The sequence below is a fragment of the Arthrobacter sp. 8AJ genome, from assembly GCF_902506025.1.
Taxonomy (GTDB): Bacteria; Actinomycetota; Actinomycetes; order Actinomycetales; family Micrococcaceae; genus Arthrobacter.
Genome location: NZ_LR733289.1, coordinates 1,499,629 through 1,543,810, shown reverse-complemented (window position 1 = coordinate 1,543,810; position 44,182 = coordinate 1,499,629). Strand labels below are relative to the sequence as shown.

Below are 44,182 nucleotides of genomic sequence, written 5' to 3'. Positions count from 1 at the left end.
GCTGGGGCGGCGGGGGCGGCGTGGGTGACGGCGGCGGCGGTGGAGGAGGGGGTGGTGACTCCGGCGGCTTCGGCGGCGGCGGCGACTTTGGCGGCGGCGACTTCGGTGGCGGCGACTCCGGCAGTTTCTAGAGACTTCCGCCGGATACGCCGGAAGATCCCGGCGGGCGGACAGACGCAGTACACCACTGTGCACCGGTTCCAGTGGTCAACACAGAGCAGGACGAAAGGCAAACACCATGGTTAAGCAGTCCATTTTCGGCCGGATCGCGCAGCTGGCGAAGGCGAACATCAACTCCTTGCTGGACAACGCCGAAGATCCGCAGAAGATGCTGGACCAGATGGTCCGCGACTACACCAACAACATCGCCGAAGCCGAGTCCGCCGTGGCGCAGACCATCGGCAACCTCCGGATGCTGGAAGACGACTACAACGAGGACATCAACAACGCCCGCGACTGGGGCAACAAGGCACTTGCCGCCTCCCGCAAGGCTGACGAGTTCCGCGCGGCCGGCGACGTAGCCGACGCCGAGAAGTTCGACAACCTGGCAAAGGTGGCCCTGCAGCGCCAGATGGCGGCCGAAAGCGAAGCCAAGGGCGCAGAGCCGAGCATCGCCTCCCAGCGCGAGGTAGTGGACAAGCTGAAGACCGGCCTGGACCAGATGAAGAACAAGCTCAACCAGCTGACCAGCAAGCGCAACGAGCTTGTTGCCCGGTCCAAGACGGCAGCGGCACAGTCACAGGTCCACGACGCCATCAAGAGCATCGACATCATGGACCCCACCAGCGAGGTGGGCCGCTTCGAGGAAAAGATCCGGCGCGAAGAGGCCAAGGTCCGCGGGCAGCAGGAGCTTGCAGCCTCCAGCCTGGACGCCCAGTTCAACCAGCTGGAGGACCTGGGCGAGCAGACGGAGATCGAAGCCCGGCTGGCGGCCCTCAAGGCCGGAAACTCCAAGCCTGCCCTGGGCGCCGCAAGCCCCGCATCGTCCGAATCGACCGTCGACGAGGCCGACTTCGACAAGCTCTAAAGTTCGGGGCACCGCCTCCAGCTGAAGACGCAATGGCCGGGACCGTGGTCCCGGCCATTGCTCCGTCCGCTGTGTGTAGCGTGGTGCCATGACTTCTTCTGATGGCACGTCCCTGGTTTGGCTGCGCGATGACCTGAGGTTGGACGACAACCCTGCCCTCGCAGAGGCCGCCGGCCGGGATGCGCCGCTGACAGTGGTTTACATCCTGGACGAGGAGTCCGACGGCGTGCGTCCCCTCGGTGGGGCAGCGCGCTGGTGGCTGCACCACTCCCTGGCCGCACTGTCCGCCGACCTCGAAAGCAAGGGATCCCGCCTGGTACTCCGGCGTGGTCCCGCCGGCAACATCATCAGGGACCTTGCCATCCGGACGAAGGCAAGCCACCTTTTCTGGAACCGCCGTTACGGGCAACCCGAACGGACAATCGACGCCGGGCTCAAGGACTGGGCGGCCGGGAACGGGATCGAGGCCGCCAGCTACCAGGCGAACCTCCTCTTCGAGCCCTGGACAGTGAAGACCGGGGCGGGCGGACCCTACAAGGTGTATTCGCCCTTCTGGCGCGCGTGCCTGGCATCCCAGGACATCCGTGACCCCTACGAGGCGCCGGATGCGCTGCCCGGCCCCGCGCCTGCCGGGAAGGGACTGCCCGGCAGTGACACGCTCAGCAGCTGGCAGCTCCTGCCCTCCAAACCCGACTGGAGCGCCGGGCTGGCCGCCACGTGGGTGCCCGGCGAAAAAGGGGCCCAGGAGCGGCTTGAGGACTTCCTTGACGGTCCCATCGAGGAATACGGCACAGGCCGGAACCTGCCCGGCACCGAGGGCACCAGCCGGCTCTCACCACATTTGCGCTTCGGTGAGGTGAGCCCGTTCCGCGTGTGGCGCGAGATTCGCCGCCGGCATCCCCGCAAGGTTCCTTCCGACGTCGGCACCTACCGGGCCGAACTGGGCTGGCGGGAATTCAACTGGCACCTGCTGTACCACAACCCCGACCTGGCGACCCGGAACTTCCGGCCCGCCTTCGACAACTTCCAGTGGGCCTCCCCCAGCCGGCAGGAGCTCGCCGCGTGGCAGCAGGGAAACACCGGCTACCCGCTGGTGGACGCCGGAATGCGGCAGCTGTGGCAGACAGGCTGGATGCACAACCGGGTGCGCATGGCCGCCGCGTCATTCCTGGTCAAGAACCTCCTGACCGACTGGAGGGTCGGGGAGGAATGGTTCTGGGACACCCTGGTGGATGCCGATGCCGCGAACAACCCCGCCAACTGGCAGTGGGTGGCCGGCTCGGGGGCGGATGCCTCGCCCTACTACCGGATCTTCAACCCGGTGACCCAAAGTAAGAAGTTCGACGCCGACGGCCGCTACCTGAGGGCGTTCATCCCCGAACTCCGGGAGCTCAAAGGCAAGCAGATCCACGAACCGTGGGCGGCGGACACCGATGGATACCCCCAGCCGCTCGTGGACCTGCCCGAGTCGCGGGAACGGGCCCTGGACGCCTACCAGAAGCTCAAGGACGCCTGACGCCGCCCTGGTGGCGCCGCTCCGTCAGCGGCTGACCTTGCCCATCAGGGACGCGATGGGCCTCAGGAAGACCGGCCGGGCCAGGAACCAGGCCGCCACCATGACCGCCACGGAGGCGAGGAATACCCAGAAGCCAAACCAGCCGTCGTCGTCGCGGACCCCGTACATGTGGTTCAGGTTCCGCAGTGCGCCCGTGGCGAGCACCAGGAAGACGTGGACCACGATGAAGGCAACAAAATAGATCATGACCGGGAAGTGGACGGCACGGGCCCATTCAATGGGGAACGCCTTGTTGAGGCCGGCTGCCTTCTTCGGCCAGGCTCCGGACATCCGCAGGCCCGTGATGAACGACAGCGGCGCTGCGATGAAGACGGTCACGAAGTATGCCAGCAGCTGCAGGGCGTTGTAGTTGATCCAGCCGTCCTCGGTGGGCCAATCCAGCGACGCGTACTGCAGCGCGGCTGACAGCGCGTTGGGGAAGACGTCCCAGCTGGTGGGGACGATGCGCATCCACTGCCCGGTGGCCAATAACAGGACCGCGAAGATGAGCCCGTTGAGGATCCAGAGGGCATCCAGGGTCAGGTGGAACCACAGCTCGAGGCTGATCTTGGTGGGCGCGTTCCTGGTGCGGATCAGGCCCTTGTTGTTCCTGGTCCAGTACCCGCTGGGCCGGGTGGTGGTCCGGACCTGCCACCCCGTGCGGATGATCAGGAGCAGGAAGAACGCATTGAGGAAGTGCTGCCAGGCCAGCCAGGCAGGGAATCCCACGGGCGCGTTGTCCGGAAGTTCGGACCGGCCCGGATAGTCGGCGACAAAGGACGCCACGGCCGGCAGCCCAATGAGCAGCCTGGCCAGCAGCACCACCACGACCAGTGCCACGAGGACGGCGGGAACCATCCAGTAAAGCCGGGACCGCTTACCCGTCGCGGAGCCGGGCTTCTTCGTGGGTGTGGCCATCGAACAACATACCTCTCAGGAATGACGGGGGGCTGCCCGCAGATCGCGGGACCCTTCGAAAGAGAATACTAGGAACTGGGCGCATCCAAGGAAAGGAAAGGCCCCGACCGGCGTAACTGCCGGTCGGGGCCTTCATAAGTTGCGGGGACAGGATTTGAACCTGTGACCTCTGGGTTATGAGCCCAGCGAGCTACCGAACTGCTCCACCCCGCGTCGCTTGATCAACACTACCCTACTTTCGCGGCCGCCCTGACCACCTCTCCTCGAACCCGCCGTCACCGGTGAACCCACCGTGAAACCACAGCACCCGGGAAAGGCAAAAGACCCGGACAAAGCAAAAGACCCGGACATTGTTTCCAATGTCCGGGTCTTTCCTCAGTTGCGGGGACAGGATTTGAACCTGTGACCTCTGGGTTATGAGCCCAGCGAGCTACCGAACTGCTCCACCCCGCGTCGCAAGAACTACTTTACCGGGAGGTGAACCGCAGGCCAAATCGTGGCGGCGTGACGTCCGTTACGCCGGCCCGGCACCCGGCCCCGCGGGGACCGGGCGCCGGGTGCCGCCGTCGTCCTACTGCCCTGCGGACGGGGACGGGGACGGTGACGGCGAGGACGAAGGCGACCCGGAGGCAGCGGGGGCCGGGCTGGCCTCCGGAGCCGTGACCGGAATCTTGGCCTCGGCGTCCATCGCCTTCTTCAGCGCGGCCGCAACCTTCTTCTGTGCGTCGCCATAGGCAGCGAAGTCGCCGGCTGCGAGCGCCGTTTGGCCTGCCTGGATGGCGGAGTTCGCCTCGTCCAGGGCCGCCTTGAGCTGCGCCTTGGCGTCCGCCTCTGCGGGCGTGGCAGGCGCTGAAGGACCGGCCGGCGTCTGGCCATTGTTGGCCGAATCCCCCGCGGCTGCGCCGGAATCCCCACCGAAGAGCTGCTTGAGGGCTGCATCAAGGGTGGGCGCGAAGCCCACCTTGTCGCCGAAGGCCACCAGCACGCGCTGCAGCGTGGGGTATGACGTCTCACCAGTCGACTTGAGGTAGACCGGCTGGACGTACAGGATGCCGCCGCCTACCGGCAGGGTGAGCAGGTTGCCGTTCAGCACGTCGGACGCGCCCTGCCGCAGCAGGTTAAGTGCCTGCGACACGGTGGGGTCCGAGTTGAACTTGTTTTGCGCCTGCCCCGGACCGGGCACCTGCGTTTCCGGCGGGATCTGCAGCAGCCGCAGCTTTCCATACCCGTCAGCCTTCACGCCGGCCTGGTTGCCTGCATCCGAATCAGCGGCGAGGAAGCCGTACAGGACGTTGCGCGCATTACCGTTTACGATCTGCGGGATGAAGGACGACGTCAGCTGGAACGCCGGCTTCTGCTGGTCCGGCATCTGCAGCGACATGTAGAACGGCGGCTGCTTTACGTCGGTGTCCACGGTGGGGTCAGCCGGCGTGCTCCAGGCGTCGTTGTTCTTGTAGAAGCTGGTGGGATCGGTGACGTGGTACTGCCCCAGCAACTCGCGCTGGACCTTGAACAGGTCCTCCGGGTAGCGCACGTGGCTCATCAGTGCACCGGACATCTCCGAATACGGCTTCAGCGTTGAAGGGAAGACCTTCTGCCAGGCCTTGAGGACGGGGTCGGTGTCGTCCCAGGCATACAGGGTGACCGAGCCGTCATACGCATCCACCGTCGCCTTGACGGAGTTGCGGATGTAATTCACTGTGCTGTTCGGCAGGGCCACGGCGCGGCCGGAACTGGTCTGGGAATCAGCGGTGGCATCGGACAGCTGCTTCTGCTGCGAGTAGGGGAAGTATTGGCTGGTGGTGTAGCCGTCCACGATCCACTTGACGCGGCCGTCCACCACAGCCGGATACGCGCCGCCGTCAACAGTCAGGTACGGGGCCACCTTCTGGACACGCTCGCGGGGGTTTCGGTCGTAGAGGATCTGCGACTCGGGGTTCACGCCATCGGAGAGCAGCAGGTCCGAGGACTGGAACTTGATGGCATAGAGGATCTTGTTAAAGAACGAGCCAACGTTCGGCCCGCCGTTGCCCTTGAAGGTGTACTGGGTTTCCCCTTCCCCTTCCTTGCCGGAGGGACGGTCCTGCTCGCGCGGCGTGGCGCCGTCCGGCGCACCCACGATCGAGTATTCAGGCGAGGATTCACCGAAGTAGATCCGCGGTTCGTAGGTGGTGTCGTTACCCAGGACGCCGGTGGACGGAATGCCGGACTGCAGGAACTCAGGCTTGCCGTCGACGGTGAACTTATTGCCCTTGGCCGCCACCACACCGTAGCCGTGCGTGTATACGACGTGCTGGTTCAGCCAGCCCTGCTGGTTGGTGGCCACGTTCGTGGGGTTCAGCTCCCGCACCGCGATCACGGTGTCCTGGATCTTGCCGTTCACCTCATAACGGTCCACGTTGAGGGCCTTGGGGAACTGGTAGTACGGGCGGTACTGTTCCAGCTGCGCAAAGGCGTCGGAGATCAGGTTCGGGTCCAGGAGGCGGATGTTCGCCGTGGTCTGCGCGTCGGGTGCAAGCGCCCCGGTGTTGGCAGTGTTGGTGGCGTCGTAGCGGGTTTCCTGGATGCCGTCCAGGCCGTAGGCCTTGCGCGTGTTTTCGATGTTGCGCTGGATGTACTTGCTTTCCAGGGTCTGCTCCGACGGGCGGACCTGGAACTGCTGGATGACCCACGGGTAGACGCCGCCGGCCAGGATGGAGGTGATGATCAGCATGGCTGTGCCGATCACGGGCAGGCGCCAGCGGCCGATGACGGCAGCAACGATGAAGAGGATGGCCACCAGGACGGCAGCAACGGCGAGGATGGCCTTGGTGGGGATGACGGCATTGACATCGGTGTAGAGCGCACCGGCCCAGCGGCCGCCGTTGCTCTGCACGGACGAATAGCGGTCCAGCCAGAAGTTGACGCCCAGGAGCACCAGGAACGCGGCGCCGGTGACGGCGATGTGGATCTGCGCTGCCCGGCTGGTGAACACGCCGCGCTCCATGAGCCGGATGCTGCCGTACAGGTAGTGGGTGAGGATGCCGGCGATGCCTGCGATCACCACCACGCTGATCAGGAACCCGGTAACGAACCCGAGGAACGGCAGGGTCATCAGGTAGAAGCTGATGTCCATGTTGAACTGCGGATCGGGTTGGCCGAAGCCCACCTGGTTGAAGAACAGCAGGACTTTCTGCCACTGGCTCGCGGCTGCGCTGCCCGCGAAGAGTCCGAAGAGAACCGGCAAGCCGATCATGACAATCCGGCGGACCGGCTCAAGCTGGGCCTGGTACCGGTTGAGGTTGTCCCGGACCTCAGAGTCCGGGGCGTAGACGGGCCGGGCGTTGTAGGCAATGCGGATGGAGAAGAAAACCGCCGCGAACATGATGGCGAAGCCGGCCGCGAAAGTGGCGATCTTGGCAAGGTTTTCGGTGATGAAGACCTCGAGGAAGCCCAGCTGCCGGTACCAAAGGACGTCGGTCCAGACGTTGGCGAAGAAAATGAAGCCCACTACCACCAGGGCAACGACGATGAGGGTGGGCGTCAAGGCTCCCCGTCGCGATGGGGGCCTTCCTGTGGACGTGGTGCTGGCGGGACGGGACAAACTGGGTACCTCATAGCTGGTCGTCGAAACATTCGAAGCGTGCGAGCGACGTACGGTACCGGTCAAACGGCTGGTTTCGTCCGTCATCAGTGCCACGAGTGGCGGTAAAGCTTAGTTCCTGTCGAAACTGTTTGGGCCCAGTCTATGCATGGCGCAGGCGGCCTATTTGCCCGTGCACGCCGGAAGTGCGGATGTGTCCTGCCCGCTCCCGGTCAGTTCCACCGCGTGCCGTGCTTCCGCGAGGTTCTCCACGCGGACCACCTGGAGGCCGTCCGGGATGTGTCCGGCAACCTCGTCGCAGTTGGCGGCGGGCGCCAGGAACAGGGACGCGCCGGACGAGCGCGCACCCCGCATCTTCTGGCCGATGCCGCCGATGGGTCCCACCGCACCGTCCGGTGAAATGGTGCCGGTTCCCGCGATGTGCTTGCCGCCGGTGAGGTCGCCCGGCGTCACCGTGTCGATGATGCCCAGCGAAAACATGAGTCCGGCGCTGGGGCCACCCACCTTGTCCAGGGAGATCTGCACCTGGAAGGGGAAAGTGAACAGGTACTTCAGCATGACGCCGAGAATGAAGCGGCCCTGCCCGTTGTCCTTGGGCGTCACCTCGAGGGCAACAGGCTGGCCGGCCCGTTCCACCGTCACCGCGGCCGGGGCCCCCTTGCCCGCAGCCAGTTCATCCTGGATGACGGAAAGTGAGGTGATTTCCTTGCCGTTGATGGACTTGAGGATGTCCCCCTGCTGGATCTTGCCCGCAGATGCCGAGTCCTTGGACAGCCCCGCGGCCTGGAGCTGCTGGCCGAAAGGAATCTTGAGTTCGTTCAGGGCGGAGGCCACCGCGTTCTCCTGGGACGTGGCCATGGCCACCGCGCTCTGTTCCTGGGCCTCCTCCTTGGTGGTTCCCGTGGGATAGATCAGTTCCACAGGGTAGACGGCCTTGGAGTTGTCCAGCCACGCGGAGAAGGCGTTGAGGATGCTGACGGAGCCGGTGGGGCCGCCGTCGACGTACACCGTGGTCAGGTCCAGGCTCCCGGCTGCGGGATAGGTCTCGTGGCCGCTGACGTTGATGACCGGATGCCCCTGGCTCTCCCCCAGCGTGTTGTAGGTGGGCCCGGGCGACTCGATCACGTAAGGCACCGGAAGGGTGCCCACGGCAATCCCCAGCCCCAACGCCGCCAGCCCGGCAACCATCATGGTGGAAAGCCGCCTGCCCGGGCGTCCGCCGTCGGCCGCCCTGGCGCTGCTGCCCGCGCCTGCCACGCCGCTTCCGCCCGGGCCTTCCGGCGGACTGCCGGCCCCAAAGGGGCCGGGGCTGGAGAAGGGGGAAACATCGGGAACGTGGTCCTCGGAGGGGTGTCCGCCACGGGTTGTAGTCACCCCACCAACAGTACGCGGTGGCGGCGCGCCGGGGCGCTTTGCCTAGAGCGAACGACGGCGGCGGGCGGCAGACAGCCGACCCCCACCGGGGTACCGTGAAGGTTGATCAACAGTCACACCATCGATCGGCGGGACCATGACCTCCAACCCACTCAATCCGTCCAACGGCGACGACACCCCTAAGGATCCGTTGACCGAAATGCTGCAGAACCTGATGGGCGGCAAGGGGATGGAAAACTTCGACCCCTCCGAACTCGCCAAGGCTGCCGGCCTGCCGGACGACCCCAACCTGCTGGCCCAGATGTTTTCCCAGGTGCAGGCCATGATGAGTGCACCGTCCGAGGGCCCGGTCAACTGGACGCTGGCCCATGACAACGCCCGGCGCGTTGCCGCCGGCAGCTCCGACCCGTCGGTTTCGGCCCAGCAGTCGCGGGAGGTGGACGAAGCCCTCCGCCTCGCCGAGCTGTGGCTGGACCCGGTCACGGACCTGCCCGCCACCGGCCTGATCGGCAAAGCCTGGTCACGCGCCGAATGGGTGGAGGCCACCCTGGGCACCTGGAAGCGGCTGACCGAACCCGTGGCCAACAGCATCGCCAATGCGCTGTCCTCCGCCATGACGGAGCAGATGCCGGAGGAGATGAAGTCCATGATGGGCGGCGCCTCCTCCATGCTGCAGAACATGGGCGGCGCGATCTTCGGCATGCAGCTGGGCCAGGCCATCGGCGCCCTGTCCAAGGACGTGGTGAGCTCAACCGATATCGGCGTCCCGCTGGCCGACCTTGAAATGGCACTGCTGCCGGCAAACGTTGCCGCCTTCGGCGAGGGCCTGTCCCTGCCGGAGAACGATATCCGGCTGTTCCTTGCCGTGCGGGAAGCCGCCCACGCTCGGCTCTTCGTGCAGGTGCCCTGGCTGCGCAGACACCTTCTGGGTGCGATCGAGGCCTATGCCCGCGGCATCCACATCGACACCTCGCGCATCGAGGAACTGGCCCGCGACCTGGACCCGAGCAACCCGGAGGGCATCCAGGAGGCGTTGTCCCAGGGTGTGTTCATGCCGCAGCGGACCCCCGCCCAGGAACAGGCCCTGGAGAAGCTCGAGACGGCGCTCGCCCTGGTGGAGGGCTGGGTTGACGAACTGACGGCGGCGGCCACCGAGAAGGTGCTGCCGTCGGCCGGGGCGCTCCGGGAAACCGTGCGGCGGCGCCGGGCAACGGGCGGTCCGGCCGAGCACGCCTTCGCCTCCCTGGTGGGGCTGGAGCTGCGGCCGCGCAGGCTTCGAGATGCCGCATCCCTCTGGGCCACGCTGAAGGACGAACGCGGGATCGAGGGCCGGGACGCCATCTGGCACCACCCCGACCTGCTGCCCACGGCCGAAGACCTGGACGATCCGAAGGGCTTCAGCTCACGCCGCAAGCTGGCCGAGGCCAGCGACAGCGAAGTTGATGACGCCCTGCAGAAACTGCTGAGTGGCGGGTTTGACGATGCCTCCGCTGAAGACGGCGGAGCCGCGGACACCAAAGATGCCGGGGACAACGACGACGACGGAACCGGCCAGCCCAAAGGCTGACATATAGAGACCCAAAGAAAGACCCCGGTGGGCCAGGATTTCCTGGCCCACCGGGGTTTTCAGCATCCGATCGGTGTTCCGGACGTGGGCTGGCCGGCGACGCCGCTGCCGGCCGTGCCGTCCTTCTGCAGCCCCTCCAGCCCCCGGGACGTCGCGAACGAAACGCCCTCCAGGAATGCTTTGGCCCGCTGGGTTTCCGGATACGCCTCCAGCAGCTTCCAGAATGCGGCGTTGTGTGAGGCCACCAGGAGGTGGGCCAGTTCGTGCAACAGGACGTAGTCGATGACCCATTGGGGCATCGGCCGCAGTTTGTCCGACAGCCGGATGGTTCCGTCGGCCGGCGTGGCGGAGCCCCACCGGGAGTTCTGGTTGCTGACCCAGCGGACGGACGTGGGCGCCGGCCTGCCGCCGAGGTACTGTGCCGACAGCTGTGCGGCGTGGGCTGCAAGGGCATCATCGGTGGCGGGGCGCCGCCGCCCGGCTGCAGCCCGCCGCTCCCCCTGCTTGTGCAGCTTCGCCAGCATGCGCTGCACCCACTCCCGTTCCTGGGCAGCAGTGAAACGCGCCGGAATGGCGACCACCGCCGTTCCGTCCTCCCAGAATGCGGCTACCGTCCGCGTCCGCCTGGCAGAACGCCGCACCTCAACCGGAGAACCGTGGGATGTGGTCAGTGATGCTGCCTGCGGCGTGCCGCTGCTTGCCGGGCTGCCCCGCCTCACAGGACGGAACTTTCGACCAGGACCCGGAGGACGTCTTCACCGTACTTTTCGAGCTTTGACGGGCCGACGCCCGCGAGGCCGGCGAGCTCCTCCAGGGACGCCGGCCTGGCTTCGGCAATGGCGGTGAGGGTGGCATCGGTGAAGACGACGAACGCAGGGACGTCCGCCGACTGGGCCACCTCGCGGCGCCAGTTTCGCAGGGCGTCAAAGGTCTGTTCCTCGTACGTGGGGGGACAGGCGTTGCAGCGGCCCACCTTGCGTTCGGCCCCGGTGGCGAGCATGGTCCCGCAGACCCGGCACACAGCGGGCGCGGCAGCCTTCCTCCGGGGCGGGGTTCCCTTTCCGCGGGCACTTGAACTTGCCACCGAGTCAGGCCGCAGCCCGTCCAGGAACCGGGACGGCTTCCGGTTGGCGCGGCCGCCGGGAGTCCGGGCGGTGCTCCACGAGAGGGACAGGTGCTCACGGGCCCGGGTGATGCCGACATACAGCAGCCGGCGTTCCTCATCCACCGATTCGGGAGAATCCGCGAAGGAAATGGGCATCAGGCCCTCACTGAGCCCCACCAGGAAGACCGCGTCCCATTCCAGGCCCTTGGCTGCGTGGAGGGAAGCGAGGGTCACGCCTTGGACGGTGGGCGCGTGCTGGGCCAGGGAGCGTTCCTGGAGTTCGTTGACGAAATCGGCCAGGCCAAACCCGGCACCACGGTTTTGGACGAGTTCATCGGCGAGCGCCACCAGCGCCGCGAGCGACTCCCACCGCTCACGCAGGGCTCCCCCGCTGTGCGGGGCAGAATCCGTGTACCCGAGGGACGAGACGATGTCCCGGACCAGCTGGCCCAGGGGTTCCGGTGTATCGGTTTCGGAAACGGCCCGGGTGGCTGCGCGCAGCTGGAGGATGGCGTCCCGGACCTCCTTGCGGGCGAAGAAGCGTTCGCCGCCCCGGAGCTGGTAGCCGATTCCTGCCGCCGCGAGCGCCTGTTCGTAGGCTTCGGACTGGCCGTTGGTGCGGAAAAGGACGGCTACCTCGCTGGCGGGAGTCCCGGCGTCGAGCAGTGCCTTGATCTTCTGCGCCACCGTGGCGGCTTCGGCCTCGTCATCCGAGCATTCGGTGAACTGGGGCGCCGGGCCGGCGGGGCGCTGCGCCACAAGCTGAAGGGGAGCTGCCCAGGCGGCGTCAGCGGCAGGGCCACCACTCCGTCGGCCGGCCAGCAGGTCATTGGCCAGTTTCACCACCTGCGGGGTGGAACGGTAGTCCCGGACGAGCTTGACCACATTGGCCTGCGGATAGCGGGTTTTGAAGTCCAGCAGGTGCCTGGGCGATGCGCCGGTGAAGGAGTAGATGGTCTGGCTGGCGTCGCCCACCACGCACAGTTCGTCACGGCCGCCGAGCCACAGCTCCAGGAGCCGCTGCTGCAGCGGGGAAACGTCCTGGTACTCGTCCACGACGAAGTGCCGGTACTGTTCCCGGACCGTGGCAGCAACCTTCTCGTCCTCCTGCAGGATGCCCACCGTGATCAGCAGGACGTCCTCGAAGTCGATCACGTTGCGGTCCGTCTTGACGTCCTCATAGGACTGGAAAACGCGGGCCACCGCAGTAAGGTCGAACCCGCCGGGAGCGCCCCTCCCCTGCGCGTTTTCCAGGTAATTGGCGGGGGTAAGCATGGACACTTTGGCCCACTCGATCTCAGAGGCAAGGTCGCGGATGGAGGCCCGGTCCGTGCTGAGCCGGAGCCGCCGGGCGGCCTCGGCAAGCATCTGGGCCTTGTGGTCCAGCAGATTGGGCAGCGTGCCGCCCACGGCCTGCGGCCAAAAGAACTGCAGCTGGCGCAGGGCCGCGGCGTGGAACGTCCGGGCCTGCACATTTCCGGCACCGAGGTCGCGCAGCCGGCTTCGCATTTCTGCCGCCGCCCGGGCAGTGAAGGTCACGGCGAGCAGGCGCTGAGGGCTGTAAACGCCCGAGTGGACGCCATAGGCAATGCGGTGGGTGATGGCACGGGTCTTGCCGGTTCCCGCGCCGGCCAGCACGCACAACGGGCCGTTCAGCGTGCTGGCCACCTCACGCTGTTCTGCGTCCAGCCCCCCAAGGATCCGGTCCTCAAGGGAGGCTGCTCCGTCAAAATTTTCTGTAGTCACTTCTGCTGCTTTGTTTCTCGACTACCGCGTGCTGGAGTCTGGTGGATGGAATAACTTAGTCGCCGGTCCGGTCCTGGATCCGGCCGCCGTACCAGTGCTCAATGAGGGAGCGGGCAATGGAGAGCCTGCTGGAAATGGTGATCTCACCACTGAGCACCGCTTCCTGGAGTTCCTCGCGGCTGAACCAGCGGGCCCTGGTGACCTCCACGCCGTCGGGCGTTGCCTGGGCGTCCTCGGTGACGGCGGTAAATCCAAGCATAAGGGAGGCCGGGAACGGCCATGACTGCGAGCCGAGATACTGGCAGGCAGTGACCCGGACGCCGACCTCTTCCTGGATCTCGCGGACCACAGCTTCCTCCAAAGACTCCCCCGGCTCAACAAACCCGGCCAGGGTGGAGTAATTCCGGGCGTCCACGGGGCCACCCCCGCCAAGGAGCAGCCGGCCGCCCGGGCCGACGACCGTGACGATGATGGCGGGATCGGTCCGTGGATAGTGCTCAGAATTGTCGGCCGGGCAACGGCGTACCCAGCCGCCGGCTTCAACGTCCGTCGGTGTGCCGCAGCGGGGGCAGTGTGTGTGGGCTGCATGCCAGTTGGCGATGGCGCTGGCTTCCACGAACAGGGCTGTGGAGGTGGCGGTCAAGCCTGCTGCGACGTCACGGAAGCCGGCCCAGGACGCATCCGCGGGAATACCGGCGGTGCCGGGTTCCGGAGGTGCAGGCAGGACGAACAGCAGCAGCTCGGTCCCCGCCGGAACGTCCGAAGCAGGCAGGGCGGATCCGAGGTACACCACGAGCTCCGGCGCTGATCCCGCCGCTTTGAGGTGTGCCAGGAGTTCCCTGGCCCCGGTCAGGACCAGGTTGCTGCCGCGCACCAGGCCTTGCCGGCCTGAGAGTACTGCGGCCACCGCGTCCGGCCCGGCCAGCAGGTCATCAATCATTCCGGCCCTGATGCGGGCGGCTGATCCGCGGTCCACCAGTGCCGGCCTGACCGGCAGCAGGGTGTCCACCAGATGGTTCGCCGGCAACGGCGCCGGTACAGCCTGGTGGACGGTTACAGCGGACTCCGTGTGGCTCATGCTTCCACCGTACTGACTGCTACAGACATTTCACATTTCGGCCGGGCCCCATCGGCCCCGGGGTGCCCCCTAATTCCAGCTATCTGGAGACTCGCCGCGGCCAGACCGCCGTCAGGGACGGCGCGCAATCTACCGTGGAACGGTGAGAAGAAAACCGATTGAACTGGCGGCGATTGCAACCGCGGCAGTCCCCGGACTGACCCCGACAGCTGTTAGCTCTGCGCCGGACGACCCCGCGGACTTCGACTCGGCCCTGCTCCTCGATTCCGAAGGCAAGCGTTGGCGGGTCCGGTCGCCGCGGCACGCCGAAGCCAGCGCACGGCTGGAAACGGAGTTCCTGGTGCTGCGCGCCTTCGCTCCCGCTGTCCGGGCGGAACTGCCGTTCCTGATGCCAACGGTCGCCGGCAGTGTCCGGCTTGGAAGCCTGACCACCTTCGTCTACTCACACCTGTCCGGGAGCACGCGCAGCGTGGAAGAGCTGACCTCGGGACCGTCAGGGCTTGCCCGCGAAATCGGTTCCGCGCTGGCCGCGGTCCATGACCTCCCCCGGTCGCTGGTCAGCAATGCCGACCTCCCCAGCTACACGCCCAATGAGTTCCGCCAACGGAGGCTGAACGAACTGGACCAGGCGGCAACGACGGGCAAGATCCCCGCCGCACTGCTGCGCCGCTGGGAACATGCCATGGAGGACGTATCCCTCTGGCGGTTCAACCCCTGCGTTGTCCACGGCGACCTGCACGAGGACAACCTGCTGGTGGAGTCAGGCCGGGTGACTGCGGTAACCGGCTGGACGGACCTGCGCATCGGCGACCCCGCAGACGATTTCGCCTGGCTGGTGGCCTCCAACGAACAGGACTTCATTGATGCCGTACTGAAGTCGTACACGTCCAGCCGCCGCGACGTGCCGGACCAGCACCTGCTGCGCAGGGCCGCCCTGTCAGCCGAGTTTGCCTTGGCGCAGTACCTGGTCAAGGGCCTCGCGGCCGGCGACCACAACATGGTCAGCGAGGCCGAGGGAATGCTCGAAAGCCTTGCCAGCGACATCGCCGAATTCGGCGGCCAGCCGATCAGTGTGGAGCCGCTGCCGGCCAAAGGCACTCCCGCCGGACCGGCAGCAGCCGTACCGGCGGCGGCCGGAACGTCCGCTGCAGTCCCGGCCCCCTTGCATGGCAGTTCCGCGGTCAGTCCCGCAGTGACGGTCATCCCCGTCCCCGCCGAACCGGCAGCAGACACCACGCCGGATGTCCCGGCGCCGGCGGCAGTTCAAGCACAGCCCGCCGTCCACGTGGCCCCCATCCCGGCGGAGCCTGCCGCCACGGATGCTGAGGCCGCGGAGGTGCGGGCCGGTGACACCAAGGCGGCGGACGACACGTCCACGGCAGCTATCTCGGTCATCAACGCGAACCGGAGCTGATCCGGACAGGCCGGCCCCCTGAGGAACGACCGTGGCGTCCCTCAGGTGCGGGCGCGGCCTCAAGGCCGGGTAATCGCAGCGGCAACGATTCCTTCCAGGTCGGCTGCCGTCCCAAGGTCGTGCGGCCGCACTACCGCGTTGTCAGCAACGTAGAAGAATGCCGCCCGCACTTCCTCCAGCGGAACATCCTTGAGCCGCGCCCATGCCAGCCGGTAGACCGCCAGCTGCACCGCCCGGGTCTTCAGCTGCTGTGCGGACGGCCGCCGGCCGGTCTTCCAGTCCACCAGGTCCCAGCGGCCGTCGGCGTCCTGGAATACTGCGTCCACCCGTCCGCGGACCACCACTTCGCCCACCCTGGTTTCCACGGGAACCTCGACGAAGGCCGGTGACCTGTCAGCCCAGGGGGAAGCCTTGAAGGTGGCCACCATCTCATCAAGGTCGTAGGCAGCATCGATATGGTCGTCCGAACCCGGTGCTTCGCCGAGGTCCAGCATGCCGGCCTTTCCGAAATACTCCTCCACCCAGGCATGGAACGCCGTACCCTTCCGCGCCGACATGCCCGGTTCGCGCGGCACAGGGCGGCGCAGGCGGCCCAGCACTGCCGTGGGGTCGTCTCCAAGGTCAACAAGGGTGGAAGCCGATATATGGGTGGGCAGGTGCACGTCCTGGCCACCTGACCTCCTTGCCCTGCGATCCAGCAGCAACGCAGCTTCGCGTGCCCAGCCTGCAGCGGCCCCCGTGAGGCCTGGCAGTGGACGGCCTTCCTCTCCGGGCTTGCCCGCCTGCCCTGTCCCCCCAGTCCGAGGCGGCCGGGCGGAACCGGCGGCCAGTAGTCCGAGCACCTGCTGCGCCGCCGTTTCCATGGCCGTCCTGCGCCCGCCGGCCAGGCGCAGGCGTTCACCCGTGCGTGGGTCGACGGGTCCTTCAAGGGGATCGTAGGGCCAGCGGGCTTCTTCCGTCTCCTGCGTCAGCGGGCTCTGTTGGGGCAACGCTGCCTCTTCCAGCGAGAACGGATGGACTACAGCCGGCACCCGGGATCTGCCATCAGCCGGTTGCGTGAGGGCTTCCAGTTCCGCGAGGAACGGGGACATTTCCGCGCGACCGGCCCGCGATCCCACCCAAGCGGCACTGGACACCCACAGGACATGCTTGGCCCTGGTGTAGGCGACGTAAGCCAACCGCCGTTCCTCCGACTCCCCGTGGGCCTGCACGCCGGCTTTGTACTCTTTCTCGGCATCCAGCCAGCCTTTCTGGTCCGGCTGGTCGAGGTCCCACTGCGGCAGGTCTGCCCGGTCCCCACGCAGCGGCCAAGGCAGCGCAGCAGAGCCGCTGCTCCAGCGTGAATCCCGGTCGCTGGGGAAGGCGCCCGCGTTCATCCCCGGGACAAACACGACATCCCACTCCAGGCCCTTGGAAGCGTGCACCGTCAGCAGCTGCACGGCTTCCCGGTTGACGTCGCTGGCCGGCGCCTCCAATCCGTTTTCCTCCGCCGACGCAGCCTCAAGCCAGGACAGGAAAGCGAGGATGTCCACCCGTTGGGAGGTGCGGAGGAACCCTGCCGCCGCATCCTGGAAGGCGTCGAGGTTGCGGCGGGCCTGGTGGATGCTGATTCCGGGGCGGGCGGCCACCTCGATGTCCAGCAGCATGGCCCTTTCGACCTCCCCCAGGAGCGTGGTGAGGTCGTCCCCGAGGTAGCCACGAAGTTGCCGCAGCTCGGCTGACAACCTGGCCAGCCTGCTGCGCGCCTCCGTGCTGAGGGTGCGGCCATTGGACGAGGTCCATCCGTCCCGGGGCAGGAAGTCCAGGGCCTCCACCAGGCTGGCTCCGTCGGTCAGGTCACCCTCGAGGATGGGGGCATCTGCTTCGTCGTTGTCCTGGACGTCGTCATCGAACCCCTGCGCAGCCTTCCCCCGGCTGCGTGCCAGCTGGCCGGACCAGTCGCGCAGGGCCATGAGGTCGGCAGGTCCTATCCGCCACCGGGCACCTGCGATAAGCCGCATGAGGGCATCAGACCGGCCTGGGTCTGCAAGGACGCGCAGGGTGGCCACCAGGTCCACGATTTCCGGGGTGTCCAGGAGGCCGCCGAGGCCCACGATTTCATAGGGGATGCCCCGGGCCTCGAACTGCCGCCGGACGGGCTCCATCTGCGCGCGTCGGCGGCACAGCACGGCGAGCGCAGGGGGCTCCGGTGTACCGTCCGGCTTCAGCTCGAAGTCCGTCACCCGGTACCGCAGGACATCGTCAGCCAGGGCAGCAGCTTCCTCTACGTCGCTGGCGAAGCGCCCCAGCACCACGGTTCCGTCCACGGCGTGCGGGCTCGGTTGCAGCGGCGGTACTTCAGCAGCGGCCGGCCTGCTTCCGGCAGGTCCATGCTGCGCAGCTGTCCGGCCAAGGGATTGGGACATGACGTTGGCAGCTGCGAGGATCGACCGGCCGTTCCGCCATGCAGTGGTCAGGAAGGAGGTGGGCGCGGGCGCCCAGCCGGTTCCGTCCTCCGCTTCCCCGGTGCGCACGGGAAACTCGCGAACGAAGTGGAACAGCTGCCCCGCCGAAGCGCCGCGAAAACCATAGATCGACTGGTTGGGGTCGCCGACCGCCGTCACGGCATGGCCGCCGCCAAAAAGGCGGGAAAAGAGCACCAGCTGGGCATACGACGTGTCCTGGAATTCGTCGAGCAGAACCACTTTGTATCTTTGGCGTTCCATCTGGGCCGCCAAAGGAACATCCTGCGCCACCTTGGCAGCGAGGGCCACAAGGTCGCCGAAGTCGAGCGCCCCGCGGGCCCGTTTGGCGGCGGCGTAGCGGCCCACCATGTCGGCGACGCTTGCCCGGGTCCGCAGCATACCGCCGAGGTCCAGCGCCGCCTTTGGTGTGTTCCTCTTCTTGTCGGCCAGGTACGGCAGGGATTCAAACTCCGAAAGACGCGCCATCAGCCACGCTTCCACGTCTTCGGGTTCCTGAAGGTGTTCGGCGCATTCACCAGCCAGCTGTATGACGGCCTTGACCAGGGTGGACTTTGCGGCGCGGAAGTGCTGGTATTCGCCGTCGTAGGCTTCAACCACCTCGCTGGCCAGCTGCCAGGCCTGCGCACCCCCCAACAGAACCACGTCCCGCTCCACCCCGAGCCGCAGGCCGTAGTCGGAAACGATGCCGCTGGCGAATGAGTGGTAGGTGGACACTTTGGGCTCCAGGGCGTCGCTGCTGAGCAGCCCCGCCGGGAAGAGCTCCCGGTGGTCGTCCTTCGCGGCAAGGCGCTGCAGCGCCAGGAGTTTTGACCGGATCCGGCTGGCGAGTTCACCCGCAGCTTTGCGGGTGAAGGTCACGCCCAGGACTTCCTCAGGGGTAACCCATCCGTTGGCCACCAGCCATACCACCCGGTCCGCCATGGTGGCGGTCTTGCCCGATCCGGCGCCCGCGATGACCAGCCGGGGCGCCAAGGGCGACGAGATGATGGCGGATTGCTCGGGCGTGGGAGTGTTCTTCTCGCCGAGCAGCAAGGACAGTTCTTCGGGGCTGAAACGCACCGCCGGGGTGGCTTCCACAGCAGGCAAGGCCCCACTCATTCGGTCACCTGCCGTCCACGCACGCACAGCGGGCACACCTCGGGAAGACGGCAACCATGACCGCCGTGGCTGCCCTTGGCAGGATCGTGCCGGGCAATGAATTCACTTCCACCCATGACGGCTGCGGCCTCCTTGACCATGTCCAATGCCCAGTTCTCCTGTGGGTCGAGTGGTTCCTGCTGTTGGATCGCTGGACTTTTTGCCCCGGTCCCGAGCTGCGCCAGCACGGCCCCGCCGGACAGGCCCTGGCCGCCGCCGGAAGCGTCAAACCCGCCCGCGAGCACTGCTGCCTGGTACGCGCCCAGTTGCGGATGGCGGGACAGTTCGTCCTTGCCCGGCTGCCTCTTGCCGGTCTTGAGGTCCACCACTACCAGCCGGCCTTCCCCGTCGATCTCCAGCCGGTCCACCTGGCCGCGGAGCACGGCGTCCCGCGGCGGAGCTTCATCCACCGCCACCCCTCCGAGGGCCACTTCGAAGTCCTGTTCAACACCCAGCAGGCTGCGGCCCTCGTCCCTCATGGACAGCACATACTGCGCCAGCTTCCGCACCATGGACTCGGCACGCTGGAAGTCCAGCCGGCCCTCCCAATTGTCCTTCATGCCCAGCGCAGGCCACCGGCGCACGAGTTCAGCAACGTACTCGGATCCGGGTGCGTCCGGCATGTCCTGCGCGATGGCATGTACCAGGGTGCCCAGGCTGCGGGCGAAGTCCGTGGCAGGCTCCCCTCCCGCTGCCTGGACGAACCAATCCAACGGCGACTTCTGCACCGTCTCCACCTTCGACGGGGACACGGACACAGTTCCCCCGGGCGGGACCACAGCCTCGGATGTGGTCAGGGGGGCGAGTCCCCACCAGCTGCCAGGGTGGGCTCCTGCCACAGCTGGTTCGGCCGCTGCGAGCTGCGCCAGGATCCTGGCGGCTTCCGCCGCCTGTGGCGCCGCGGCATCGAGCTGGGCATGCTGCCTGAGCTCCGCCACCAGGGCGCGGAGTGTCATGGGCCGTTCCACCTGGGTGAAAGCCCGGCCCTCGGCTTCCGGCCCCAGGGGTGAAACAAAATCCAGGAACGACGACGGTTGGTGGTCCTCCGACGAAACCGCCGTGCAGACCAGCAGTTCGCGTGCCCTGGACACCGCCGTGGAGAAGCTGCGGAGTTCGTCATAGCGGATATCCCGCAGGCGGCTGAGGGGATCGCGCTGCAGGGCATATTGCGGGCCGTGTTCCACGGCGTCCGCGTACAGGGTGCTGCCGAGCAGTTCACCGCGGAGCCTCGTATTGGGCCACACCCCCTCCTGCAGCCCGGCAATGATCACCACGGGCCACTCCCGCCCTGCCGCGCTGGCCGGCGTCATCAACTCCACAGCGTCATCGAGCTGGGCCCGGGCGGCGAGGGTGTCCATGGGAAGCTCCTGGTTCAGGAGATACTCCAGGAACTGTTCCGGCCCGGCGCCGGGCATCTGGTCCACGTAGCGTTCCGCGGTGTGGAAAAGCGCCATCATCGCATCAAGGTCGCGGTCAGCCCGCGCCCCATGCGGTCCGCCCGACAAAGCTGTCGCTGTCCAGGCCGACGACAGGCCTGTTGAGTCCCAGAGCGCCCACAGTACCGACTCGGCGTTGGCCCCCGGGAGTCCGGCTGCTTCCCGCCCCGCACGGATCATCCGCGCGGTGCGCCGTGCTGCGCGCCCTTCGATCCCCAATGCGCCCAGCGCCCCCGGCTCAAGCAGGGCCTGGACCAGCAGCGCATCACTGGCGCGGCCCCCGCCGCCCAGGAGTTCCTCGCGCCGCAACGATTGCCGGAGCCTGCGCAGCTCAATGGAGGTAGCGCCGCCGATGCGGGAGGTGAGGAGGGACACCGCGGCTTCGGGCGTCAAAAGCTCCGGATCCAGCGCAATGGCGAACGCATCGAGGAGCGGACGTACGGCTACCTCATCGCGCACCGCGGATTCAGCCACGGGCACCCGTACGGGAATGCCCTGCCCGGACAAATAGCGCTGCAACTCGCTGACCTGGCCGCCGTTGCGCACGATCACTGCCATGTCCGCAAGATCACGGTTGTGGTTGATGTGCTGGTCCAAAATCCGCTGCGCAACGTACCGCAGCTCATGCACCGGAGTAGGGACAAGGTGGGCCTCGACGCTGCCGGGATCGCCGGCATCTCCGGGCCGGCTGAGGCGGCGGGCCAGTTGGCCGCCTGCCCGCTGCGAGATTCGGCCTGCGACGTTCAACCACGCCTCTGCCACTGCAGGCGCCAGGCCGTGGGCATGCCACAGCGGACGCTCGAGGACAGCCGATTGTGCTGACAACAGCCGGGGCAGTTCAGCCACCAAGTCCGGCCGGGCGCCCCGGAACCCCTGGACCACAGTGTCCGGGGACGACGTCACGTAGCAGTCTTTACCGGCGGCGATATCCGCCAGCAACTCGAAGATGGCCGGGTTTGCTTCCTGGATATCGTCCACCAGGACAACCTGCAGCCTGGCACGTTCCGCGGCAAGGAATTCCGGCGCGTCCTGGAAGATCTGCCGGGCGGCCGTGATGATGCCGGCGGGGTCAAAGGCTTCGGGCATCCGCAGGTCAAGGACGTCCCGGTACTCGGCGTAGAGGCGCGCCGCCGCCTTCCAGTCCGGCCGGCCACAGGCGTCCGCCAGTTGCGCAAGGTCTTCAGCCGTGCGGCCCGATTCAATGATGCGGTCAAAGAGTTGCCGCACCTCCTGGCGGAACCCCCTGGTTTCCAGGGCGCCATCAAGATCGGACGGCCACGGCAGTTCCAGGCCGGGCAGCCTGTGGCCCTCAAGGAGTTCCTTGATGATGAGGTCCTGTTCGGGGCCCGACAACAGGCGCGGCGGCCTGGACAACGGTATAACGCCTTCAGCCTTGGCGCGGCGGATCAGGTCGAATGCGTACGAGGCCCATGTCCTGGCAGGAGTGGTGCTGAGGCTCCTGTCCAGCCGGGCAGTGAAACGGTCCCGCAGGAAGTCGGCAGCAAGCCGGGTGGGCGCAAGGATCAGCATGCGTTCCGGATCCACGCCGTCGCGGAAGACCCGCTGAACCGCGGCCTCGACGAGGACGGTGGTCTTTCCCGTGCCTGGTGCACCCGGAACCAGGACCGGTCCGGAGCCTTGGGTGACGTCAACCGCTGCCTGCTGGTCGGGTGTCAGCAGGAGTGACTCGGCGTGCACCCGGCGGGGCGGCAGCAACCGGAGGGCACTGCCGCCGTCCGGGCTTCCGGGCATGGGGAAAGCCGGCTCCCTGCCTGCTTCCGGCTCCTGCCGGTGCGGGTCCCAGGGTCCGGTCAAAGGAATCGTTACGGTCACAAAATCATTCCATCATCAGGCACCGACAACCTGTGGAGCCGACGCTCCAGTTCCTCGGCAACTGCGTCGATACTGTCAAAATCACTGTCTGTTGGTGCCCAGCGTGCCGCGCCCAAATCCACCCGCCACCGCCCCTCCCCCGTGCGGAGGTAGGAACTGTAGTCGCCAACCAGCGGAGTGCCTTCTTCAAGGTAAAGCAGCAGGGCCTCGGCCTCGTGCCCGGGGGGTGCGTGGCCGCTGGCCTTCAGGACGCGCCACCAAGGGACGGCGCCACCGTGATGGCTCATGACGGAACCGACCTGGCGCGGGCCGCCCGCACCCAGGAGCTCGGCAACGTCCCCATAGGATACGGCCGCCCCAGGCGGTACCAGGCCCACGACGGCCAGGACCGCCTGGACGTACTCATTCCGCATTGATCCAATCTAGCCGCAGTGGCGTTCCCCGGAATTGTCGGTGGGTCCCCTTAGCGTTGAAGCATGAGTTCCTGGAACACCCTCCCCCGCGCAGCCTTCGATCTGGAAACCACCGGCCGCAACTCGCGGGCGGCAAGAATCGTCACGGCATCAATCACCGTAGTGGACCACCAGGGTGAGGTCATCAAGGAGCATGAGTGGCTGGCCGATCCGGGGGTGGAGATCCCCGTGGAGGCCAGTGACGTCCACGGCATCACCACCGAACAGGCCAGGCGTGAGGGCCGCCCTGCCCACGAGGTCACGCGTGAGGTGGCCACAGTCCTGCAGGAGCTGTTTGATTCCGGCACCCCGGTGATCGCCTTCAACGCGAGCTATGATTTCACGGTCCTCGCCGCCGAGTCGGCCCGGTACGGGATTCCGCAGCTGAGCCGGTTCCCCGTCCTGGATCCCTACATCATGAACAAGCAGGTTGACCGCTACCGCAAGGGGAAGCGGACACTCACCGCGCTGTGTGAGGAGTACGGGGTGGTCCTGGACAATGCGCATACCTCCGCGGCGGACGCCCTGGCCACCCTCAGGGTGCTTGATGCCATGGCGGGCAAGTTCCCCAAGCTGATGATGCCGGCCAGCCAGCTGCACCAGCTTCAGGTGGACTGGGCGGTCAGCCAGGCATCGGACTTCCAGGAGTACCTCCGGAAGACGAAACCGGCCGCCGTGATCGAGGGAGACTGGCCCGTGCTGCCGCCGCAGGATGCTACGGCAGGTGGCTTCTAGGCTGCGCCGGTGCTTCTTCAGTGGGAGGCATGTCACAGTCACGCCGCTTAATAAAGTGCGGGCTTGAAGCAAGGGCATCGTTCGCCCCAAAAGCGTAATAGCGCTGCAACTGCGGGCACTATTAGCCGTGGGGCGGAATGATATTCGGCCTTACAGCGGATGGACTTCCCTTTGTTCGCCTAACCTCCGGTATTCGCCCAGGTGAGACAATAAAGTTTTGCGGTCACCCCTGCCGCGGACAGCTGGACCAGCGCCGGGCAGGTGCCAGGCGCCACAGCGCTGCCTTGCGGCCCGGTCGACTTATGCCTCATATGAAAGTGACAACCTGATGAAAATCAAAGCGATGAAATGGCTCACTACCGCTCCTGTTGCAGTGGCCCTCGCGGTTTCCCTTGCAGCCTGCGGTGGCGGGTCTTCCCAGCCCAGCGGCACCCCCACCGATGCCCTCGCCGGCAGCGACCAGCAGACGCTGGACAAGTACACCACCGCCAGCGTCACCCCGATCGACAAGATCGACAAGTCCAAGCTCGGCCTCATCACCGAAGGCACCCTGCGTGTAGGAACCCTCTCGGACGCCCCGCCCAACATCTTCATCGATCCTTCCGGCAAGTTCACCGGCTACGACAACGAACTGCTGCGCGCCATCGGTGACAAGCTGGGCCTGAAGGTTGAATTCGCCTCCACCGATTTCTCCGCCCTGCTTTCCCAGGTGGCCAACAAGCAGTTCGACGTCGGGTCCTCCTCGATCTCCACCACCGACGCCCGCCGGAAGACCGTTGGCTTCACCAACGGTTACGACTTCGGCTACATGGCTGTCGTCACCAAGAACGGCTCCAAGGTCAACGGCTTTGCCGACCTCAAGGAAGGCGTCCGCATCGGCGTCGTCCAGGGCACTGTTCAGGATGACTACGTCACCAACACCCTCAAGCTGGAGCCTGTCCGCTTCCCGGACTACAACACCGTTTACGGCAACGTGAAGAACGGCCAGATCGACGCCTGGGTGGCCCCATCCCAGCAGGCGACCGGCCAGGTCAAGGACGGCGACAACACCAAGATCGCCGAAAAGGTTGTGAACACCCAGAACTTCACCGCGTACGCAGTGAACAAGGACAACCAGCCCCTGATCGACGCCCTCAACTCCGGCCTGGACGCAGTCATCGCCGATGGGACCTGGACCAAGCTGACGTCCGAATGGTACAAGGACCGCCCGACCGTTGCTGAGCAGACCCCGCAGGGCTGGAAGCCGGGCAGCAAGGCCGTCCAGATCCCGGCCGCCAAGTAACCAGGGCGTTCCATGGATATCCTCAAGCAACTCGCTGACACTTTCCTTGACTGGAAGGCGATGGGCGAAGTCATCCCCAAGATGTTCGCCGTCGGTTTGCCGAACACCCTCGTGCTCGCCATCATCTCCGGCATCATCGGGACAGCCCTCGGGATGCTGCTCGCCCTGATGGGGATCTCCCGGAACGCAGCAGCGCGCTGGGTCGCACGGGTCTACACCGACATCCTCCGCGGCCTTCCGCCTGTCCTGACCATCCTGGTCATCGGATTCGGATTCGGTCCGATCGTCCGTGAATTTACGGGTTCGACGAGCCCGTATCCGATGGCGGTCGCAGCACTGTCCCTGATGTCCGGCGCCTACATCGGGGAGATCTTCCGCTCCGGCATCCAGAGCGTTGACAAAGGGCAGCTGGAGGCATCCCGCGCCCTGGGGTTCGGCTACGGTGCATCCATGCGCCTGGTAGTGGTTCCCCAGGGCATCCGCCGGGTGCTTCCTGCCCTGGTCAACCAGTTCATTGCGCTGATCAAGGAGTCATCCCTGGTCTTCCTCCTCGGCCTGTTGGCCAGTGAGCGGGAAATCTTCCAGATCGGCAAGGACGCGGCAGCCACGACCGGCAACCTTTCGCCCTACGTGGCGGCCGCCGTCTTCTACCTGGTACTCACCATCCCGTTGACCCACTTCGTGAACTGGATCGATGCCCGGTTGCGCAGCGGCCGGCCCGAAAAGAAAGAACCGGACGACGCCGCAGCCGTCGTTGGAAAGGGAGCCCAGGCATGAGCGAGTTCGCATCAGGAACGCTGAGCGCCAAGAACATCCACCTTTCCTTCGGAAGCAACCACGTGCTGCGGGGCATCGACCTGCATGTGCCCCAGGGCACCACGGCGTCAGTCATCGGCCCGTCGGGATCCGGTAAGTCCACCCTGCTGCGGGTCATGAACCGGCTGATCGAACCCGACCAGGGGGACATCCTGCTGGACGGCCGCTCGGTCCTGAAGGACAATCCCGACGAGCTCCGCCGCAGGATCGGCATGGTGTTCCAGCAGTTCAACCTGTTCCCCCACAAGACGGTGGAGGAAAACGTCTCGCTGGCCCTGCGCAAGCTGCGCAAGCTCTCGAAGGAGGAGGCGCGCAGCGAGGCGCTGGAACAGCTGGACTTGGTGGGCCTGAAGCACAAGGCCGAGTCCCGCCCGGCCAACCTTTCCGGCGGCCAGCAGCAGCGCGTGGCAATCGCCCGTGCACTGGCCATGAAGCCCGAGGTGATGTTCTTCGACGAGGCCACTTCTGCCCTGGACCCCGAGCTGGTCAAGGGTGTCCTGGCCTTGATGACGGACCTCGCCAAGGGCGGCATGACCATGGTGGTGGTGACCCACGAAATGGGCTTCTCCCGCAACGTCTCCGACGCCGTGACGTTCATGGATGCCGGGGTCGTGGTGGAGTCCGGGCCGCCTGAGCAGCTCTTCACCGAGCCAAGGACGGACCGGCTCAAAGGCTTCCTCTCGGACGTCCTCTAACGCCCCGCACGCAAAGAAAATCCCCGGCTGCAGCCTGCAGCCGGGGATTTTTCTTAGGGGACGACGGCGGTGCTAGCCCTGGGCGGCTGCGGCCGCCTTTGCCGCGGCAGGCAGTGCGTCGTAGATCCGGTTCATGGCGGCGTCGTCGTGGGCGGCGGAGAGGAACCACGCCTCGAAGACCGACGGCGGCAGGTAGACCCCGGACTCCAGCATGGAGTGGAAGAACGGCGCGTAGCGGAACGCCTCCTGTGCCTGTGCATCGGCGTAGTTGTGGACCCCGTTGGCGGAGGTTCCAAAGGCCACCGAGAACAGGTTTCCCGCGAACTGGATCGAGTGGTCCACCCCTGCGGAGTCCAGCGCGTTGGAGACGGCGGAGGAGAGCTCCAGGGAACGGACGTCGATGAAGGAGTAGACATCGCGGGTGGCGTGGGTCAGGGTGGCAACGCCGGCCGCCATCGCCACCGGGTTCCCGGACAGCGTACCGGCCTGGTACACGGGGCCGGTGGGCGCGAGGTAGTCCATGACGTCGGCACGGCCGCCGAGGGCCGCCGTCGGCATTCCACCGCCGATGACCTTGCCAAAAGTAAGCAGGTCAGGGGTCCATGGGTTTTCCGCATCCGGCGCACCGCCGGTGAGGCCCCAGTAGCCCGAGTAGCCGGTGCGGAACCCGGTCAGGACTTCATCGACGATGAGGAGCGCGCCGTGCTCCCGGGTGATCTGCGACAACCCAAGGTTGAATCCCTCGGCAGGGGTGACTACGCCCATGTTCGCCGGCGCGGCCTCGGTGATCACGGCAGCGATGTTCGGCCCGTGCACGGCGAAGGCTTCCTTGACGGCGGTGAGGTCGTTGTACGGCAGCACCAGCGTTTCCGCGGCGGTTGCTTCGGTGACACCGGCGGAGCCGGGCAGGGCGAGGGTCGCCAGGCCGGAGCCTGCGGCAGCCAGGAGTCCGTCCAGGTGGCCGTGGTAGCAGCCGGCGAACTTGATGATCAGGTTGCGGCCCGTGAATCCGCGGGCCAGCCGGACGGCGGTCATGGTGGCTTCGGTGCCGGTGGACACCATCCGGAGGCGTTCGACGGCGGGAACGCGCTCCTGGACGATGGCTGCCAGGTTGGCCTCGTCCGGGGTGGAGGCGCCGAAGGAGAGCCCCCGGTCGACGGCGGCGTGGACCGCCTCCAGCACGGCCGGGTGGGCGTGGCCCAGCAGGGCCGGGCCCCAGGAGCAGACCAGGTCCACGTATTCCTTGCCGTCGGCATCTGTCAGGTACGGTCCCTTCGCGGAGACCATGAAGCGCGGGGTCCCGCCGACGGAGCCAAAGGCCCGCACCGGCGAGTTGACGCCGCCGGGCATCAGCCGGCGGGCGCGGTCGAAGAGTGCCTCGTTGCGAGGATTGCTGGAAGTCATGGTTTCTATTCTCTCAGTTAGCCGGGAAGCTCAGTCAGCCGGCGAGCAGTTCCGCCACCCGGGGCGCCACCGCCGTGCCCATCAGTTCGATGGAGCGCATCATGGCGCTGTGCGGCAGCGGACCGTTGCTGTATTTCAGGTCGAAGCGGTCAACACCCAGGTTCCGCTTCAGCCGGACGATCTTTTGGGCCACCGTTTCCGGTGATCCGACGTAGAGGGCCCCTTCTGCGGAACAGAGGGCATCGAACTCTCCGCGTCCGGCCGGACCCCACCCGCGCTCGGCCCCGAGCCTGTTCCGGAGTGACAGCCAGTGGGGATAGAGCTCTTCCCGTGCCTGCTCATCCGTGTCGGCAACATGGCCCGGCGAATGCGTGGCCATCTGCTGCATGGGATGTCCGTACTTACCCATCGCCTCGCGGTAGAGGTCGGCCAGGGGCCGGAAGCCCCGCGGCTGGCCGCCGATGATCGCGAAGATGATCGGGTAACCGTACTGGGCGCACCGCAGCACGGATTCGGGGGTGCCGCCCACGCCGATCCAGGTGGGCAGCAAGTGGTGCTCCAGGGGCGGGTAAACGCTCAGCCCGTGCAGGGCGGGACGCGTGCGGCCTTCCCAGTGCACGGGTTTTTGCGCCCGGACCTTGTCGAACAGTTCGAGTTTTTCTTCGAACAGGACCTCGTAGTCCGCCAGGTCCAGCCCGAACAGCGGGAAGGACTCAATGAACGATCCGCGCCCGAGCATCACTTCGGCCCGGCCGTTGGAGATGGCGTCCACGGTGGCAAAGCGCTGGAACACCCTGATGGGATCGTCCGAGCTGAGGACTGTCACGGCGGATCCGAGCCGGATGCGGGACGTGCGCGCCGCGGCGGCGGCCAGGAAGACTTCCGGCGCGGAGACGGCGTAGTCCTTGCGGTGGTGCTCCCCCACGCCAAAGGCATGGAGTCCGACGGCGTCCGCCAGTTCCGCCTGCTCCAGCAGTTGGCGCAGGACTTGGGCGTGGGGCTGCGGGCTGCCGTCCGGGTTCGCGCCGATGTCACCGAAGGTGTTCAGGCCAAGGAGGATGCGGTCCTCCCCCACGGGTGCGGTTGGCGCGGTGGAAGGTTCGGTCACCGGGTTTCCTTCAGCCAGCCGGCCAGTTCGGCGGCCCAGTAGGTGAGGACCGTGTGGGCGCCGGCACGCCGGATGCCCAGTACGGACTCGGTGATGGCGGCGCGGCGGTCGATCCACCCGTTGGCGGCGGCGGCCTCGATCATCGCGTATTCGCCGGAGATCTGGTACGCGGACACCGGTACCGGGCTCATGGCGGCAACGTCTGCCACGATGTCCAGGTAGCTCATGGCCGGCTTGACCATGATGATGTCTGCTCCCTCGGCCAGGTCCAGTTCCACCTCACGCAGGGCCTCGGTGCGGTTTCCGGCGTCCATCTGGTAGGTCCGCCGGTCGCCCGTGAGCTGGGAGTCCACGGCCTCGCGGAAAGGTCCGTAGAACGCGGAGGCGTACTTCGCGGCATACGCGATAACGGACGTAGTGACGTGCCCTGCGTCGTCCAGTGCCGAGCGGATGGCGGCAATCTGGCCGTCCATCATGCCGGAGGGGCCCAGCATGTGGGCGCCGGCCTCTGCCTGGGCCACGGCCATCCTGGCGTAGATCTCCACGGTGCGGTCGTTGTCCACGTAGCCGTCGGCGTCGAGCACTCCGCAGTGCCCGTGGTCGGTGAATTCGTCCAGGCAGACGTCACTCATGATCACCAGGTCATCGCCCACCTCCGCGCGGACGTCCCGGATGGCCTTGTTCAGCACGCCCTCCGGATCCAGGGACGCGGTGCCCTCGGCGTCGCGGGTTTCGGGAATTCCAAAGAGCATGATGCCGCCCAGGCCGAGCTCAACCGCTTCGGCGGCGGCCCGTTTCAGGGTGTCGGTGGTGTGCTGGACCACGCCCGGCATGGACGTGATGGGGTTGGGCTCGGTGAGTCCCTCCCGGATGAAGGCGGGAAGGATGAGCTCGGTCGGGGCGAGGCGTGTTTCGGCGGTCAGCCGGCGCATGGCAGGGGTGGTGCGCAGGCGGCGGGGGCGTTGGGTGGGGAAAGTCATGGGTCCTGTCCTTCGCATGGTTGTGAAGCTTTGTGGAGGGAAAATGTGCCGGCCCGGTCAGGGCGGGTTGAGGGCCTTCGCGACGGCTGCCACCAGCCCGTCCGGTGTGGGCTCTGCCGCCACTTCGGCGACCTCAAGGCCCAGGGCTGTGGCCTGGTCCGCCGTCGAACGGCCAATTGCCACCAGCCGGCAGCCGGCGAGCGGACCAAGGGCGGCGATCCGCCGCACCGCGCTCGGCGAGGCGGCGATCACGGCGGCAATACGCCCTTCGGCGATGTCCGTGGCGGCAGCTTCCGGCGTCAGGAGGGAGTACGACGGCGGCTGCGGGCCGGCGTCGGCCACTTCCGCCCGGACGGCGAGACGGCGCTCCGCTGCCGCCGGGTAGTCGACGGTGCGGTAGGCAGTCACAGAGGTGACGTCGGCGCCGGCGGCTTCCAAGCCCGCCGCTAGTGTGCCGGCCGCGATGTCCGCCTGCGGCAGCAGGATCCTGCCCCTCCCGGACCAGACGGCGAGCAGGCCGGCAGCTGACTGCTCGCCGGCCGGCGTGAGCGCTACGTCCAGTCCACCCGCTTCCAGCAGCCGGTGAGTTGCCGGACCGATGGCGGCGATCCGCGTGGCGGCAGGTACCAGGTGGTCCAGGCGCAGGCCACGTTCGGCGGCTTTTTCCCTCAGGACGTGCACTGTTGTGGCGCTGCTGACCACCAGCCAGTCGAAGGCGCCTGCTGCAAGGGCGTCACAGGCGACGTCCAACGCGTGCTGGTCCGGCGCCCTTTCGAAATCGATGAGCGGGAGCAGCACCGGCAGGGCACCGGCCCCTTTCAGGGCCTCCACCAGGGCGCCCGAGCGCTCCGGGCTGCGGGTGACCAGGACCCGGACCCCGCCAAGCGGCATGCTTCCATGCGGCGTGGCGGATCCGGAGTCACTGGAAGGCTGCGTCATTGCCAGGTCAGGACGCCTGCAGGTCTGCGATGTCGGCGGCTCCGGCAGCAAGGAGAACCTCCGCCAGTTCGATGCCCAGCAGGGTGGCTCCCACCTCGGTGAGCCCGTCGGTGGCACGCCGGTCCCGGACCGTGGCTGTGCCGTCAACGGCGCACACCACGGCTTCGAGGTGGAGCATGCTGCCCTTGCGGTAAGCGTAGGCCCCCACCGGGGCGGCACAGCCTGCTTCGAGCCGGGCCAGGAGCGCGCGCTCGGCCGTGACGGCCAGGCGGGTGTCGGGGTCGTCCAGCGCTGCCAGGGCCTGGGCCAGGACGTCACGGGAGCCGTCAGCCGCGCCGGGCTTTGCCGGGGCGTCCGCTGTCCGGCACTCGATGGCCAGTGATCCCTGGCCCGCGGCGGGCAGCATCACGTCGGTTTCCAGGTATTCGGTGACGGCGTCCAGGCGGCCGATCCGCTCCAGGCCGGCGGCTGCGAGCACCACGGCGTCCAGGTCACAGGACTTTCCGGGGACCACCTGGCCGGTGGAGTTGCCGGGCAGCCCGGGAACGCGGCCCAACCGGGTATCGACGTTGCCGCGGATGTCCACGATGTCCAGGTCCGCGCGGGCGGCGCGCAACTGGGCCGCACGCCGTGGCGAACCGGTGCCAATGCGGGCGCCGGCCGGCAGGTCTGCCAGCTTGAGTCCGTCGCGGGCGCACAGGACGTCGCGGACGTCCACCCGGCGCGGGGTGGCGGCAAGGCTGAGCCCTACTGCTGCCCCTGTCGGCAGGTCCTTGAGCGAGTGGACGGCAACATCGCACTCATTGCGCAGGAGCGCGTCACGCAGGGCGGCAACAAAGACGCCGGTGCCGCCCATCTGGGAGAGCGAGCCCGTGAGGACGTCCCCGTCGGTGCGGACATGCACCAGTTCCACCGGGAAACCGCCGACGGCGGCCAGCTGGTCCGCGGTCTGCTGGGTTTGGGTGAGCGCCAGCTTGCTGGCGCGTGTTCCGATCCGGACCGTCACAGCTGGGCCGTTTCCGCGGAACCGCCGGACGGGTACGGGTCATGGCCGGTGCCCACGGTGGTGTCAGCCCCTGCAATGGTGGGCTTTTCGCCGCGGAAGTTGGCGCAGCATCCCGGCCGGCAGACGTCGTACCAGGGACCAAGATCCGTCAGGGCGGGGCGGTCACTGATGTTGTTGGCCACCGTCCGCTCGCAGATCAGGTCCACCAGGCCGTCCACGAACTTCCGGTGCGTACCGGGCGTGGGGACGCGCGTGGCGGCCAGGCCCAGGTTGCCGCAGGTTTCCATTGCTTCGGTGTCCAGGTCCCAGACAACTTCCATGTGGTCGGTGACGAAACCGAGCGGAACGATGACGATGCCCTTGACGCCCTGGCCGGCCAGTTCCTCGATGGCGTCATTGATGTCCGGTTCCAGCCACGGCACGTGCGGGGCACCGGAACGGGACTGGTAGACCAGGGACCACGGTGCGGTCAGCCCGGAGTCCTTCTCGACCCGATCGATGACGGCGGCGGCATTGGCGAGGTGCTGGGCCACGTAGGCGGAGCCTTCCTCGAACACGCGGGGCTCCCCCTCGGAGCGGCCCGCAGCTTCGGCGTCCCGGGTGGGGATGGAGTGGGTGGCGAACAGGATGTGGACGGGGGCGTCCGGCGTGCCGGCTTCGGCGAGCTTTGCCCGCACGTCAGCCAGGCCGGTGGCGGTGCCCTCCACGAACGGCTCCACGAAACCGGGGTGGTCAAAGTACTGGCGGACCTTGTCCACTTCGAGCTTGCCGTCCAGGCCGGTCTCCGTCAGCGCCATGCCGATGTCCTCGCGGTACTGGCGGCAGCTGGAGTAGCAGGAGTAGGCACTTGTGGTGAGCATCAGCACCCGTCGGTGCCCGGCGTCGTACGCTTCCTGCAGGGTCTGCGGGATGTACGGGGCCCAGTTGCGGTTGCCCCACAGCACGGGCAGCTCGATGCCGCGGGCAGCCAGCTCGGCTTCCAGCGCTGCCTTCAGCTCGCGGTTCTGCTGGTTGATGGGGCTGACGCCGCCGTTGGCGCGGTAGTGGTGTGAGACTTCCTCAAGCCGCTCGTCCGGGATCCCCCGGCCGCGGGTGACGTTGCGGAGGAACGGGATGACGTCATCCTGGCCTTCCGGGCCACCGAAGGAGGCCAGCAGGACGGCGTCGTAGTTCTTGGGGGCCATGCGTCCGGCCTCGGTCACCGGGTTGACGGCGGTGGCGGCCTGCTGTTCCGGGCTCATGCCAGTACCTCGGCAACCTCGTCGGCGGAGATGCGGCGTCCGGTGTAGAACGGGACTTCCTCCCGCACGTGGTTGCGTGCCTCCGTGGCGCGGAGGTGGCGCATGAGGTCCACAAGGTCAACGAGTTCGGGGGCTTCCAGGCCCAGGATCCATTCCCAGTCGCCCAGGGCGAAGGAGGAAACGGTGTTGGAGATGACCTGGGGGAAGTCGCGGCCCAGGAGGCCGTGGTCGCGGAGCATTTTGCCGCGTTCGGCCTCGGGCAGGATGTACCACTCGTAGGAGCGCACGAACGGGTAGACACAGAGCCACTCCGCCGGAGCGACACCGCGGGAGTATGCCGGGGTGTGGTTCTTGGCGAACTCGGCCTCGCGGTGGACACCCATCGCCGACCAGACGATCTCGGTGCCGGCGAACAGGGTGCTGCGGCGAATGTCCCGGATGGCCTGCTGCAGCGCTTCCGGTTTGGGTCCGTGGAGCCACACCATGACGTCGGCGTCGGCGCGCATGGCCGAGACGTCGTAGCTGCCCCGGTGGGTGACGCCGGCCGCGGCGAGCCGCTCCAGCAGCGCTTCGAAGTCGGCGGCGGCGTCAGCGCTGCGGACCACTGACTCCGACCTCTTGAATACCGTCCAGAGGGTAAAGAACTGCTCGGCTGATTCTTCGGTTTTAGTGACAGATTCGGCAGAAGTGTGGCTCATGGTTACAAGTTTGCCCCTTCCCCGCCCCAAGACGAAACCGAAAAGTTCTACAGCTCGTAGAAGTGAGCAAAGTCACATTCCCTCATGCAGCAGGCCACCAGGTGCACCCCCTTAGAGGCGGCGCATCCGCAGGAACACCAGCCCGGCAGCCGCTCCCACACCGACCAGGCCCGCACCCAGCCACACCATGGCATCGGGCACGCCAGGCAGTGGGCCGGTGGAGGAAACTGCCTGTCCCGGTCCGGCCGGGGCGCCGGCGGCCTGCGGCGCGCGGGTGGGCTGGGACTGGCGCGCATTGATGGACAGCGACGTCGGCAGAGCGGACGCATATGCGGCATCCGGACTGCCGGCCGGCGTCTGGGCCGGCGCGCCGAATGCACTGCCGTCCGCTACGGTGGCGCCGGCAACGAAAGGACTGCCCGCCACGCCGGAGCCCGGCACTGCCGCCTGGGTACCCGGGGCCAAAGCAGCCCCTCCGGCTGGCGCTCCGGATGCGGCCCCGGCCGTTCCGGCGGCCGAAGGAACGGCTGAACGGGCCGGTGCCCCGGCCGCCGTGGACGTGCCGGTTGCTGGGTCAGCGGCCGGCGCTGACCCAGTGGAGGGCCCGGACGCCGTGGGAGACTCTGGCCGGTCCGTGGCCGGAGAGCCGGTCGGAGTGGCGGCGGCCGTGGTCCGCGGGCCAGGTGCCAGGGGCGTTCCCGAGGACGTCGGACTGGGTGCGGTTGTCGACGTGACCGCCGCGGACGGGGAACCGCTGACCGCCGGAAGGAGGGAATCCGGCACCGGAAGTATTGACCATGGCGTGCGCGGGGCACCCGTGGCCGGGGATCCCGCCGTGGGTTCGCCGGCCCCCTGCCGGCCGTCCCTTTCATGCCCGGATCCAGCGTTCCCCGTGGCTTCCTGCGTTCCGGGAGCGCTTTGACGGGCCGCCGTGGACAGTCCGAACGCCGCGGCGGTTGCGGCTACGGATCCTTGTGCCGCCGGATCCTGCGGAGGGGGGACCGCGTCGTCGGCCAAGGACGCCTGGACGCCGGTGGAAAGAACCAGTACCGCTCCGACGGCCGCTGCTGCGGTGCCGCGCCGGAGCCCCCCATGGATACCGGTCCGGGAAAGTGAAAGCTCGGACCTGTGTTGAACCATAGTCATCGACCCTAACCAGAACGGCTGGCCGATTGGAAACCGGCAAGGAGGCCCGGCCGCCCGCCACGCCGGAGCCGCAGACCGGCTTCGGGGCGCTGACCAGCACCGACGCTCAGGCGGCAGTCAGTTGGCCGATTTGCTCACGTGTGTCCGCCACCACAGCAGCCAACCCGTTCCCGGCAACCCATCCGCCCACGACGGCCAGGCCGCCCGCAGCGCTGCAGGACCGCCGGATGTCCGCCGCCCGTGCGCGGTGCCCGACGGCGGCGAACGGCAGGGCTCCGCGCCACCGGACCACGTCCCAGCCGCGCACGTCTCCGCCGGTGATCCGGACGCCCAGCAGGGCAGATGCGTCGCGCAGGGCGGCCGCGAACAGCTCATCATCGGTCTGGGGGCCGATGGCCTGGGCCGAAGCATCGTCCACCCGGCCGTAGGAAAGGCGCACCACATGGCGCCCAGGGCCGGCAGCGGCGGTCAGCCAATCCCATTTGCCCGTGGCGTGCGTCAACGCCTTCGCTTCGATGCCGGGCGTTTGCGGTGCCACCAGGATTCCCGTTCCACGCGGCCGCCGGTCCAGGTCCGGCTTGTCCAGGACCAGCGTGACCAGCTTGACGTCCGGCCCGGAGGCCGGTTTCTTTCCCGAGATTGCAGGTACGGCATGTTCGAGCAGTTCGACGGCGGCAGGGCCCTCCACGGCCATGACAAGCAGCGCGGCATGGAAGGCCGCCCCGGCGGCGTCGACGCGCCAGCCTTCCGGGGTGCGGGAAACCGCCGTGGCGGCAGTGCCCAACAACAGGGTCACGCCGCGGCGTTCGAGCTCCGCCACCAGGGCGTCCACCAGGGTGTGCATGCCGCCTTCGAGGCCTGCGACGGCGGACCCGGCCTTTGCCGGTTGGGGCGTCCCGGCTTGGCCGGTTGTCCCGGCGCCGCGCCGCTGTGCCGAAACTGCGGCAGCGAGGGAACCATGCCTCCGCAGGCCTGCACGCAGGCCCGGAGCCACCATGTCGACGTCGAGCAGGCCGGGATCGGCGGAGTGGACACCGCCCACCACGGGCGAGACGAGGCGTTCCAGCACGCGCGAGCCCATGCGGGTCCGGACCAGCGCGGAGACGCTGGTGACGCCGGCGCCGGCCCCTATGGATGCGGGCAGCAGCCGGTCCAGGGAGGCACGCAGCGAGCCGAGGATGCCCAGGGTACGGCGGACCTCAGGGTCCCAGGGGTTGGCAGGGATGCCCAGGACTCCGGTCCGGGGCAGCTCGCGGGGCCCGTCCGGAAGCTGCACCCAGGCACCCCCGGGCCGCGGGGGAACGATCTTTCTGCCGAGCCCAAGGTCCGTGCAGAGCCGGGCTACGGCGTCGGACCTGGTGGCGAAGGACTCAGCGCCGCTGTCCAGGGTGAGCCCCGCGACCGTATGGCTGCCAACACAGCCGCCCCACGCCGTCCCGGCTTCCAGGACGGTCACCTCATAACCGGCTGCTGCGAGTTCCCGGGCGGAGAGCAGCCCGGAGATCCCGCCGCCCACCACGAGCGCCTGGCCAGGTTTCGCCGGGGAGCTGGCCACGGATTACTCCGGCGAGATGGAGTGGATGAGCTCCACCACCCGGGTCAGGACGTCCGGGTCCGTTTCGGGCGGTACGCCGTGTCCCAGGTTCAGGACGTGGCCCGGGGCGCCGGCGCCGGCGGCGATGACCTCGCGGACGTGCGCCTCCAGGATGTCCCAGGGTGCTGCCAGCAGCGCGGGGTCGATGTTTCCCTGCAGCGGAACCGTTCCGCCCAGGCGGCGGTTCGCCTCATCGAGCGGCAGCCGGTAGTCAACGCCCACCACGTCCACTCCCACGTCCCGCATGGCCACGAGGAGTTCGGACGTGCCGGTGCCGAAGTGGATGAGCGGGGCACCCAGGTGGCGGACATGGTCCAGGGCACGGGCCGACGCCGGCGCAACGTATTTGGTGTAGTCGGCCAGCCCCAGCGAGCCCGCCCAGGAGTCGAACAGCTGGGCGGCGGAGGCGCCCGCCTCCAGCTGGGCCTGGAGGAACATGCCGGAGGCGTCGGCAGCCCAGTTGGCCAGCGCGTTCCATGTCTCCGGGTCCGCGTGCATCATGGTCCGCGGGCCCAGGTGGTCGCGGGACGGCTTTCCTTCCACCATGTAGGCGGCCAGCGTGAACGGTGCGCCGGCGAAACCAATCAGGGGCGTCTTGCCCAGTTCGGCCACCGTGAGGCGGACGGCTTCACGGATCGGCTCCAGGGCTTCCCATGTGAGCTGCGGCAGGGCGGCAACATCGGCCCCGGTGCGTACCGGCTTGTCGAGGACCGGCCCGACCCCGGGCACGATGTCCACTCCCACGCCGGCGAGCTTCAGCGGGATGACGATGTCGGAAAAGAAGATGCCGGCGTCCACGTCATGGCGGCGGACGGGCTGCAGCGTGATCTCAGAGGCCAGCTCCGGGCGGAGGCAGGAGTCCAGCATGGCGATGCCTTCGCGCACCTTGAGGTATTCGGGCAGCGACCGGCCGGCCTGCCGCATGAACCAGACGGGACGGCGGGACGGCTTGCCGCCGCGGTAGGCCGTGATCAGCGGGGAGTCTGCTGTGCGGCCGTCCATCAGTGGATGGTCTGCGGCGAGGGTGCCGGCAGCGGAGACGGCAGGGCTAGGAGTCATGCTTTCGATTGTGCCCAAAAAGAGCTGCAAAAGATAACGACAACCTGTCGCTGACGGCACGGGAATCCTTGAGGTGGCACGGATCACGTCCAGGTGTGGCGACTATCCTTTCCGGTGGTTGTTCTACCGGGCAACGAAAAAGCTATGATTGGTCTGCTGTGGTTCTTTTCTCATTGGTGGCTACACACGCCGACATCGATCTTGAAACCGTTGCTCAGTTGAGCAACGGTTCCTCCGGGATTGCCGCATCCGCGCTCACCGAATCCCCTGCCGTGGCCGGAGCGGTGGTCCTCGCCACCTGCAACCGCTATGAGATCTACGGCGAAGCGCCCAATCCGAACGACGTCGAAGCGGCCCGGGCTGCACTGGTGTCGCGGATCAGCCAGGCCAGCGGACTCTCCGAGCCCCTCGTGTCGCGCTCCTTCAGCACCCGGACCGGTCCCGAGGTAACCCAGCACCTGTTCGCCGTCAGCGCCGGACTGGATTCCGCCGTCGTTGGCGAGCGCGAGATCGCCGGCCAGGTGCGCCGCGCCCTTATCACCGCACAGCACGACGGTACTGCCAGCGCCGGCCTGGTCCGGCTGTTCCAGGCCGCTTCGAAAACCGCCAAGGACGTCGGCGCGCAGACGGCCCTCGGTTCCCGGGGGCTTTCCATCGTTTCGGTGGCCCTGGACCTGGCCACTGATCTTTCCGAAAACCCCGACTGGACCACCAAGAAGGTTGTGCTGTTCGGGACCGGCGCGTACGCCGGCGCCACCATGGCACTGCTGCGTGAACGCGGCTGCACGGACATCTCCGTCTACTCCTCATCCGGCCGCGCCGAAGGATTCGTGGCCTCGCGCGGCGGGTCCGCCCTGGATGTGGATTCGCTGCGCCCAGCGGTGGCGGCCGCCGACGTCATGATCGGCTGCAGCGGCTCGGACACCCGGGTTGAAGCGGACGAACTCGCTCAGGTCCGCGCGGACTCACCCCAGCCCCTGATTGCCATCGACCTGGCGCTCACCCACGACTTCGATCCCGCCGTCGGCGAGCTGGACGGCGTGGAACTGCTGACCCTGGAATCGGTGCGCCTGGCCGCGCCGCAGGAGCAGGCGGAATCGCTGGCCCAGGCAAGCGGCATCGTCAAGGGCGCCGCCAAGGCCTTCGAGCAGGAGCGCGAAGCCCGCTCCGTGGACTCCGCCATCGTTGCCCTGCGCCGCCACACCATGAACGTGCTGGACGCGGAGATGGAAAAGGTCCGTGCCCGGCACGGCTGCACCGCTGCCGCTGAAGAAGTGGAGTTCGCGCTCCGCCGCATGGTCAAGCAGTTGCTGCACGTCCCCACCGTCCGTGCCCGCGAACTCGCCGCAAACGGCCAGCAGGATGACTACGTTGCGGCGCTCGAGGCGCTGTACGGCATCACCGTCGAGCAGCCCGGCACCTCTCAGCCCGGCACGGCCGCGCCCGCAGTGGTGGAGGCCGAATGCCCGGTGGACCACAAGGGCCGCGAAACCGCCTGACGTTCTCCCTCCCCGACGCCCCATCACCATTTGCCCCTAAATCGGAAACGCCCCATCACTTTCTTCAGGAAAGTGATGGGGCGTTTCTCAAAAAGCGGCTAAAGGTGATTGGGCGTCCGGGTCAGTAGACGGGTTTCCCAGGTTCCACGTCCCGCACCCAGGCCAGGATCCCGCCGTCGAGATGGCTGACGCGCTGGTAGCCGGCCTGCCGGGCCGCCGCCAGGACGTTGGCCGAGCGTGTCCCGGCCTTGCAGTGGAACACGATGTCCCGGTCCTGCGGAAGTTCATCCCAGGCTTCGCCGGCCAGGATGCGTCCCTGCGGGATCAGTTTGGCCCCGTCGATCCGGACGATGTCGTACTCCCCCGACTCCCTGACGTCCACCAGTTCGAAGTCCTTGAGCCCGGCCTTGCGCGAGGCCAGCATGGTGGCCAACTGGGTGGCCGTGACGGTGTGTTCCGTGTCCGACGGGGCGGCCGGGGCGATGCCGCAGAACGCCTCGTAGTCAGTGAGTTCCGTGATGGGCTGGGCGGCCGGGTCCTTCGACACCCGGATTTCACGCCAACTGCCGCCCAGTGCGTCAAACAGGGCCACGCGGCCCAGCAGGGAACGTCCGACGCCGGTAATCAGCTTCACCGCTTCGGTCACCATGAGCGATCCCACGGCGGCGCACAGCATGCCGAAGACGCCGCCCTCACCGCAGGACGGCACGGACCCGGCAGGCGGCGCTTCGGGGTAGAGGTCCCGGTAGGTGGGTCCGTGCTTCTCCCAAAACACACTGACCTGGCCATCGAAACGGAAAATGGAACCCCATACGTAGGGCTTTCCCAGGATGGCGGCGGCATCGTTCACCAGGTACCGGGTGGCGAAGTTGTCGGCACCGTCAAGAATGAGGTCGTACCCGCTGAACAGTTCCAGGGCATTGGATGAGTCCAGGCGTACGTTGTGCAGCCGGACGTCAACCAGCGGGTTCAGCCCGGCGATGGCATCGCGTGCCGATTCGGTCTTGGGGCGGCCCACGTCGCTGACGCCGTGGATCACCTGGCGCTGCAGGTTGCTCAGGTCAACGACGTCGTCGTCGATGATTCCGATCGTTCCCACACCAGCCGCGGCGAGATACAGCAGGGCGGGGGCACCCAGGCCGCCGGCGCCGATGACCAGCACCTTGGCGTTCTTGAGCCGCCGCTGCCCCAGCGCGCCGATCTCGGGAATGATCAGGTGCCGGGAGTACCGTTCAACCTCGGCGGGAGTGAGGCCGCCAGCCGGTTCCACCAGCGGATCCAGGGCAGGGGTTGCAACATTTGCGGTGAAAGTCGAAGCCATACTTCAATGTATGCCCCGGGATACCGCCGGGTCATATTACCCCGCAGTAAAGTGAAGGGTAACTGCAATGGAAAGAAGGACAACTGTGGTCCCTGAAGCACGGGCTGACCGTCCGGCCTCCGCCGCACCCCAAACTCCCTCCCGCCCCGCAGGCCAGCGGTCCGCCCGCCTGCCCCGGGATGAGCGCCGGGCACAGCTCCTTGCCGCGGCCCAGGAGGTGTTCGTAGCCAACGGCTACCACGGTGCGGCAATGGATGAGATTGCAGAAACTGCCCATGTGAGCAAACCGGTGCTGTACCAGCATTTTCCTTCCAAGCGCGAGCTCTACCTCGCCCTGCTGGAAAGCCATCTGGCCTCGCTGACCGAACTGATGCTGGGCGCCCTGAACTCCACCACTGACAACGATGAACGCGTCCAGGCTGTCATGCGCGCCTACTTCCACTTCATCGCCAATGACGACCAGGCCCACCGCCTGGTGTTCGAGTCCGACCTGATTAATGATCCCGATGTGAGCTCGCGGCTGGAAACGTTCAACAGGACCTTCGCCGACGCCATTGCCCGGGTCATTGCGGAGGACACCAAGCTCCCCCACCTGGAAGCGGAACTGCTGGGCCGCGGCCTGGCCGGAATGGCGCAGGTCAGCGCCCGGTACTGGCTGGAAACGGACGGCAACCTGGACCTCGATGTGGCCAGCGACCTCATCTACCGTTTAGCTTGGCGCGGAATCTCTCGCTTCCCCAAAGAGTCCTAGACTACAAATAAGACAACACCTCGTAGAGAAACACGAGTACTTTCACAGGCTGGGAGGCCCCCTTGGAAATTAAGATCGGCGTTCAGAACGTTGGCCGCGAAATCGTGCTGGAATCAACCCAGGATGCGGAGACGGTGGCCAAGGTTGTTGGCGAAGCCATTAATGAGGGCAGCGAACTGCGCCTGAAGGATGACAAAGGACGCCTGATCATTGTTCCGGGCAACGCACTGGCTTACGTGGAAATCGGTGCCGAGGAGGTCCGGCGCGTAGGTTTCGGCCAGTTCTAGTCCGGCCCGTTTCACCCTCTGCCCGTCCCCGGCCACCGCAGTTTTCCAAGGAGATCCATGCTTTCGCTGACCATCGTGGTGCTGGCAACCGTCGCCGCCGGCTTCGTCGTCTGGGCCAATGACAAGCGGCATGCCAAATACGGTGCGGCAGTTCCGGCCGGTGTTGCCGCGGGTGTTGCGGCGCTGGCCTGGATCATCCTGATGACTGCGGGCTTCGGCTACTTGCCGGGGACCACGTGGCTTCCGTGGGTCCTGCCCATGGTCCTGGGAGTAGCTGCGGCCATCGCCGCCGTCATCTACCTGGGCCGTACCCGCGCCCGCCGCGACACGGAACGCCTGACTGTTATTCTGCGGCGCTGACCGCCGGCAGGGCAGTACATACGCGTGTGGCCACCACCCATCCGGGCGGTGGCCACACCTGTTTCACGGGGGTCAGAGGAACTCCGCCCGGCCCTCCATCGCGGAGGAGGCAAGGGCGTGCTCCCGGCGCGGGATGCGCCCGGCGGCCCTGGCCATCCTGCCGGCGATCACTGCGTGCTTGAATGCCTCGCCCATGAGCGCGGGGTTCTGGGCACGCGTCACTGCCGTGGCCAGCAGGACGGCGTCGCAGCCCAGCTCCATGGCCAGCGCGGCGTCTGACGCCGTGCCGATGCCTGCATCCAAGACCACCGGCACCGACGCGCGGGAAACGATCAGCTCGATGTTGTGCGGGTTCAGGATCCCCAGTCCGGTGCCGATCGGGGCGCCCAGCGGCATGACGGCGGTGGCGCCGAGGTTCTCCAGCCGCAACGCAAGCACGGGGTCGTCATTCGTGTAGGCGAAGACCTTGAACCCGCGGTTGACCAGCTGCTCCGTGGCGTCCACGAGTTCCACGGCGTCCGGCAGGAGGGTCTGCTCGTCGGCGATGACCTCCAGTTTCACCCAGTCGGTCTCCAGGGCCTCCCGCGCCAGTTCGGCGGTCAGGACCGCATCCCTGGCCGTGAAGCAGCCGGCCGTGTTGGGCAGCACGCGGATCCCATGGTCCACCAGCAGCTGGAACAGCGAACCGGTTTCAGCCGTGGAGTACCGGCGCATGGCCACCGTGGTCAGGGCGGTGCCGGAGGCCAGCAGCGCTGCGCCCAGGCCGTCCAGGCTGGGTGCCCCGCCCGTGCCCATGATGAGCCGGGATCCGAGGGCGACGCCGTCAATCACCAGGGCGTCGGCGGCGCCCGCGTTTCCGGCGGGGTTGATGGTGCTGGTTTCGGTCATGGCGTCAGCCTCCCTGTACTGCAGTGACAAGTTCAATATCGTCGCCCTCGGCGAGCGCGGTGGCGAACCATTGGCTCCGCGGCACCACCTGGGCATTATGTGCGACGGCGACGCCCAGTTTCCCGCCGTCCGTCGCCTGTCCGTTGGGTGCCAGCGGGCGTCCGGTCACTTGGCTGACGAGCGTGGTGATGGAGGCGCCGTCGGCCACCTCGTGCGTGTTTCCGTTCAGGGTGATGTTCACGCTGTCTCCTTGATGTGGGGTGTGGTGGCGGCTGCCGCCGGCCGGGAGAACCGCTCCGGGCTGAAGGGCGACCAGCGGGAATCTGATGTCCCGTCCAGCAGTGCCGTGCAGATGGCGGCTGCGGCGGGGGTGAGCAGGACGCCGTGCCGGAAGAACCCGGTGGCGATGATGAGTCCCGGGACATGCCCGGCGGCAGGGTTTCCGGACCCCGGATCCACCGGCACGCGGCCCAGCAGGGGCGCGTTGTCGGGGGTACCGGGGCGGGCCCGGGCGGTGCACTCGAGCAGTTCCAGTTCAGCGACGGCGGGCACCAGCGCCTGCGCGTCCCGCAGCAGCTGGTAAACGCCTCCGGCGCTCACGGCATCGGAGAGCGCGTCCTCGCGCTGGGTTGCCCCGATCACCACGGTCCCGTCCTGCCGGGGGACGATGTAGACGGGGACTCCGTGCACCAGCCCGCGCACCGTGGAGGTAACCAGGGGCTGGAGGTGCTGCGGAACGGCGAGGCGGAGGATGTCCCCGTGGACTGGGCGCAGTGGCAGGTCGAGGCCGTCGGGCAGGCCGCCAAGGTCCCCTGCCTGCAGGCCGTTGGCCACGATGGTTTCCGTTGCCAGGACGGTGCCGCCGCCGGCCAGTGAGGTGCCGACGACGCTTCCGCCCTCCCACAGCAGGCCGGCGGCCCGGTCCGGCACGGCATACCCATCCACCGCGCCCGCGGCGGCCAGCTCCGGGGACTTCAGTGCAGCGCCCGCGAGTGCCAGCCGCATGGCCGCCACCAAACGCCGGGGATCCACCTGGTGGTCCGCGGGTGTGTCCAGGGCGCAGGCGATGGCGGGGCTGAGCAGCGGCTCGCGTTTGCGGGCTTCGCGCACGGCCAGGGGCTCCACCGCCAGTCCGTTGGCCTGTTGTACCGCGCGGAGGTCCATCAGCGCGCGGCGGTCAGCGGCGTCGGCACCCACGGCGAGTGTCGGCGTCGTCAGGTATCCGCAATCCGCCCCCGTCGCACCTGCGATCCCGGCAGCGAACCCTGGCCAGCGGGACGCCGCCTCAAGCATCAGTTCCAGGAGGTCCTCCTCCTGGTAGTGCAGTTCGCTGACCGGGGCCAGCATGCCCGCGGCGGCCCAGCTGGCACCGTTTCCAGGTGAGTCATCGATCAGGGCAACGGAGCGTCCGGAACGCTGCGCCTCCCAGGCGATGCCGTGGCCCACCACTCCCCCGCCGATGACGGCGACGTCGGCACGGACGGTGGACTGGATGCCGGCATGGGCGGGCCCGGGGAGACTGTCAACGGGGTTGCGCATGTGGTTCCTTCCCTACGCCGGCATTAACCGGATCAGGTCAAGCGGTCGGCTCTGACGCCCTCTCAGCCCGGCGCTTTATGACAGCTGCCGCGGGCTCCCGCAGTACCAGCCCAGTTTAGAGGAACTAGGCTTGCAGGCATGAAT

The 44,182-nt window shown here is 67.4% G+C and carries 36 protein-coding genes, 2 tRNA genes and 1 riboswitch; of the genes, 12 read left to right on the top strand and 26 right to left on the bottom strand.

Annotation, left to right across the window (positions count from 1 at the left end; translation table 11 throughout):
- Positions 1 to 238 precede the first annotated feature (238 nt).
- Both BACI349Y_RS07200 and BACI349Y_RS07195 read left to right on the top strand, forming a co-directional pair.
- On the top strand, positions 239 to 1,027 hold the full coding sequence (locus BACI349Y_RS07200) for a PspA/IM30 family protein (RefSeq protein ID WP_159631531.1): 789 nt from the start codon (positions 239 to 241) through the stop codon (positions 1,025 to 1,027).
- An 88-nt stretch (positions 1,028 to 1,115) separates the two neighbouring features.
- Positions 1,116 to 2,543, top strand: a complete 1,428-nt coding sequence (locus BACI349Y_RS07195) for a cryptochrome/photolyase family protein (RefSeq protein WP_159631530.1) — start codon at positions 1,116 to 1,118, stop codon at positions 2,541 to 2,543.
- A 24-nt stretch (positions 2,544 to 2,567) separates the two neighbouring features.
- On the opposite strand, the gene BACI349Y_RS07190 is transcribed toward BACI349Y_RS07195, so the two are convergent.
- The 5 genes from BACI349Y_RS07190 to BACI349Y_RS07170 form a co-directional block, all read right to left on the bottom strand.
- Positions 2,568 to 3,500 (bottom strand): cytochrome b/b6 domain-containing protein, encoded by a 933-nt coding sequence (locus tag BACI349Y_RS07190; RefSeq protein WP_159631529.1) that lies wholly within the window; start codon positions 3,498 to 3,500, stop codon positions 2,568 to 2,570.
- A gap of 139 nt (positions 3,501 to 3,639) precedes the next feature.
- A tRNA-Met gene (locus BACI349Y_RS07185) sits at positions 3,640 to 3,713 on the bottom strand.
- A gap of 166 nt (positions 3,714 to 3,879) precedes the next feature.
- Positions 3,880 to 3,953, bottom strand: a tRNA-Met gene (locus BACI349Y_RS07180).
- A gap of 118 nt (positions 3,954 to 4,071) precedes the next feature.
- The gene (locus tag BACI349Y_RS07175) at positions 4,072 to 7,026 is read right to left on the bottom strand and encodes a UPF0182 family membrane protein (RefSeq protein ID WP_236560754.1); all 2,955 of its coding nucleotides are present in this window, start codon (positions 7,024 to 7,026) and stop codon (positions 4,072 to 4,074) included.
- Positions 7,027 to 7,245: 219 nt separating this feature from the next.
- Complete coding sequence (locus BACI349Y_RS07170) at positions 7,246 to 8,457, bottom strand: YlbL family protein (protein ID WP_442858399.1); 1,212 nt, start codon at positions 8,455 to 8,457, stop codon at positions 7,246 to 7,248.
- A 136-nt stretch (positions 8,458 to 8,593) separates the two neighbouring features.
- Between BACI349Y_RS07170 and BACI349Y_RS07165 the strand changes: the two genes are divergently transcribed.
- A complete protein-coding gene (locus BACI349Y_RS07165; protein ID WP_159631527.1) occupies positions 8,594 to 10,024 on the top strand; it encodes a zinc-dependent metalloprotease in 1,431 nt (476 codons plus the stop codon).
- 59 nt (positions 10,025 to 10,083) lie between these two features.
- Here the strand turns inward: BACI349Y_RS07165 and BACI349Y_RS07160 are convergent, their stop codons facing one another.
- Genes BACI349Y_RS07160 through nudC form a run of 3 tightly spaced genes read right to left on the bottom strand, consistent with a single transcriptional unit; the run spans position 10,084 to position 13,953 of the window.
- Positions 10,084 to 10,743: a M48 family metallopeptidase gene (locus BACI349Y_RS07160; RefSeq protein ID WP_364397589.1), complete on the bottom strand. Its 660-nt coding sequence runs from the start codon at positions 10,741 to 10,743 to the stop codon at positions 10,084 to 10,086.
- On the bottom strand, positions 10,740 to 12,875 hold the full coding sequence (locus BACI349Y_RS07155) for an ATP-dependent DNA helicase UvrD2 (protein WP_159631526.1): 2,136 nt from the start codon (positions 12,873 to 12,875) through the stop codon (positions 10,740 to 10,742). The genes BACI349Y_RS07160 and BACI349Y_RS07155 overlap by 4 nt, the downstream gene beginning before the upstream one ends.
- Positions 12,876 to 12,930: 55 nt before the next feature.
- Positions 12,931 to 13,953, bottom strand: a complete 1,023-nt coding sequence (nudC, locus tag BACI349Y_RS07150; RefSeq protein ID WP_159631525.1) for an NAD(+) diphosphatase — start codon at positions 13,951 to 13,953, stop codon at positions 12,931 to 12,933.
- A gap of 142 nt (positions 13,954 to 14,095) precedes the next feature.
- Here nudC and BACI349Y_RS07145 point away from each other — a divergent pair, with 142 nt between their 5' ends.
- Entirely contained in the window at positions 14,096 to 15,367 is a 1,272-nt protein-coding gene (locus tag BACI349Y_RS07145) for a macrolide 2'-phosphotransferase (RefSeq protein ID WP_159631524.1), read from the top strand.
- Between the two features lie 59 nt (positions 15,368 to 15,426).
- Here BACI349Y_RS07145 and BACI349Y_RS07140 read toward each other — a convergent pair whose 3' ends face one another.
- From BACI349Y_RS07140 to BACI349Y_RS07130, 3 genes are all read right to left on the bottom strand, one after another.
- Positions 15,427 to 18,930: a UvrD-helicase domain-containing protein gene (locus BACI349Y_RS07140; protein ID WP_159631523.1), complete on the bottom strand. Its 3,504-nt coding sequence runs from the start codon at positions 18,928 to 18,930 to the stop codon at positions 15,427 to 15,429.
- A complete protein-coding gene (locus BACI349Y_RS07135; protein ID WP_159635330.1) occupies positions 18,927 to 22,157 on the bottom strand; it encodes an ATP-dependent helicase in 3,231 nt (1,076 codons plus the stop codon). Before BACI349Y_RS07135 ends, BACI349Y_RS07140 begins: the two co-directional genes overlap by 4 nt.
- A gap of 77 nt (positions 22,158 to 22,234) precedes the next feature.
- The gene (locus BACI349Y_RS07130; RefSeq protein ID WP_159631522.1) at positions 22,235 to 22,651 is read right to left on the bottom strand and encodes an MGMT family protein; all 417 of its coding nucleotides are present in this window, start codon (positions 22,649 to 22,651) and stop codon (positions 22,235 to 22,237) included.
- 63 nt (positions 22,652 to 22,714) lie between these two features.
- On the opposite strand from BACI349Y_RS07130, the gene BACI349Y_RS07125 reads away from it, so the two are divergent.
- From BACI349Y_RS07125 to BACI349Y_RS07110, 4 genes are all read left to right on the top strand, one after another.
- Positions 22,715 to 23,425, top strand: coding sequence for a 3'-5' exonuclease (locus BACI349Y_RS07125; protein ID WP_159631521.1), 711 nt, complete (start codon positions 22,715 to 22,717; stop codon positions 23,423 to 23,425).
- A gap of 328 nt (positions 23,426 to 23,753) precedes the next feature.
- A complete protein-coding gene (locus BACI349Y_RS07120; protein WP_159631520.1) occupies positions 23,754 to 24,707 on the top strand; it encodes an ABC transporter substrate-binding protein in 954 nt (317 codons plus the stop codon).
- A 12-nt stretch (positions 24,708 to 24,719) separates the two neighbouring features.
- Positions 24,720 to 25,484: an amino acid ABC transporter permease gene (locus BACI349Y_RS07115; protein WP_159631519.1), complete on the top strand. Its 765-nt coding sequence runs from the start codon at positions 24,720 to 24,722 to the stop codon at positions 25,482 to 25,484.
- Entirely contained in the window at positions 25,481 to 26,218 is a 738-nt protein-coding gene (locus BACI349Y_RS07110) for an amino acid ABC transporter ATP-binding protein (RefSeq protein WP_159631518.1), read from the top strand. The genes BACI349Y_RS07115 and BACI349Y_RS07110 overlap by 4 nt, the downstream gene beginning before the upstream one ends.
- A 72-nt stretch (positions 26,219 to 26,290) precedes the next feature.
- Here BACI349Y_RS07110 and hemL read toward each other — a convergent pair whose 3' ends face one another.
- From hemL to hemE, 11 genes are all read right to left on the bottom strand, one after another.
- Complete coding sequence (hemL, locus tag BACI349Y_RS07105) at positions 26,291 to 27,622, bottom strand: glutamate-1-semialdehyde 2,1-aminomutase (RefSeq protein WP_159631517.1); 1,332 nt, start codon at positions 27,620 to 27,622, stop codon at positions 26,291 to 26,293.
- A gap of 34 nt (positions 27,623 to 27,656) precedes the next feature.
- Positions 27,657 to 28,730 (bottom strand): LLM class flavin-dependent oxidoreductase, encoded by a 1,074-nt coding sequence (locus BACI349Y_RS07100; protein ID WP_159631516.1) that lies wholly within the window; start codon positions 28,728 to 28,730, stop codon positions 27,657 to 27,659.
- Positions 28,727 to 29,710 carry a porphobilinogen synthase gene (gene hemB / locus BACI349Y_RS07095; RefSeq protein WP_159631515.1) on the bottom strand — a complete coding sequence of 328 codons (984 nt, stop codon included), beginning with the start codon at positions 29,708 to 29,710 and terminating at the stop codon, positions 28,727 to 28,729. The genes BACI349Y_RS07100 and hemB overlap by 4 nt, the downstream gene beginning before the upstream one ends.
- Positions 29,711 to 29,767: 57 nt before the next feature.
- Positions 29,768 to 30,649: a uroporphyrinogen-III synthase gene (locus tag BACI349Y_RS07090; protein ID WP_159631514.1), complete on the bottom strand. Its 882-nt coding sequence runs from the start codon at positions 30,647 to 30,649 to the stop codon at positions 29,768 to 29,770.
- A 7-nt stretch (positions 30,650 to 30,656) separates the two neighbouring features.
- The gene (gene hemC, locus BACI349Y_RS07085) at positions 30,657 to 31,655 is read right to left on the bottom strand and encodes a hydroxymethylbilane synthase (protein ID WP_159631513.1); all 999 of its coding nucleotides are present in this window, start codon (positions 31,653 to 31,655) and stop codon (positions 30,657 to 30,659) included.
- The gene (locus BACI349Y_RS07080) at positions 31,652 to 32,896 is read right to left on the bottom strand and encodes a ferrochelatase (protein ID WP_159631512.1); all 1,245 of its coding nucleotides are present in this window, start codon (positions 32,894 to 32,896) and stop codon (positions 31,652 to 31,654) included. The genes hemC and BACI349Y_RS07080 overlap by 4 nt, the downstream gene beginning before the upstream one ends.
- Positions 32,893 to 33,594: a hydrogen peroxide-dependent heme synthase gene (hemQ, locus tag BACI349Y_RS07075; protein ID WP_141181959.1), complete on the bottom strand. Its 702-nt coding sequence runs from the start codon at positions 33,592 to 33,594 to the stop codon at positions 32,893 to 32,895. The genes BACI349Y_RS07080 and hemQ overlap by 4 nt, the downstream gene beginning before the upstream one ends.
- A 111-nt stretch (positions 33,595 to 33,705) precedes the next feature.
- Positions 33,706 to 34,059: a hypothetical protein gene (locus BACI349Y_RS07070; protein WP_159631511.1), complete on the bottom strand. Its 354-nt coding sequence runs from the start codon at positions 34,057 to 34,059 to the stop codon at positions 33,706 to 33,708.
- 109 nt (positions 34,060 to 34,168) lie between these two features.
- Positions 34,169 to 34,393, bottom strand: coding sequence for a hypothetical protein (locus BACI349Y_RS07065; protein WP_159631510.1), 225 nt, complete (start codon positions 34,391 to 34,393; stop codon positions 34,169 to 34,171).
- 453 nt (positions 34,394 to 34,846) lie between these two features.
- Positions 34,847 to 36,295 carry a protoporphyrinogen oxidase gene (gene hemG / locus BACI349Y_RS07060; protein ID WP_159631509.1) on the bottom strand — a complete coding sequence of 483 codons (1,449 nt, stop codon included), beginning with the start codon at positions 36,293 to 36,295 and terminating at the stop codon, positions 34,847 to 34,849.
- Between the two features lie 3 nt (positions 36,296 to 36,298).
- Positions 36,299 to 37,393 (bottom strand): uroporphyrinogen decarboxylase, encoded by a 1,095-nt coding sequence (gene hemE / locus BACI349Y_RS07055; protein ID WP_159631508.1) that lies wholly within the window; start codon positions 37,391 to 37,393, stop codon positions 36,299 to 36,301.
- A 158-nt stretch (positions 37,394 to 37,551) separates the two neighbouring features.
- Between hemE and BACI349Y_RS07050 the strand changes: the two genes are divergently transcribed.
- Positions 37,552 to 38,892, top strand: a complete 1,341-nt coding sequence (locus tag BACI349Y_RS07050; RefSeq protein ID WP_159631507.1) for a glutamyl-tRNA reductase — start codon at positions 37,552 to 37,554, stop codon at positions 38,890 to 38,892.
- A gap of 121 nt (positions 38,893 to 39,013) precedes the next feature.
- On the opposite strand, the gene moeB is transcribed toward BACI349Y_RS07050, so the two are convergent.
- Entirely contained in the window at positions 39,014 to 40,213 is a 1,200-nt protein-coding gene (moeB, locus tag BACI349Y_RS07045; RefSeq protein ID WP_159631506.1) for a molybdopterin-synthase adenylyltransferase MoeB, read from the bottom strand.
- An 85-nt stretch (positions 40,214 to 40,298) separates the two neighbouring features.
- Here moeB and BACI349Y_RS07040 point away from each other — a divergent pair, with 85 nt between their 5' ends.
- The 3 genes from BACI349Y_RS07040 (at position 40,299) to BACI349Y_RS07030 (ending at position 41,611) form a co-directional block, all read left to right on the top strand.
- Positions 40,299 to 40,964 (top strand): TetR/AcrR family transcriptional regulator, encoded by a 666-nt coding sequence (locus BACI349Y_RS07040; protein WP_159631505.1) that lies wholly within the window; start codon positions 40,299 to 40,301, stop codon positions 40,962 to 40,964.
- A 62-nt stretch (positions 40,965 to 41,026) separates the two neighbouring features.
- Complete coding sequence (locus BACI349Y_RS07035; protein ID WP_159631504.1) at positions 41,027 to 41,251, top strand: DUF3107 domain-containing protein; 225 nt, start codon at positions 41,027 to 41,029, stop codon at positions 41,249 to 41,251.
- A gap of 57 nt (positions 41,252 to 41,308) precedes the next feature.
- Positions 41,309 to 41,611: a hypothetical protein gene (locus BACI349Y_RS07030; protein WP_159631503.1), complete on the top strand. Its 303-nt coding sequence runs from the start codon at positions 41,309 to 41,311 to the stop codon at positions 41,609 to 41,611.
- A gap of 72 nt (positions 41,612 to 41,683) precedes the next feature.
- Here BACI349Y_RS07030 and BACI349Y_RS07025 read toward each other — a convergent pair whose 3' ends face one another.
- From BACI349Y_RS07025 to thiO, 3 genes are all read right to left on the bottom strand, one after another.
- Complete coding sequence (locus tag BACI349Y_RS07025) at positions 41,684 to 42,499, bottom strand: thiazole synthase (RefSeq protein ID WP_159631502.1); 816 nt, start codon at positions 42,497 to 42,499, stop codon at positions 41,684 to 41,686.
- 4 nt (positions 42,500 to 42,503) lie between these two features.
- A complete protein-coding gene (gene thiS, locus BACI349Y_RS07020; protein WP_159631501.1) occupies positions 42,504 to 42,740 on the bottom strand; it encodes a sulfur carrier protein ThiS in 237 nt (78 codons plus the stop codon).
- Positions 42,737 to 44,038, bottom strand: coding sequence for a glycine oxidase ThiO (gene thiO / locus BACI349Y_RS07015; RefSeq protein WP_159631500.1), 1,302 nt, complete (start codon positions 44,036 to 44,038; stop codon positions 42,737 to 42,739). Before thiO ends, thiS begins: the two co-directional genes overlap by 4 nt.
- Positions 44,031 to 44,149, bottom strand: a riboswitch (TPP riboswitch). Its footprint overlaps the gene before it by 8 nt.
- Positions 44,150 to 44,182: the final 33 nt, after the last annotated feature.

Excerpts from the sequence above, each read along its gene's own strand:
- BACI349Y_RS07200 (WP_159631531.1), top strand. The coding sequence starts at position 239 with ATGGTTAAGCAGTCCATTTTCGGCCGGATCGCGCAGCTGGCGAAGGCG.
- BACI349Y_RS07195 (WP_159631530.1), top strand. The coding sequence starts at position 1,116 with ATGACTTCTTCTGATGGCACGTCCCTGGTTTGGCTGCGCGATGACCTG.
- BACI349Y_RS07190 (WP_159631529.1), bottom strand. The coding sequence starts at position 3,500 with ATGGCCACACCCACGAAGAAGCCCGGCTCCGCGACGGGTAAGCGGTCC.
- BACI349Y_RS07165 (WP_159631527.1), top strand. The coding sequence starts at position 8,594 with ATGACCTCCAACCCACTCAATCCGTCCAACGGCGACGACACCCCTAAG.
- nudC (WP_159631525.1), bottom strand. The coding sequence starts at position 13,953 with ATGAGCCACACGGAGTCCGCTGTAACCGTCCACCAGGCTGTACCGGCG.
- BACI349Y_RS07140 (WP_159631523.1), bottom strand. The coding sequence starts at position 18,930 with ATGAGTGGGGCCTTGCCTGCTGTGGAAGCCACCCCGGCGGTGCGTTTC.
- BACI349Y_RS07135 (WP_159635330.1), bottom strand. The coding sequence starts at position 22,157 with ATGCCCGGAAGCCCGGACGGCGGCAGTGCCCTCCGGTTGCTGCCGCCC.
- BACI349Y_RS07130 (WP_159631522.1), bottom strand. The coding sequence starts at position 22,651 with ATGCGGAATGAGTACGTCCAGGCGGTCCTGGCCGTCGTGGGCCTGGTA.
- BACI349Y_RS07125 (WP_159631521.1), top strand. The coding sequence starts at position 22,715 with ATGAGTTCCTGGAACACCCTCCCCCGCGCAGCCTTCGATCTGGAAACC.
- BACI349Y_RS07120 (WP_159631520.1), top strand. The coding sequence starts at position 23,754 with ATGAAAATCAAAGCGATGAAATGGCTCACTACCGCTCCTGTTGCAGTG.
- BACI349Y_RS07115 (WP_159631519.1), top strand. The coding sequence starts at position 24,720 with ATGGATATCCTCAAGCAACTCGCTGACACTTTCCTTGACTGGAAGGCG.
- BACI349Y_RS07110 (WP_159631518.1), top strand. The coding sequence starts at position 25,481 with ATGAGCGAGTTCGCATCAGGAACGCTGAGCGCCAAGAACATCCACCTT.
- hemL (WP_159631517.1), bottom strand. The coding sequence starts at position 27,622 with ATGACTTCCAGCAATCCTCGCAACGAGGCACTCTTCGACCGCGCCCGC.
- hemB (WP_159631515.1), bottom strand. The coding sequence starts at position 29,710 with ATGACTTTCCCCACCCAACGCCCCCGCCGCCTGCGCACCACCCCTGCC.
- BACI349Y_RS07090 (WP_159631514.1), bottom strand. The coding sequence starts at position 30,649 with ATGACGCAGCCTTCCAGTGACTCCGGATCCGCCACGCCGCATGGAAGC.
- BACI349Y_RS07080 (WP_159631512.1), bottom strand. The coding sequence starts at position 32,896 with ATGAGCCCGGAACAGCAGGCCGCCACCGCCGTCAACCCGGTGACCGAG.
- hemQ (WP_141181959.1), bottom strand. The coding sequence starts at position 33,594 with ATGAGCCACACTTCTGCCGAATCTGTCACTAAAACCGAAGAATCAGCC.
- BACI349Y_RS07065 (WP_159631510.1), bottom strand. The coding sequence starts at position 34,393 with ATGGTCAATACTTCCGGTGCCGGATTCCCTCCTTCCGGCGGTCAGCGG.
- hemE (WP_159631508.1), bottom strand. The coding sequence starts at position 37,393 with ATGACTCCTAGCCCTGCCGTCTCCGCTGCCGGCACCCTCGCCGCAGAC.
- moeB (WP_159631506.1), bottom strand. The coding sequence starts at position 40,213 with ATGGCTTCGACTTTCACCGCAAATGTTGCAACCCCTGCCCTGGATCCG.
- BACI349Y_RS07030 (WP_159631503.1), top strand. The coding sequence starts at position 41,309 with ATGCTTTCGCTGACCATCGTGGTGCTGGCAACCGTCGCCGCCGGCTTC.
- BACI349Y_RS07025 (WP_159631502.1), bottom strand. The coding sequence starts at position 42,499 with ATGACCGAAACCAGCACCATCAACCCCGCCGGAAACGCGGGCGCCGCC.
- thiO (WP_159631500.1), bottom strand. The coding sequence starts at position 44,038 with ATGCGCAACCCCGTTGACAGTCTCCCCGGGCCCGCCCATGCCGGCATC.